The following is a 41,700-nucleotide window of genomic DNA, read 5'->3' as shown; positions in this document are numbered from 1 at the left end:
GCCCCTGCATCCCCGCAATCGCCACCAGGGCAGCTACGACTTTCCCGCGCTGATGCGCACGAGCCCGGCGCTCAGGCCGTTCGTGGCGCCGACGCCGCGGGGCAATCTGTCCATCGACTTCACCGATCCCCAGGCCGTCCGCGCACTCAATCGCGCGTTACTGGCGTTGCACCATGGCGTGCGCGATTGGGACATCCCTGCCGATTTCCTCTGCCCACCGATTCCCGGTCGCGCCGACTACCTGCATCATCTGGCCGATCTGCTGGCCGAGGACAATGGCGGCAAGATTCCTCGTGGCGCGACGACGCGCTTGCTGGACGTGGGTACGGGCGCCAATGGCGTCTATCCGCTGATCGGCTTCAAGGAGTATGGCTGGCATTTCGTTGGCAGCGACATCGCCCCGGCGGCGCTGGCTGCCTTCGGCCGCACCCTGGCGGCCAATCCGGATTGCGCCGCCGCCATCGAGTTGCGCCGCCAGCCGGATCCCCAGGCGATCTTCGCCGGTATCCTGCAACCCGGTGAGCGCTACGCCGCCACCCTGTGCAATCCGCCCTTCCACGCCAGCCCCGACGATGCCGTGCGCGGCAGCCGGCGCAAGTGGAAGAATCTGGGCAAGACCACCGGCAAGCAGGTACCCCTGCTCAATTTCGGCGGCCAGGCGGCTGAACTCTGGTGCCCCGGGGGCGAGGCCGTCTTTGTCGAGCGGATGATCCGCGAGAGTCGCGCCTTTGCCGGTCAGGTCGGCTGGTTCACCTGCCTGGTGTCCAAGGCCAGCAATCTGCCGCCGCTGCAGGCGGCGCTGCGCCGCGAACAGGTCAGCGAAAGTCGCGTGGTGGCCATGGCCCAGGGCCAGAAGCAGAGTCGCTTTCTCGCCTGGCGCTTCGTCTGATCGACCTCTCCACACTTGAACGACGACCCTCCGGCGGCTTTCCGACCGCTTTCGTCGGTGCCGCCGGCTCCTCGTGGAAAGCCGCCCAGACCGCTCCGGTTCGCCTGGAGCGGCAGCTGACGGGACTTTGACCGTCGTCACAGAGGGTTAGACTAAAGGCTAATAGGCAAAGCCAGTGAATTACGGGCTAGGCAGTCCTACCCCTTCCCTTTAAAATGTCCGGCAACAATTACGCCACGCGCACGCAGTCGCGCCCGAGACCTCTGTCGCCGGTCAGCCGCTGCCAAGGCCGCGCCTTGCGTTTTTGCTCCGACTCCTCCGGTGACTCATGAGAGAGGGGCGGTGGAGGGAAAAGAACCTGCCCTTGCGTGTTTCCGGCTGCATTCTGCCTTGCCCACTGCACATCCCCCATGTGCCATGGTGCCGCACCGCACCGAAACTCGATAAGCAGACCCAGCTTCTATCGAACGAGAGATCACATGCTGAAGAAAATGACTGGCGCGCTGCTCGGCGTCGCCATCGCCTCCGCCCTGGGCACCGCACAGGCCGAAGACACCAAGAAGGTCGACGTCCTGCTGATCGGCGGCGGCATCATGAGCTCCACCCTGGGCATCTGGCTGAACGAGCTGGAGCCGAACTGGACCATGGAAATGGTCGAGCGCCTGGACCAGGTCGCCGACGAGAGCTCCAACGGCTGGAACAATGCCGGTACCGGCCACTCCGCCCTGGCCGAGCTGAACTACACCCCGGAAGACAAGGACGGCAAGGTCACCATCGCCAAGGCCATCGAGATCAACGAAGCCTTCCAGATCTCCCGTCAATTCTGGTCCTGGCAGGTCAAGAACGGTGTCCTCAAGGACCCGAAGAGCTTCATCAACAGCACCCCGCACATGAGTTTCGTCTGGGGTGACGAGAACATCGCCTTCCTGAAGAAGCGCTACGAGGCGCTCAAGGCCAGCCCGCTGTTCTCCGGCATGCAGTTCTCCGAGGATCCCGCGCAGATCAAGCAGTGGGTTCCGCTGATGATGGAAGGTCGCGATCCCAAGCAGAAGATCGCCGCCACCTGGAGTCCGCTGGGCACCGACGTCAACTTCGGCGAGATCACCCGCCAGTTCGCCGCCAACCTGCAGTCCAAGCCGAACTTCAAGCTGAACCTGTCCAGCGAAGTCGAGAACATCACCCGCAATGCCGACGGCAGCTGGCGCGTGGAGTACAAGAACCTCAAGGACGGCAAGAAGACCGAGACCGACGCCAAGTTCGTTTTCATCGGCGCCGGTGGCGGTGCCCTGCACCTGCTGCAGAAGTCGGGCATCCCCGAAGCCAACGACTACGCCGGCTTCCCGGTGGGTGGCTCCTTCCTGGTCACCGACAACCCCGAGATCGCCCAGCAGCACCTGGCCAAGGCCTACGGCAAGGCGTCGGTCGGCGCCCCGCCGATGTCGGTACCGCACCTGGACACCCGCATGCTCGACGGCAAGCGAGTGATCCTGTTCGGGCCCTTCGCCACCTTCTCCACCAAGTTCCTCAAACAGGGTTCCTACCTGGACCTGCTGACCAGCACCAACACCCACAACGCCTGGCCGATGGTCCGCGTGGGCGTGGCCGAGTACCCGCTGGTGGAATATCTCGCCGGTCAGCTGATGCTGTCGGATGACGACCGCATGGCCGCCCTGCGCGAGTACTTCCCCAACGCCAAGAAGGAAGACTGGCGCCTGTGGCAGGCCGGTCAGCGCGTGCAGATCATCAAGCGCGACGCCGACAAGGGTGGCGTGCTGAAGCTGGGCACCGAGATCGTCGCGGCCAAGGACGGCAGCATCGCCGGCCTGCTGGGCGCCTCCCCGGGTGCCTCGACCGCCGCGCCCATCATGCTCAGCGTGCTGGAGAAGGTGTTCAAGGACAAGGTCGCGACCCCGGAGTGGCAAGCCAAGCTGCACCAGATCGTGCCCAGCTACGGCACCAAGCTGAACAGCGACCCGGCGCGCGTGCAGCAGGAGTGGAACTACACCGCCGAAGTCCTGCAACTGGCCACCCCGCCGGTCGCCACCGGCACCGAGAACGCCAAGGCCACCGCCAGCGCTCCGCGCGCCGAAAAGGCCGCCAACGACATGGCCCTGTAGCTCGCTGCCAGGCCCGCTGCGCGAGCGGCGGGCGCTTCGCGATGACCAGAAGGCCCCACGCCGACCCGGCGTGGGGCTTTTTTTCGTTCGCCGCTTGCCCGGGATAGAGCCCTTGCGCCCGCCCAGGCCCTGTGACGAAAACCGCAACGGCGTGAATTTTTTCCGGTCAGACAGGCACTAAAAACTGCAGCGATACGCCAAGGCAGGTCGTTGCACGCCACAATGGTGATCTATCCTCGAGCCTTAACCGTTACCTGAATCTGGAGACACGATGACGGCACATCCCGCCCCGGGCATCCTGCATACCCGAGAAGGCCAGCGCCTGGCTGATACCGATGCCGCCGCCTGGCGACAGTGGGGGCCCTACCTGAGCGAGCGCCAGTGGGCCACGGTCCGTGAAGACTACAGCGCCGATGGCGACGCCTGGCGCTACTTCCCCCATGACCATGCGCGCAGCCGCGCCTATCGCTGGGGTGAAGACGGCCTCGCCGGTTTCTGCGACAAGGCTCAGCAATGGTGCCTGGGCATCGCCCTGTGGAACGAGCGCGATCCCTTCCTCAAGGAACGGCTGTTCGGCCTGACCAACGCCGAAGGCAACCATGGCGAGGACGTCAAGGAGCTGTACTTCTACCTGGACGGGGTGCCAAGCCACGCCTACCAGAAGATGCTCTACAAGTATCCCCACGCCGCCTTTCCCTATGCCCAGCTCGCCGAGGAAAACGCCCGGCGCGGCCTGGAGGATCGCGAATACGAGATCCTCGATACCGGCGTCTTCGCCGAGGATCGCTATTTCGACGTCACCGTCGAATACGCCAAGCACACCCCCGACGACATCCTCATGCGGGTCACCGTGGAAAACCGCGGGACCGAGCGCGCCAGCCTGCGAGTGCTGCCGCAGATCTGGTCGCGCAACACCTGGGCCTGGACCGGCACCCCGCCGCGCTCCATGCTCAGCCTGGAAGGCGACCAGGTCCGCGCCAGCTATTTCGACCGGCCCGACCTGGTGGTCAGCGCCTGGGGCCCGCGCGAGGCCGAGTGGCTGTTCTGCAACAACGAAACCAACCTGCCCCGCCTGACCGGTGAAGCCGCCGAGGGCCCCTTCAAGGACGGCATCAACGAATACGTGGTGCGCGGCGCCCGCGAGGCGATCCGCCGCGACTTCGGCAGCAAGGCGGCTGCCCATTTCACCGTGGAGCTGGAGGGTGGCGCCAAGACCGTGGTCTACCTGCGCCTGGCGCCGACCAATGCGCTGTCGGTGGATGCCGATGCGATCTTCGCCGAGCGCATCGCCGAAGCCGATGCCTTCTATGCCGCCCTGCAGGAAAAGATCGCCGATCCCGATGCGCGCCTGGTGCAGCGTCAGGCCCTGGCCGGCCTGCTCTGGTCCAAGCAGCTCTATTATTTCGAGGTCAACCGCTGGCTCGACGGCGATCCCGCACAACCGACGCCGCCGGCGCAGCGCCAGCGCATCCGCAACGGCCACTGGCGCCACCTGCTCAATTTCGACATCGTCTCCATGCCGGACAAGTGGGAGTACCCCTGGTACGCCTCCTGGGACCTGGCCTTCCAGGCGGTGGCCTATGCCCTGATCGATCCCGGCTTCGCCAAGCAGCAGCTGCTGCTGCTGGTGAAGGACAGATTCATGCACCCCAATGGCCAGCTGCCGGCCTACGAGTGGAATTTCGAGGACGCCAATCCGCCGGTGCACGCCTGGGCCACCTGGCACGTCTACCTGCAGGAAAAGTCTCTGACCGGGGTCGGCGACCGGGTCTTCCTCGAACGCGTCTTCCACAAGCTGCTGCTGAATTTTTCCTGGTGGATCAACCGCAAGGACACCGAGGGTCGCAACATCTTCCAGGGCGGTTTCCTCGGCCTGGACAACATCGCCCTCTTCGATCGCTCGGCCCCCCTGCCGGAGGGCTATCACCTGGACCAGGCCGACGGCACCGCCTGGATGGCCGCCTATGCCCTGGACCTGATGCGCATCGCCCTGGAGCTGGCCAAGGAAAATCCGGTGTACGTCGATCTCGGGGTGAAGTTCTTCGAGCACTTCCTGCACATCGCCGGCGCCATCAACCACAGCGATGATCGCGAAGACGGCCTCTGGGACGAACAGGACGAATTCTTCTACGACGTCCTGCACAAGGCGGATGGCAGCGCCGAGCCGCTGCGCCTGAGGTCCATCGTCGGCCTCATCCCGCTGTTCGCGGTACAGGTCCTGGAACAGCGCGAGCACGAGGGCCTCCCCGGCCTCGGCGGACGACTGCGTGGCTTCCTGCGCCAGCGACCGGATCTCGCCCGGCTGGTCTCGCGCTGGACCGAGCCCGGCCAGGGCAATAGATTCCTGCTCTCGCTGCTGCGCGGCCATCGCACCAAGCTGCTGCTCAAGCGCATGCTGGATGACAACGAATTCCTTTCCGAATACGGCATCCGCTCGCTGTCCAAGGCCCACGAACAGCAACCCTTCGAGATGCGCCAGGCCGACGGCAACCTGCTCAGCGCCCGCTACCAACCGGCGGAATCGGATTCGCGGCTCTATGGCGGCAACTCCAACTGGCGCGGGCCACTGTGGATGCCGATCAACTACATGCTCATCGAGTCGCTGCACGAATTCCACCGTTACTACGCCGACAGCTTCTCGGTGGAATACCCCAGCGGCTCTGGCTACCTGGCCAATCTGGAAGAGGTCGCCGACGGCCTCAGCCAGCGCCTGACGCGGCTGTTCCTCAAGGATGCCGACGGCAAACGCCCGAGCATGGTCGACTATCCGCAACTGCAGAACGATCCGCGCAGTCGCGACCTGGTGCTGTTCCACGAGTATTTCCACGGCGAAAACGGCCGCGGACTCGGGGCTTCCCACCAGACCGGCTGGAGCGCCCTGGTGGCGCTGCTGCTGCAACCCCGCCGCTAGTCCGCCAACGCCCAGGCGCCGGTAGCGACCGGCGCCTGGGCGACTGCCGCAAGGCTACAGTTTTCCTCTGTCGCCCCGGATACTATGCTCTAGTCAGAGACCCCGCCCTCGCGAGCCCGCATGACTCACCCCGATGACGCCCAGCGTCTCCACGCCCTGAGCGAGCTGCAGATTCTCGATAGCGGTGTCGAAGCCGCCTACGAAGACATCGTCGCCTTGGCCTGCCAGCTGACCCGGGCGCCGGTGGCCTTCATCACCCTCGCCGATCGACATCGCCTCTGGTTCAAGGCCTGTCAGGGCATGACGGTAGCCGAGGTACCGGCCGACGCCTCGCTCTGCCACCTGGCGATTCGCACCCCTCGCCAGCCTTTTCTGGTGGAGGATCTGCAACGGGACCCGCGCGTCTCACACCTGAGGGCAGCACCCGGGCTGGAACGGATGCGCGCCTACCTGGGCATTCCCCTGCTCGACCGGCACGGGATCGCCCTCGGCACCCTCTGCGTGATGGACGACCGGGTCCGGCATTTCGAGGCGGCTCAGGTCGACAACCTGCAACGGCTGGCCCGGCAGGTCAGCATCCTGCTGCAACAGCGAGAGACCCTGCGCCAGCTGGAAGAGCTGGACATCAACTTTTCCGCCTTCATGAACAACGGGCCCTTCATCGCCTACATCAAGGACCGCGACTGGCGCTACCGCTATGTCAACGAGCCCTTTCTGCAGCAGCTGGAACTGACCCGTGACGAGGTCCTCGGCCAGGACGACTTCACCATCTGGCCAGAGGCGGCGCCACGCTTTCGCCAGGTCGACGAGCAGGTGATGAACGAACTCAAGCCGAGCCGACTCGTCGAGCGCATGACGGCTCCGGATGGTCGACGCCTCTTCTGGCAGTCCTACAAGTTTCCCCTGGTCACCCGGCAGGGCATCGCCCTGGCGGGGCTGTCGGTGGACGTCACCGAGCATATCGAGCAACAGCACCTGCTGGAGGCCTCGCAGCGCCAGCTGCTGGACATGATGCAGGCCGCCGAGCAACGCAGCGTCACCGATGCCCTGACCGGTCTGTTCAACAGACGCGCCTTCGACCTGCGCCTGGCCGAGCATCTGCGGCGCGCCGAGGACCAGGGCACGCCGTTGTCCATGCTGCTGATCGACGTCGATCACTTCAAGACCTACAACGACGCCTTTGGCCACCAGGCCGGTGATACCGCCTTGCAGACGGTCAGTCAGTTGCTGCTACAAAGCTGTCGCGACAATGACGCCTGCTTTCGCTACGGCGGCGAGGAATTCGCCATCCTGCTGTCGGGTGCCGATCTCACCGCGGCCCACTTGGTGGCCGAGCGTTGTCGGGCTGCCGTCGCCAACCATGCCTGGTCACGGCGTGCGGTGACCCTGAGTGTTGGTATCGCTACCCACAGGACCGGGATGGATGCCTACACCCTCACCGAAGGCGCCGACCGGGCGCTCTATGCGGCCAAGGGCGCCGGTCGCAACCGCATCGCCGCGGAACCCGGATCTTAATCGCCCGCCGTCCTTGAATCGCACCCAACAAAAAACCCGCCGAAGCGGGTTCTTTGTTGCGACCATCCCAACATCCTGTCAGGCGCCATCCTGGCCTGGTCTTCATCCGTTACCTCAGAGCTGCGCATCCTGCGCCGCAGATAGGTGTAGATTACGCAGCTCGCCGGGGCGGCAATATGGCCAGGTGACACCAGGGCGTGTAAGCCTTTTGCCATACCCTGCCCGCTTCGCCCGCCGACCCTGAATCGCGCCCAACAAAAAACCCGCCGAAGCGGGTTCTTTGTTGCGACCATCCCAACGTCCTGTCAGGCGCCATCCTGGCCTGGTCTTCATCCGTGACCTCAGAGCTGCGCATCCTGCGCCGCTGATAGGTGTAGATTACGCAGCCCGCCGGGGCGGCAATATGGCCAGGTGACACCAGGGCGTGTAAGCCTTTTGCTATAGCCTCGGGAACATGGCGACCGCCGCCTCGACTAATGCTGACCCTCGCCGAAGATCCGCCATGGCCCTCTCGACTTCCTTCGCTATCGTGCAACAGCAGATGCGCCGCGCTGCCGGCCTGGTCTGGAGCACCTCTCCCGCGCTGCTGATCGGCCTGGTTCTGGCCACCCTGGTCGCCGGCCTGCTGCCGGCACTGGCCGCCTGGCTGGGGCAGCGCATCGTCGATGCCGTGGTGGCGGCCATGCGGCTGCATGCCGAGCAGGGCCAGGCGCCGCTGTGGCCGGTGCTGAAGTTCGTGCTGGCCGAAGCCGGGGTACTGGCGGCCCTGGCGGGAGCCCAGCGGCTGCTGTCGGTGCAGCAATCGCTACTGCGGGTACGCCTGGGGCAGACCGTGAATCTGCTGATCCTGGAAAAGGCCCAGACCCTGTCCCTGGCACAATTCGAAGACGCGGATTTCTACGACAAGCTAGTGCGGGCCCGGCGCGAGGCGTCCATCCGGCCCCTGGCCCTGGTGACCAAGTCCCTGACCCTGTTGCAGAACCTGATCTCGCTCGTCAGCTTCGCCGTGCTGCTGGTGCATTTCTCGCCCTGGGCGCTGTTGCTGCTGGTGGTGGGTGCCCTGCCGGTGTTTCTGGCCGAGGCGCGCTTTTCCGGCGATGCCTTTCGCCTGTTCAGTCGGCGTGCGCCCGAGACTCGCCGCCAGACCTACCTGGAGACCCTACTTTCCCACGAGGCCTACATCAAGGAGGTCAAGCTGTTCGGCCTGGCACCGCTGCTGCTGGAGCGCTATCGCACCACCTTCACCAAGCTCTATGCAGAGGACCGTCGCCTCACCCTGAGACGTGACGGTTGGGGTTTCGTCTTTGGCCTGCTGGGCACCCTCGCCTTCTATGCCGCCTATGCCTGGGTGGTGCTCGATACCGTGCGCGGGCGTCTGAGCCTGGGCCAGATGACCCTCTATCTCACCCTGTTCCGCCAGGGTCAGGCCGCGGTCAGCGCCAGCCTGACGGCCCTTGGCGGACTCTACGAAGACAGCCTCTACCTGAGCAATCTCTACGACTACCTGGGCCAGCCGACCAGCGCCGAGGGCGGCAGCCTTACCGCCGGCAGCCAGCCCGGCGATGGCCTGAGATTCGACGGGGTCGGCTTCACCTATCCAGGCGCGACCGCACCGACGCTCAAGGACATCAGCTTTCACCTGGCGCCTGGCCAGAGCCTGGCCCTGGTGGGCGCCAACGGCTCGGGCAAGACCACCCTGATCAAGCTGCTGACCCGGCTGCATGCGCCTACCCAGGGACGCATCCTGCTCGATGGTAGCGATCTGCAGGAGTGGCAGCCGGCCGCCCTGCACAGGCGTATCGGCGTCATCTTCCAGGACTTCATCCGCTACCAGCTCATCGCTGGCGAAAATCTGGGGGTCGGCGACACCACGGCCTTCAAGAACGAGGCGCGCTGGCGCAAGGCGGCCGAGCAGGGCCTGGCCGACGAAGTCATCGCCGGTCTGCGCGAGGGCTACGAGACCCAGCTCGGACGCTGGTTCATGGGCGGTCAGGAGTTGTCCGGTGGGCAGTGGCAGAAGATTGCCCTGTCGCGCGCCTATATGCGCGAAGAGGCCGACATCCTGGTGTTGGACGAACCCACCGCCGCGCTGGACGCCGCCGCCGAGGCGGTGATCTTCGAGCGCTTTCGCGCCCAGGCGCAGCAGCGCATGACCCTGCTGATCTCGCACCGCTTCTCCAGCGTGCGCAATGCCGATCAGATCCTGGTGCTGGAAGGCGGCGAGATCCGCGAGCGAGGGGATCACGAGCAGCTGCTGGCCAGCGGCGGCCGCTATGCTCAGCTGTTCGATCTGCAGGCCAGAGGCTATCGCTGATCGCCGGTGGCGAACTTCGCGTGGAGGGCTATGCCCAAGGCTTAACAACCACTCGCGGAGGCCGCATGAACGATCAGATCAAGGAAAACCCCGACGACCTGGATATCGATCCGGACATTGCGCCCGATCCCGAAGAGCCCGTAGGCGAGGATCCGGATGACAAGCCGGTCGAGGAACGCCTGCCGCAGAAGAATCCGCGCGATCCGGAGTACAGTTGATGAACGCCATCCTGCCGTTGCCCGAGGACGAAGATCCGGAGGGGCTGCATCCGGCGGAGTTGCCTGCCGATGAGGACGATGCGCCACCGGTGGACCCGCTGTGACGCCTGGAGTCGGTATCCGGATGGAGCTGGCGTAGGGCTTGCCCTCACCCCAGCCCTCTCCCGGAGGGAGAGGGGGAAAGAGCGGCCCGTAGGTTGGGTTGAGCGTAGCGAAGCCCAACAGGTTCAGCCACGACCCCCAGATTGTTGGGCTTCGACGATAGAGCTGTCTCAGCCCAACCTACGGGTTGCACAACACGAAGAAGGTCCGCCGTTACGGGCCTTTTATTTGGCCTTATTTCGCGCCGGGTTGCGGCTTGTAGAGTTCAAGCAGCTTGAGCGTGACGCCGTTGGTCCAGCCGAAGCCGTCCTGCAGCTCGTACTCGCCGCCGCCGCCACCCTGGCCGCCGGTGAGGTCGTATTTCTCCACCAGCTTCTGCTCGCGGGTGTAGAGGTTCTGCACCTGGGTCAGGAAGCGGGTGCCGATGTCGGCGGCCAGCTTGTCCTGCTGGTAGCGGCGCAGGCCATCCACGGCGACCCATTGCAGGGGCGCCCAGCCGTTGGGCTCGTCCCACTGCTGGCCGGTCTTGACCGTGGTGGTGGCGATGCCACCGGGACGCAGCAACTGGTTGGCCACGGTCGCGGCGGTCTGGTCGGCACTGCTCTGGCTGGCAAGACCGACGAACAGCGGGAACAGGGTAGCGGCGGAAACCTTGTCGGTACGGCGCTTGGCCTGCCAGTCGAAGTCGGTGTAGTAACCGGCCGGATTCCACAGGTAGCGGTCGATGGCCTGCTGGCGGGTCTTGGCCTTCTGGCTGTAGGCCTGGACGCAACTGGCCTCGCCGGTCTTCTCGCAGGCCTTGGCGATGGTCTGCTCCAGGTGATAGAGCAGGCTGTTCAGGTCCACCGGGGCGATGGCGGTGGTGCGGATGGACGCCAGGGTCTTGCCATCGCCCAGCCAGCGCGAGGAGAAGTCCCAGCCACTCTCGGCCCCGGCGCGCAGATCGCGATAGACCTCGCCGGCCGGTCGGCCCTTGGCCTGGGCGGCGGTGGCCAGGTCTTCCAGGTAGGACTCCTGGCGCGGGGTATCGCGGGCGTCCCAGTAGCGATTGAGCAGGGTGCCGTCGGCCAGCCTGACCACATGGGCATTGGCCTGGCCCGGTTGCAGGCCTTCGGCCCCGGCCATCCAGTAGGCGTATTCCTTCTGCAGTTGCGGCAGGTAGCGACGATAGGCGGAGTCGCCTTCCAGACTGGCCTGCAGATCGACCATGTAGGCGAAGAACGGCGGCTGCGAGCGACTCAGGTAGTAGCTGCGATTGCCGTTGGGAATGTGGCCATAGACGTCGATCTCATGGGCGAAGTTGTCCACCATGTCGCGAACCAAGTCGGTGCGCCCGTCCTTGGCCAGTCCCAGCATGGTGAAGTAGGAATCCCAGTAGTAGACCTCGCGGAAGCGTCCACCCGGCACCACATAGGGCTTGGGCAGCGGCAGCAGGCTGCTGTAGGCCGGCACCTCTTCGTAGTGGCGGGTCAGTACCGGCCAGAGATCCTTGACGTGGGTCGGAAGGTCGGCCCCCGCCTTGGGCGGTGCAGCCTTGATCGGATCGGATTCTTCGAAGTTGGCGCTCACGAAGGCCTTGAGGTCGAAGCCCGGCTTGTCGCGCTGGGTCAGGTAGTCCTGGCGGATGTCGGCCGGATTGCGCTTGGGCAGGGCATCGACGAAGTGCTTCTGGTCACTGAACAGCTTGCCTTGCTGCACGGCGGCGAACAGCTCGGGATAGGCCTGGTCCGGCGGCACGGCGCGGGCGTTGCTGGCGTCGCGCCAACTCCAGGTCGGGGTTTCCGGCTTGCTGCCCTCATGGGCGCAGGCGGCGAGAAAGGCGATGGACAGGGACAGGACGAGCATCCGCGCGGGTGGCGCAGGTGGCAGGCGTTTCATGAAGCGCTCCTTTTCTTGTCGACACGACAGCAGCCGCAACGGACGTTGCGACACGAAAGGATCGACCATGGAGCGCCGCGACAGTTCGCCGCGACCGGCTCAGCCGCCCGGGCGCAGACGCCTTACGCAGCGCGCCAGCTCTTCCAGGCCGAAGGGTTTGCCGATGAGTTCGACGCCCTCTTCCGCCAGCTCCGGCAGGGACGCCGGGTCCGCCTGACCGGACAGATAGAGCACCGGTAGTCCGGGGCTGGTGGCCCGCGCCTGCTCGGCCAGTTGCCGGCCATCCAGCCCGGAGAGACCAAGACTGGTCACCAGCAGATCGATGCGCAGGCTGCCCGAGGCGATAAGCGCCACGGCGGTGGCGCTGTCGGCCACCGCCAGGGGAGTGTAACCCAGCTCCGCCAGTACCTCGCCGATGATGACGCGGACCTCGCGCTCTTCTTCGACGATCAGCGCACAGTCACCGGAGACCTCCGGCAGCACCGGGCCTTCGGCTTCGCCGGGAGCGGGTTCCACGGCGGGCTGAGCCAGCAGCCGCGGTAGATAGAGGCTGATGCAGGTGCCCTCGCCCACCACCGAATGGATCTCCACCTGGCCACCGGATTGGCGGACGAAGCCATAGATCATCGACAGTCCGAGTCCGGTGCCGCGTCCGCTGGGCTTGGTGGTGAAGAAGGGTTCGCAGGCGCGCTTGAGGGTATCGGCGTCCATGCCGGTGCCGGTATCGCAGACCTGGATACGGACGAAATCACCGGCCACGGTCTCGCTCGGCAGGCCGATGCTGAGCGGTCCGCTGACATTGTCCACGCGGATGCTCAGGTTGCCGCCCTCGGGCATGGCATCGCGGGCGTTGATGGCCAGGTTGAGGATGGCGTTTTCCAGCTGATGCGGATCGCAGTGCAGCAGCCAGAGGTCGGCGTCGAGCTGGACGTCCTTGCGGATCTTCTTGCCCAGGCTGTGACGCAGCAATTCGTGCATGCCCTGCACCAGCTGGCCGGCATCCACCGGCCGGGGTTCGAGCACCTGGCGGCGGGCAAAGGCCAGCAGGCGCTGGGTCAGGGCCGCGGCGTTCTCGGCCGAGCGGGTGGCGGTGTCCAGGTAGCGTTCCAGCTCCTGGATGCGCCCCTGCTGCACGCGGCGACGCATCAGATCGAGCGAGCCGACGATGCCGGTCAGCAGGTTGTTGAAGTCGTGGGCGATGCCGCCGGTGAGTTGGCCGATGGCCTCCATCTTCTGCGCCTGGCGCAGCTCCTCTTCCAGGGCGATCAGCTCCTGGCTGCGTATCTCGATGCGCTCCTCGAGGTTGCGATTGAGTTCGTCCAGGGCCTCGCGGGTATGGACGGCTTCGCTGACATCACGGGAAATGGAGAGGAATCTCAGGGGCTGGCCGTCATCGCCCAGGATCGGCGTGACCACCACGTCCCACCAGCGCCGGGTGCCCTTCGCCGTGGGCGCCAGCCCGGTGAAGCGCCCGATGCCGCCCTGCCGCGCCGCCTCGATGGCGGCGGTCACCTCATGGCGCTGCCCTTCGGGCCAGAGTTCGGCCCAGGGACGGCCCTGGAAGGGAATGAAGTCGTCGATCTCCATGACCACCAGGCCGCCCGGATTCATGTATTCCAGACGCCCGTCCAGATCGATCAGCTTGATGCAGTCGACGCTGCAGACCATGACGCTGCGCTTGAAGGCCTCGCCCTGCCAGAGCTCGGCTTCATGGCGGCGCTGCGCGGTGACGTCGAGCAGCACGCCACCAGCCTCGCGGCGCTGGAATTGCAGGCAGCGCAACTGACCATCGGCGCCCTGGCGCCAGGCCTCCCAGACCTGGCCCGCGGCGGGCAGCAGTCCCTCGGGTGGCGTGCTGCGACTCTGCAGCCCGCTGAGCAGCTCGGCGGGCGAAAGGCCCCGGGCCAGCGCCTCGACGTCCCGTTCCAGCATGGCCGCACAGGCGGCATCCGCGCGCCATTCGGCGCGGCTGGGATCGTATTCGAACAGGCCGACGGCAAGGAATTGGGACATGGTGGGTAGGTGGCCAGTAGGAGAAGGAGATGTCATAGCGCCAGCAGAGATGGCGAACCTGTCTACGTTAACAGTTTCATCGTTTCGCTTCGCGCTGGGCTTCGACCACTGCACCGGAAAAATGACTCACTCGGTCGCGTTTTTCTCCACGGCATAGCGCCGCTCCAGACCGCTATGGCCCAGACCGACGCCCTTGCGCACCCTGAGCTGCACCGGGATGCGCTCCTTGAGCGCCTCCACGTGGCTGATGATGCCGATGGTCTTGCCGCTGGCATTGAGCTGATCGAGGGCATCCAGGGCGACCTCCAGGGTCTCGCCATCGAGGGTGCCGAAGCCTTCGTCGAGAAACAGCGAGTCGATGCCGGTGCGCTGGCTGACCAGATCCGACAGGGCCAGCGCCAGGGCCAGGCTGACCAGGAAGCTCTCACCGCCGGAGAGGGTACGGATATCGCGCAGGGCATCGGCCTGCCAGGTGTCGAGGATCTGCAATTCCAGTTCCGCCGCCTGGCGACGGATCAGCCGGTAGCGGCCATGCAGGCGCATGAGCTGACCATTGGCGAGATGCACCAGGTGATCCAGGGTCAGGCCCTGGGCGAACTTGCGGAATTTGGCGCCGTCGGCCGAGCCGATCAGGCCGTTGAGGTGTTGCCAGAGATCGTGATCGCGCTCCTGAGCGGCGATCTCGCCAAGCAGGACCTGCAGCCCATCGCGGCGGCGCTCGTCTTCGCGCAAGGCGGCGTTGACCTCGCCCTGGCGCTGGCCCAGGGCGCGCAATTCGGCGCTGGCAGCGGCCAGCTCGGCATCCAGCTCGGCGGCGCTGCGCTCGGTCTGCGGCTCGGCGTTCAGGGTGTTCAGGCGTTCCTGCGCCGCACCGGCCAGAGCGCGCGCCTCGGTCAGACCGGTCTCGAGACGGGTGCGCTCCAGCGTCAGAGCGCTGTGCTCGTGATCGTCCAGTTGCGCGGCGCGCCAGGCGTCGGCGTCGGCGAAGGCGCTGGCGGCCAGAGCGGTCTGCCACCGGGCGCCGGCTTCGCTGGCCAGCTGCACCTCGCCCGCCAGTCGCTCGTGCAGCGCCTGGTGGCTGCCCTGCAGCGCCGCACCCTGCTCACGGCAGTCTTCCCAGGTCGCGGTCGCCTCGGCGAGCACGGCCGCAGCGGCCTCCGGCGCCACCGGGACGGCGGCGCCCTCGCCGGCGCGCTGGCGCCAGGTCTCGACCAGCGGCGCGAGGGTGGCCAGGCGCTGGGCTATGTCCTTCAGGTGCTGCTGCAATTCCTGCGCTCGCTGGCGATCGGTCTGCCAGCGGCGCCACTCCTGTTCGCGCAGCGTCAGCCATTCGCCAGCACGACTGGGCACCTCGTGCCCCCAGCGCGCCAGCTCCGCACCCAACTGGCGCTCTGCCGTGACCTGTTGCGCCTCGGCCTCACGCTGTTCCCTGGCACCCTCCGCCAGACTTTGCTGCACTCGCTCCCAGGCCGCCTCGGCCAGCGCCTGGCGCTGTTCGGCATCGGCCTGCTGACGCGCCAGGCGCTGGGCTTCGTTGCGGCCTTCCTCGCCTTGCTGACGCAGGCCATCCAGGGTAGCGAGCACCTGCTGAATGCGCGCCAGCTCCTGATCCTGCCGGCGGCGCAATTCGGCCACCGCGCCGGGTGTTTCGGGATCGGCACCCAGGGCCGTGCAACGCTGACGCCAGAGTTCACCCAGTTGCTCCAGCTGCTGACTGGCCTCGGTCTGCTGTTCGGTGGCCTGATCCAGTTGCGCCTTGAGTGCGGCCAGGGCTTCGCTGAGCTCCTTGCCTTCCAGGGTCAGGCGCTCCAGTTCAGCCTTGGCGTCCTGCAGGGCAGTCTGGGTAGCGGAGACATCCAGGGCGGCATAGTCGGCCACCGCGGGGTGCTCGCGGGAACCGCACAGCGGACAGGGTTCGTCGGGCTGCAAGTCGGCGCGCTGGGCCTCCAGGCTGCGGATGACCCTTTCCTGTTCGAGCAGCTTCTCGCGCTCGCGCACCTGCTGGGCCACCTCGCGATAGCGTCCGCGCAGGGCGTCCAGGCGCACCTGGTGATCGCCATGCTGGCGCTGACGCTCACCCTGGCTGCGGGCCAGACGCTCCAGCTGCGTCTGCAGCTGGCGCCGGCGCTCGACCAGCTGATCCAGCTGATCCACCTCGTTGACCCGGCCCAGCGTGGCCTGCCAGAGGGCGCGCCAGGCCTTTTCGTCGCGGCCGTCCAGCGCCGCCTGCCAGCGTTCGCGCTGGGCCTGCTCCGTCGCCTGGGCCTGGGCGGTCTGCTCGCGTGCCCGGGTCACCGCCTCCTGCTGGGCTTCGCGCTCCTCGGCCAGCAGCTGCAGCTGCCGGGTCTGCTCCTGCTGGCGGCGCGTCAGGCGCGCCAGGGCCTCGGCTCTTTCATCGCGCAGGGCCAGCTGGCTGCGCCAGTCGCCCAGGTGTTCGCCAAGTTCGGCATGACCACTGCGCTTGGCCAGGCTAAGTTCAAGATGCTGTTGTTCGTCCAGCGCCTGCGCCTGCTCCGCCTCGGCCTGGCGCAGTTGTTCGGCACTGGCGCCCAGGGTCTGGGCCAGGGCGCCATCGCGGCGACTGGCCAAGGCCTGGATCCGCTGATCGAGCTGGGCCAGTTCCTCCCGGCTGCGCTGTTCCCGCGCCGCGGCTTCGCGCCAGGCCTGCTCGACGGGCAGCAGCCGGGCCGCCGGTTCGGCCGCCGCCAGCCGCTGTCGCTGCGGCTCGGCAGCCTCCCAGGCCTGCTGCGCCGCGGCCAGGCGCGCCTGGGCCTGCTGCTCGTCCGCCGCCGCCTGCTCCACGGCGGACCGCCACTGGCGTTCGGTCTGCCAGGCCTTGAGGTCTGCCCCCAGTCGCTCTTCGCGTGCGGCCAGGCCGCTGCCCTCGGCGGCCAATGCCTGGCGGCGCTCGTCATCCAGCACCTCGACCCCGGCGACGCGCTGGCGCAGGCCGTCCAGGACGCCCTTGGCCTCCCGCGCGCGCTCGAACACCCGCTGGGAGATCTGCCCGTACACCGCGGTGCCGGTCAGCTCTTCCAACAATTCGGCGCGCTGGCTGGCACTGGCTTCCAGGAAGGCGGCGAAGCCCCCCTGGGCCAAGAGCATGGAGCGGGTGAAGCGCTCGAAGTCGAGGCCGGTGAGTTCTTCGGTGAGTCTGAGCTTGTCGCCGGTCTTTTCGGCGAGGATGCTGCCGTCGAGCCTGGCCAGTTCCACCTTGGGTGGCTGCAGGGCGCCATCGGCCCGATCCCGCGCGCGTCGCTGGCTCCAGAAGGCCCGATAGCGCTCGCCACGCACGGCGAATTCCACCTCGGCAAGACAGTCGCCGGTGTGGCGGGTCATGAGTTCGTTGCTCTCCCCACCCACCTTGCTCATGCGCGGCGTGCGGTGATAGAGCGCCAGGCAGATGGCGTCCAGCAGGGTGGTCTTGCCCGCCCCGGTCGGTCCGGTGATGGCGAACAGGCCACTGCTGGCGAAGGGTTCGGCGGTGAAGTCGATCTTCCACTCACCCTTGAGGGAATTGAGGTTCTTCAGGCGCAGGGTGAGGATCTTCATCGGGCTTTTCCAGGACGACTCGGCGAACCGCCGATTCTGGCATTGTTGGGCGCGCTCGCCCATGCCAACCGACCACTCGACCTGTGGTCGTGCCCACCGCTGAACTTGCTCCGGCCTTCGCTCTCAACTGCAAGGTATCGCTCTGCAACCACGTATCCCGGGAGGATTCGTCGTGCGCTCGCCTCTTTCCCCTTTCGATTTTCTCGGCATGCCCCTGCTGGTCGGTGTGGGCACCCTGGCACTGGTCAGCTGCAGTGGCGGCCACAAGGTCGCCGCGCTGTGGCAGCCGCTGGCGACCTGGCTGGTCTAGTCAGGCGAAGGCGTTGACGCCGGTCCACTGCGCCGACAGTTCCCAAAGGCGCTCCGCCGCCTCGGGGTCCAGCGCATGGGGCATCACCCCGGAGGCATCCGCGCTAGGGCTGTCCACCCGGCGCGCCAGGTTGCAGTCTTCGCAGTACCGCCCACCGCTACCGTCCAGTAGCGTCGACGTGGCCACCCACACCTGGGTAGCCGCGCCTTGTGCGGGTGACTTGAACGAGGGATCGACCGGTCGCCCCGCCGCATCAAGCCAGCCGGCGGCGATCATTTCCTCCCGCGGCAGATGGCGTTGCAAAGGCGTGAAGATCTTGCCGGGATGCACGGAGAAGGCGCGGATGCCCGCCTGCCTGGCCAGGCGATCCAGCTGCACCGCGAAGAGAGCATTGGCGGTTTTCGACTGACCATAGGCCAGCCACTTGTCATAGCTTCGAGTGAAATTCACGTCATCCCAGCGCATGCCGGACAACTGGTGCCCGGCCGACGAGACCTGGACCACCCGAGCGCCCGCTGCCAGCTGGGGCAGCAGCCGATTGACCAGGGCGTAATGCCCCAGGTGATTGATAGCGAACTGGGCCTCCCAACCCGGCCCCACCCGAGTTTCCGGGCAGGCCATCACCCCGGCGCTACCGATCAGGAGATCCAAGGTGCCGAGCCGCTGGGCGCAGCGCCGGGCGCAGTCGCGCACGCTCGCCAGATCACCCAGGTCAAGGCGCTCGATCTCAACCGTCGGCAACTCGCCCAGGCTGGCACGTGCCTGCCGTGGATCCCGGGCGGCGACGATGACCCGGGCGCCCGCGGCAGCCAGGGCGCGGGTCGTCTCCAAGCCGAGTCCCGAGTGACCTCCCGTTACTAGGGCGGTGGCGCCGGACAGGTCGAGGCCGCGGATCACCTCCCCGGCCGTGGAACGAGCATCGAAGGGTGACTGCAAGGGTATCTGGGTGTGCATAGCTACCTCGACAAGACCAATCCTGTTTGGCCGACAGTGTCGCGGCTGCACGCCTGGCATTGAATGCGGAATAATCCTCTTTTCTGTCGCGAGCGTCCGATTCCCCATGGATCCGCTATCGTCGGTGTTGCACACCCTGCATCCCCAGCATGTCCTCTTTGCCGGTCTGCGCGCCGGTCAGGCGTGGGCGCGGGCCTTTCCGCCACCGCCCGGCATCAAGTTCAATGCCGTCGTCGAGGGCAGGTGCTGGCTGAGCGTCGAGGGCCTGCCCCAGGCCATCCGGCTGGACGCGGGAGATTGCTTCCTCCTGACGCAGCAACGCGGCTTCGCGCTGGCCAGCGATCCTGGGTTGCCAAGAGAACCGGCCGAGCCGCTGTACGAGGCCGCGCCTGCCGGCATCGCCGAGCACGGGAGCGCCGACCAGTTCTTCTTGGTGGGGGGACGCTTCACCTTCGCCACCCAGGCGCGGCTGCTGTTCGACGGACTGGCACCGGCCATCGTCGTCCGCGGTGCATCCGAACAGGCGGCGCTACTGCGCTGGGCCTTGCCGCTGCTGGCCCGCGAATTGGCCGAGCCCGCGCCGGGTAGTGCGCTGGCCATCGAGCTCCTGGGCCAGTTGATGCTGATCCAGGCCTTGCGCCTGTACCTGACCGAGACCCAGCAGACCTTTCCCAACTGGCTGAGGGTCTTGTCCGATCACCAATTGGCACCGGCGATCCAGGCCATCCACGCCGATCCCGCGCGGCGCTGGACGGTCGCCGAATTGGCGGCGATCGCACGGATGTCCCGCTCGACCCTGGCGTTGAAGTTCAAGACCCGTGCCGGCCTCGCGCCCCTGGAGTACATCACCCGCTGGCGCATGTGGCTGGCCACCACTGCGCTCAGCCGTGGCGACCAGACCATCTCGGCCCTCGCGGCCCAACTCGGCTATCTGTCGGACAGCGCCTTCAGCCACGCCTTTCGCCGCGTCCTGGGGCAGTCGCCCCGGGCATACCGGGCGCTGACCCAGGCGGTGTCCAAGCGCCCGTGCAAAGGCTCGTGAGCTAGAGACCACAGAGACCGGGCCGGCGACCCAGAGCCTTTTCAAGGCAGTTTGGCCAACGCGCAGCTGGCGTTGAACAGGCTCCAGGGCATGACCACCGCCCTCATGCAGTGCTCACCCCTTGCCTTGAACAACTCAGAGCCGTAGCGAGGCTCATGGACTGGGCGAGCAGGTAGGTGGGTCCAGCTCGCCCTTCTAGGTCTGTTCGAGCAACCGCACTACAGCCTGCTGCGTACGCTGGCATGACGCGGAGTGAGGGTTTCCGAGTTGGGGCGGCCCCTATCGCGGGTAAGCGAACCCTGGCTAGGCCAGGGCACCCATCAGTTCACCTTCCCCGGAGTACCGAGACCGGCATCGAGATCGGCCTGGGGTTCGTCGGCCGGGCGGGTCACCGGCGGATGAGGCGGCGTCAGCGGGCGACCGCTGCGTGAGACCTCGGGGGTAGCGACCTCGCCGGTCTCCAGTTGCTGCTTGAGCCGCCGCAGGCCGAGATTGACCGCCTTGCCGGTAAAGCGGCTGATGCCTTCGGTGACGGCATGGCCGAGCCGGCCGGCCGGGGCCTCGCAGGCCAGCATGGCCTGGACCAGGGTGCCACGACCCTGGGGCGCATCGCTGAAGGTCAGACTGGCCTTGTGCGCCATGAAGGTACCGGGCACGGTGCTCCACAGCAGGAATTCGTTTTCGCGGCGCTCGCTCTGCTCCAGAATCCAGCTCAGGGTGCGCCCCAGGGGACCGGAGGCATGCCAGTGGCTGTCGCCATCGGCGCCCAGTTCGATGCGGTCGACGAAGGGCAGCAGCTCGCGCAGGTGCTGCAGGTCGGTGCAGTAGGCGAACACCTCGTCGCGTGGCTTGGCAATGATCACGCTGCGCTGGATGGCGGTGGGATTGCGCCAGCCCCAGCGCTGGGCCAGGGCCTGTTCGAAGGGCGATGGCTGCAGCGCGGCCTTGAATTCGCAGCGCTGGCGAACGCCGCGGCTGAGGGCCATGGCGCCCAGCGCCAGTCTCACGCAACCGGTGAGGCCACCGCTGCGCAGACCGCCAAGGATCAGCAGACCACCGCCAAGCAGGGACACCAGGCGCTCGGTGCCCTGGACGTTGGGCTGCTGGTCGTCGGAACGTGCGTGACGCGTGGCGGCGAGGGGTTGCGACAGGTCGTGCATGGGGTCTTCTCCGATATGGGCTGCATAGAGAGGGTGACCCCGGCGCAGCGGGCCTTGTTCCGGAGGAGAAATGCCGTCCGATGGACGCGTTTCGCTGCGATCAGGCAGGCAACTCGCCGAGAACCTCGCGGTAAAGGCTTTCCAGGCGGGTACGCAGGTCGTCGTCCAGGGTCTCTTCGGCCAGGCGCTGGCTGAAGACGTCGAGCGGGCTGAGCTCTTCCAGCGTTTCGCGCTGGGTACCCTGCAGGGTGGGCGCGATAGCGCTGCGCGCGCGCCTGACCCGCAGTACTTCCAGCGGCAACTCGGCCACCAGCGCGGAGATGCGCGGCTGCAGATCGGCCAGGTAGTCGTCACCGGCCACCACCACCTCGGCCCACACCGGGCACTCGGGGCGGCCGTCGGCCGCTGCCTCGATCAGGGCGGCGCCCAGGGTATCGAGGCTGCCCTGCACCACGGCCAGCGGCTGGAAACAGGGCACCGCCACGGGCGTCACCCGCTCCAGGGCCGCGCCGAACTCCACCAGCAGGACTTCCTTGGCGCGTTCCTCATCGAAACTCAGGCACAGCGGCGAGCCGCTGTAGCGCACCTGCTCCAGGCCGCCGACCCGCTGGGGGCGATGGATATGGCCGAGGGCGATGTAGTCCGCCGGCGGAAAGGCGCTGGTGGGAAAGGCGTCGAGGCTGCCGACATAGATCTCCCGTACCGACTCGCTGGTGCTGGCGCCCACGGTGGTCAGATGGCCGGTGGCGATGATCGGCAGGGCAACGCCCAGTTCGGCGCGGCGCGCCTCGGCCAGAGCGTACAACTCGGCATAGTGCTCCTGGATGGCCTGTTGCAGCGCCTGGCGCTTTTCCTCGGCGCTCTGTCCGGCCTGACTCTGCACCACATCCCGCGGACGCACGAAGGGAATGCCGCAGAGCAGCGCGCCGATCTCGCCGTCGCGGCGGCGCAATTCCAGCAGCTGGTCGGCTGGCGTCTCGCTGACGCAGGGGATCACCCGGGTGTCCAGGCAGGCCAGCAACTCGCGGGATTCCGCCAGCACCGCGGCGGAATCATGGTTGCCGCCGAGCACCACCAGGCTGGCGCCGGTGCCGCGCAGGGCGACGATGAAGCCGTTGTACAGCTCGCGGGCATAGCTTGGCGGCGTGGCGGTGTCGAAGATGTCCCCCGCCACCAGCACCACGTCCACCGCCTGCTCCGCCACCTGGTCGACCAGCCAGCCGAGAAAGGCGCGATGCTCGGCCTCGCGGGTGCGCCCGAGGAAATGCTGCCCCAGGTGCCAGTCGGAGGTGTGCAGCAGACGCAGACCGCTGGCAGGCGCGGCCTTGCGGGCGCGTCTGGCCCTGGGTTTTTCCTCGGGGGCAGCGGCGGGCAGATCGAACAGCGGGAGGTTTTCCATGGGTATCGGCGGTCAGAGCGGCAAAGGGCGCAGTATCCTCTCCAGGGCGCCTGAGGGAAACCGTCCCGCGCCCTGACCGGACCGGCGTGCCTAGCGCCGGGGATCGAGGCGCTGACCGGAGCCGGCATCGAACAGGTGCAGGTGCTCCTCCGGCGCGCGCAGCTGCAGGACGTGGCCCGGCGCCGGCCGCTGCTGATGGTGCAGGCGCACCACCAGCGCCTGCTCGCCCCAGCGCCCATGGGCCAGGTTGTCGGCGCCGAGGATTTCCAGGGTGCGGACCACCAGGGGCAGGCCCTGCTCCGAAACGCCGCAGGGCTGCAGGTGCTCGGGCCGGATGCCCAGGCAGACCGGACGTCCGGCCAGATGGCGATAGCCCGGCCCCAGCGGCAGGCGCACACCACCCGGCACGTCGCAGTGGCTGCCAGCGGCGTCGACCTGGCCGTCCAGCAGATTCATCGCCGGACTGCCGATGAAGCTGGCGACGAAGCGCGTCGCCGGACGTTCGTAGACCTCTACCGGGGTGCCGAGCTGCTCGACCACCCCCGCCTGCATCACCACCACCCGCTGGGCCAGGGTCATGGCCTCCACCTGGTCATGGGTGACATAGAGGCAGGTGGTCTTGAGCCGCTGGTGCAGCTGCTGCAATTCCAGGCGCATCTGCACCCGCAGCTTGGCGTCCAGGTTGGAGAGCGGCTCGTCGAACAGGAACACCGCCGGATCACGCACCAGGGCGCGGCCCATGGCCACCCGCTGGCGCTGGCCGCCGGACAGCTCTCGCGGCCGCCGCTCGAGCAGGCCATCGAGTTCCAGGATGCGCGCCGCCTCCTGGACCCGGGTGGCGATCTCGGTACGGCCGAGACCGGCGATCTTGAGGCCCCAGGCCAGATTCTCGGCCACGCTCATGTGCGGATAGAGGGCATAGTTCTGGAACACCATGGCGATGCCGCGCGCCTTGGGTTCCAGCGCAGTGACGTCCCGGCTGCCGATATGGATGCTGCCGGCGCTGACCCGCTCCAGTCCGGCCACCAGCCGCAGCAGGGTGGACTTGCCGCAGCCCGAAGGCCCTATCAGCACGATGAATTCGCCATCCGCCACCTGCAGATCGAGGGGCTGGATGACCTGGGTCTTGCCGCCGTTCCAGCTCTTGGAAACGGCCCTGAGTTCGAGGTTTGCCATGGTTACTTTTCGCTATCCACCAGACCGCGCACGAAGGCGCGTTGCATGACCATTACCACCGCCACCGGCGGGATCAGGGTGAGCAGCATGGCTGCCATCACCTGGTTCCATTGCGGCGCTCGCTCGCCGAGCGAGAGCATGCCGCGAATGCCCGCCACGGCCGTGCCGAGGTCGGGGTTGCTGACGATCAGCAGCGACCAGAGGTACTGGTTCCAGCCGTAGATGAAGGTGATGACGAACAGCGCCGCCAGGTTGGTCCGCGACAGCGGCAGGACGATGTCGCGAAAGAAGCGCAGCGGCGAGGCGCCATCGATGCGCGCCGCTTCGAGCAATTCCTCGGGCAGCGTCAGAAAGAACTGGCGGAACAGGAAGGTGGCGGTGGCCGAGGCCATCAGCGGCAGGGTCAGGCCGGCGTAGCTGTCCAGCATGCCCAGGTGGCCGATGGTGTCCACGGTGGGAAAGATGCGCACCTCCACTGGCAGCATCAGGGTGATGAAGATCAGCCAGAAAGCCAGGGTGCGCAGCGGAAAGCGAAACCAGACGATGGCGAAGGCCGAGAGGATGGAGACCGCCAGCTTGCCCAGGGTGATGCCCAGCGCCATCAGGAAGCTGTTGAGCAGCAGCAGCCAGAAGGGTGCGGTGCTGTTGCCCACGCCCTGGGTCCAGATCAGGCTGAGGTTGTCCCAGAGATGGTGCCCCGGGATCAGGCTCATGGGCGTGGCGAACACCGCGCGGTCGTCGAGGGTGGCGGCCACGAAGGCCACATAGAGCGGAAAGAGGATGACGCCGATGCCCAGTACCAGCATCAGGTGGCACAGCAGCGTCAGCCCGCGACGATTCTCGATCATTGATAGCGCACCCGGCGTTCGACGTAGCGGAACTGCACCACCGTGAGCACGATGACCAGCAGCATCAGCACCACCGACTGGGCGGCGGAGGCGGCGAGATCGAGTCCGGTGAAGCCCTCGCGATAGATCTTGTAGATCAGGGTGGTGGTGGCCTGTACCGGCCCGCCGCCAGTGGCCGCGTCGATCACCGGAAAGGTGTCGAAGAAGGCGTAGACCAGGTTGACCACCAGCAGGAAGAAGCTGACCGGCGCGATCAGCGGCAGCGACAGCTGCAGGAAGCGGCGCAGCGGCCCGGCGCCGTCGATGGCGGCAGCCTCCAGCAGCGAGCGCGGGATGGATTGCAGCGCCGCGAAGAAGAACAGGAAGTTGTAGCTGATCTGCTTCCACACCGAAGCGAGCACCACCAGAAACAGCGCCTGACCGGCGTTCTGGGCGTGGTTCCAGTGATAGCCGTAGCGCTCCAGCACCAGGGTGAGCAGACCGAGACCGGGGTTGAACAGAAAGATCCACAACACCGCGGCGATGGCCGGGGCCACCGCATAGGGCAGCAGCAGCAGAGTCTGGTAGATCCGGCTGCCACGCACCACCAGATCGACCAGGGCCGCGAGGACCAGGGACACCAGCAGGCCGAAGCCGGTCACCAGGGCGCTGAAGGTCAGGGTGGTCCAGAAGGAGGCCAGATACAGCGGGTCCTGGAACAGCTGACGGAAGTTGTCGAGGCCGACGAACTGGCTGGACAGGCCGAAGGGATCGACGCTCTGCAACGAATACCAGAGCGTCTTGCCGGCGGGCCAGAGAAAGAACACGGCGGTGATCGCCAGCTGCGGCGCGAGCAGCGCATAGGGCAGCCAGCCGGAAGGAAAGACCTGACGGGATGTGGACATGGGCGCACGCATCGTCGCGAAAAGAGGAGCGGCGCCGGCAGTCGTCGGCAGGCGCCGCCAGGGCGGACCCCAGGCTTACTGGGTGGATTTCTCGAAGCGGCGCAACAGCACGTTGCCGCGCTGCACGGCGGTATCCAGCGCCTGTTGCGGGGCCTGCTTGCCGGTCCAGACGCTTTCCAGCTCTTCATCGATCACCGCGCGGATCTGCGGCATGTTGCCCAGGCGCAGGTCCTTGGTGAAGGCCAGTGGCGGCTTGTTCAGCATCTGCCGGGTGGCGATGTCGGTCCCCGGATTCTTGCTGTAGAAGCCCTGCTCGCGGGTCAGGTCGTAGGCCGCCTTGGTGATCGGCAGGTAGCCGGTCAGCTGGTGCCATTCAGCGGCGATCTCCGGCTGCGCCAGGAAGGCGAGAAATTCGGCCACGCCGCGCTTCACCGCGGCATCCTGGCCCTTGAACACCCAGAGGCTGGCGCCGCCGATGATGGCGTTCTGGGGAGCGCCCTTGAGGTCGCCGTCGTAGGGCATCATGGCCACGCCGAAGTCGAACTTGGCATAGTGGCGGATGTTGGCCAGCGAGCCGGACGAGGTGGTCAGCATGGCGCAGTCGCCGTTGTAGAACTTCTCCGTGGGTTCGTCCTTGCGGCCAACGTAGGTGAAGTTACCGCGCTTGCCCATCTCCTGCAACAGGGCGATGTGCTTGACCTGCGGCGCCTGGTTGAAGTCCAGCACGGCATCGGTCCCCAGGTAGCCGTTGTCCCGGCTGGCGAAGGGCAGGCCGTTCCAGGCGCTGAAGTTTTCCAGCTGCACCCAGCTCTGCCAGCCGCTGGTGTAACCGCACTTGAGACCGGCGGCGCGCAGCTTGGCGCTGTCTTCGGCCAGGTCCTTCCAGGTCTTGGGCGGCGCTTCCGGATCGAGGCCGGCCTGCTTGAAGGCGGCCTTGTTGTAGTAGAGCACCGGGGTGGAACTGTTGAACGGCATGGACAGCAGTTGACCGGTCTTGGCGTCGCTGGAGTAGCTGGCGACGGTGGGTACGAAGCCCGCTTCATCCAGCTTCAGGCCCGCGTCCTTGAACACCTGGTAGACCGGCTCGATGGCCTTGGAGGCCATCATGGTCGCGGTGCCCACCTCGTAGACCTGCAGAATGGCCGGCGGCTTGCCGGTCCGGAAGGCCGCGATGCCAGCCGCCAGACTTTGCTCGTAGTCGCCCTTGTACACCGGCTGCACCTGGAATTCCGGGTGCGCCTGGTTGAAGCGCTGGGCCAGGGAGTCGACCTCCTTGCCAAGCTCCGCATCCATTGAATGCCAGAAGGGAATGGGCGTCGCCGCCCACACCGGGCCACCACTCACCAGCCCGAGCACCAATCCCAACGTCATACCGCGAAGCGAAGCCTGCATGTCTGTGCCGCCCTTGTCGATAGCCTGAGGATCGAAGGCGCGAAATCGCGCCTTCCTGTTCGAAAGGCAACATGCCAGGCAGAGATGACAGTCAGGCTACAGCGAAGACAGCTCGTACGCTCCCGCCGAAAGCACCGTCTTAGAGCCTTTCGCGGGCGAAACCCCTGCGGCGCGGTGGCAGCCTGGCGCGGCCAGGTCGCCACAGCGGCCAGGCGCTAGCAGCGACTCGCGGGCGGCGACGCCAGGGTCAACCGCTGCACCAGGCTGGGCACCAGGCTCAGCACGCCCAGCAGCGCCATCCCCAGACCGACCCACAGGGGCGCGCGCAGGCCCTGGCCGGCATCGATGGCCGCGCCGCCGGCCCAGGCACCCACTGCCAGGCCCGCGGTGATCACCGAGGTATGCAGGGTGTTGACCAGGGGCCCTGGGGTGGCCGCGGCCATGACCCGGGCGACCATGGCCGGGTTGAGCGCCACCCCGGTCAGGCCGATCAGCGCCAGGGCCAGGAGGCTGGCCGCGGCACTGTCGGCGCAGCTGACGAACAGGGCGAAGCCCAGCGCCAGCACCGCCAGGCCGACACCCTGTACCTTGAGGGTGTAGCGATCGGCCAGGCGGCCCACCAGCAGATTGCCCAGCACGTTGGCGAGGCCGTACCCCATCAGCAACCAGGGAATGGTGGTGGACGCGAAACCCGTGACCTGGATGAGGATGGGCGAGAAGTAGCTGAAACCGGCGAAGGTCGCGCCGATGATCAGGCCGCTGGTGAGGTAGGCCGCCCAGAGCCGGGCGCTGACCAGGGTGCGCAGCTCGTCACCCAGCTGCCCGGCCGCGCGTGCCGGCGTGCGCGGCACGCACAGGCCGACCAGCAGGGTGCAGCAGGCCGCCAGCAGGGCGACCGCCCAGAAGCTGGCGCGCCAGCCGGCCAGTTGCTCGATCAGCACCGTGCCCGGCACGCCGAATACCGGCGCCAGCATGAGGCCGGACAGGATCAGCGAGGCTGCCCGGCCGCGGCGATCCGGCGTGACCAGCTTGGCGCCCAGGGTCAGGCACAGGCCGATGCTGGCGGAGCTGGCGATGCCCATGAGCACCCGCCCCGCCGCCATGACCGGATAGCTGGCCGCCAGCGCGGCGACCACGGCGCCCGCTAGATAGAGCGCCAGCAGCCACAGCAGCGCCGATTTTTCCGCCAAGCGCAGGGCCAGCAGCAACAGGGTCAGCGGCGGGCCGCCCAGGGCCATGCCCAGGGCATACCAGGAGATCAGATAGCCGATCTGGCCGATGGAGACGCCAAGATCGGCGGCCAGCGCCGGCATCATGCCGGCCACCATGAATTCGGCGGTGGTCAGCGCGAAGATGGTCAGGGCCAGCAGATAGATGAGACGGGGGATGGCGGGTGGGGCATTCATGACAGCGGGATATTCCAGAAAAGCGGACAGGAGCGGCGGTAGCGGGCCGGATGCAGGGGCCGATCCCGGGTATTTCGGGAGGCGACAGCTCAGGCGGTCGCAGAGGGTCCGAGTGGTCTCGGGAGGTGTCCGTTCCAGGTGGAACGACGAATCGACAGGCGGCAGGTCGCGCGCCAGGGCCGGCACCTTAGTGGCTGCGCGTCGCCTGGTCAAACCTCGCGCCGCCTGGCTAGAGGCGAAAATCCTCGGCGATCAGCCCGGCCAGAGAGGCGCAGGCGGGGCTGCGCTCGCCCGGTGGCGAGGCCAGCCGCAGCTCGTGCACCGGCAGTTGCGCAAAGCCCTCTTCCGGCGTCAGTTCGCGCATCGGCGGGGTCATGCGCGCCCGGTCGGTGATGGCCACGGCCTGGCCCAGCTCGACCGCCGCTTCCAATGCCGAAGAGGCGGCACTGGTCACCACCGCATGCCAGCGCCGGCCCTGGCGGATCAGCAGGTCGATGCCCAGTTCGCGATAGCTGCAGCCCTCGCCGTGCAGCGCCAGGGGCACGCTGGCGTCCGGGCTCAGTTGCAGGCCGGGACCGGCGACCCACACCGGCTGGGTATGGCCGAATCTCTGGCCGTCCGCCCGATCGGTGCGGGGCGGTCCCACCAGCAGCGCCAGGTCCAGCAGTCCCTGGCCGAGCCAGCGCCGGAGCTGGCTGCTGTTGCCGGTCAGCACCTGCAGGACGATCCCGGGATGCTCGCCCTGCAAGCGCGGCAGCACGGCCTTGAGCAGGCGGGCGGCATAGTCTTCGGCCACGCCCAGGCGCACCTCACCCACCACCGGCTGGCCGGTGAGACCGGCGAGGATGCGGTCATGGGCCTGCAGCAGGTCGGCGGTCTCCAGCAGCACGCGGCGCCCGAGCGGGGTCAGGGTCACCGCCTGGTTGTCGCGCTCGAACAGCCGGCCGCCGGTCTGCTCCTCCAGTCGGCGGATCTGGCTGCTCACCGCCGAGGGACTGCGATTGAGCTGCAGGGAGGCGGCGCGAAACTGCCCCAGCCGCACGATGGTGTGAAAGGTCCGCAGGACGTCGATATCGAGAGGTGCGGGCATGATGCGTTTTTATCGAACCATAGCTACAGATAATGTCGTTTGAGTGTATTACCACCCTGGGCCAGGCTCAAGGCATCCCGTCATCTGGAGCCCGGCCATGCCTGCCATCCTGTCTTCCCCGCTGCTGCGCCAGCTCGCCCTGGTGCTGTGCTGGAGCGCCGGTTTCGTCGGTTACCGCTACGCCGCGGACCAGGCCCCTACCCTGCTGGTGACCTTCTGGCGCCTGCTGCTGGCCGCCCTGCTGCTGCTGCCCTTCGCCTGGGCCGAGGTGCGGCGATTGCCGTTGAAGATCATCGGCCAGCAGGCGGGCATCGGCGTGCTGGCCTTCGCCGGAGCGGCAGGGCCGGCGGCCAAGGCCATCGAACTGGGCGTCTCACCCGGGCTGGCGGCGCTGCTGTCGGATCTGTCGCCGCTGCTGGTGGCCCTGGGCTGCTGCCTGCTGCCGGGCCAGCGTACCAACGGGCGCCAGTGGCTCGGCCTGGGACTGGGCCTGACGGGCGTCCTGCTGGCCACCGGCGCGGGATTGGGAATGGGCGTGGCCCCCGGCTGGGCCTACGCCCTGCCGCTGGGCAGCGCCCTGGCCCTGGCGCTGGCGACCCTGGTGCAGAGTCGCCTGCCGCCGAGTCGACTGGCATTGCGGACGCAACTGTTCATCCAGCTGGCGGCCAGCAGTCTGGTGATGCTGGGGGTGGCCGGGGTGGAAGGTCCGCTGACCCCACCGCTGACCCTCGGCTTCGCCCTGGCGGTGCTCTGGCTGCTGATCCCGACCCTGCTCGGCTTCGGTCTCTACTGGCTGTGCCTGCGCCGGGGCAGCCCCCAGGCGGTAAGTGGCGCGCTCTACCTAAGTCCGCCGGTGGCGCTGCTGTGGGCCTGGGCCTGCTTCGACGAACCCCTGGCGCCGGGCATGCTGCTCGGTCTGCTGTTCGCCCTGGCGGGCTTGCTGTGCCTGAATGCGGCGGAGCGGACCCGGCAACCAGAGCCGGCGCTGGCGCCGGGCAGCTGACTCTGGCGGGAAGGTGCGATGCCGACGGCCGTCTGCATCGGCGAAGGCCTCGCGTACTGCGAGGCTGGCAGAGGGTCAAGCCTTGTCGTCGGCCTGCTCGTCGTGGTCCTTGAGCGCGGGTTTCTTGCCCGGTTGCGGCGCGTGCTCGGCATCGGGTGCGATGTCTTCGCCCTGATGCTTCTTTTCCTGCTGCACTTTCTTGTCGTGGGCGACGTTACGTGGGTCAGTCATGGGACATCCTCGCTCGGTAGATCATCAGATTACCCGTCGCCGCGTCACGCCAGCCGTGTCGCGCCGGGATAAGGCTTCGAGCGGGACGGCAGGCAGCCGTTCCTGTGCGCCGACGAAACGCTCTGGGGCGCGCCCTCTGCCTTTACCCCGAGGCTCAGTACTTCAACCGCCGCTCCTTGGACGGCGGATAGCCGAAGTAGGCCGAGTATCTCTTGCTGAAGTGGGTGACCGAGGTGAAGCCGCAGGCCACCGCCACCTCCAGCACCGACAGGGTGGAATGCTGCAGCAGGCGGCGGCCCTCGGTGATGCGCAATTCCAGGTAATAACGCATGGGCGCGGTATCAAGCTGCTCGCGAAACAGCCGCTCGACCTGGCGCCGCGAGCGGCCGGCGTAGTCGCACAGCTGCTCGATGGTGAGGGGCTCCTCGATGTTGGCTTCCATCAGGGTCACCACCTCGCGCAGCGGCGGGGTCATCTGCACCTTGAGCGTCGGATTGACCTGACGAAAGCGCGACTCCTCGAAGGCCAGGATGTTGACCAGGCCATCGGCCAGGGCGCTGCCGCACTGGGCGCCGATCCATTCGAGGAAGAGGTGGAAGGCGCCGCTGGGACTGGCCGCGGTGAGGCGATCGCGATCCAGCACATGGCTTTCCGCCGAGGTCTTGCAACCGCGCACCCGTTCGCTGAAGGCGCTGCGCTGCTCGGGATGGATGGCGCAGCGATAGCCGTCCAGCATCCCGGCCTGACCCAGTTGCCAGGCGCCGTTCCACAGGCCGCAGAGGGTCACCTGCTGCTTGGCCGCGCGCAGCAGCAGCGCCTTGAGCCGTGGGTCCAGCTCCAGCGGCGTCCGCAGGCCACCACAGACCACCAGCAGATCGAAGCGGGCGCTCTCCGCGGCGCGGTAGTCGCCGTCCGGAAGGATGACGATGCCGAGGTCACTGAGCACCTCGGCGCCGGTCGGGCTGTAGGTCCGGGTGGCGAAGGTCCCGGCGGCCAGCAGGTTGGCGGTGACCAGGGTATCCAGCGCCTGGGTGAAGGATGGCAGGGAAAAGTGGTCGAGCAGGATGAAGCCGACCAGCCGGGAAAACTCCGGCCGCGGCCGCGTCGACTGCAACTGCAGGTAGTTCTTGCCCTGGATACCGCTGCCAAAGGTTCTCGAATCGATCACGCTGCGCTGCCTTCTCCGACCTTGGGCCATGCTAGCCGAAGCTCGGCCCGGCATTGATCGGACTGCGACAGCCGCGCACCGACGACCGCCATCCCACCTGGCGCCCTTGGCCTGCTAAGCTTCGCGGCTTTTTTGGCGCTGCCCGCGCCGACAGCCGCGGGCGTTCCGCACACCACCCTTCATTCGACGACCGCGACTGGCCGCCAGAGCCAGCGCCGGCCCCTGTTAAACTGCCAGCTGGAATCCCCATGTCCACCGCCTCTCCGAGTCTGCAGCGCCGGCTCAAGCCCCGCCACCTCAACATGATCGCCATCGGCGGCTCCATCGGCACCGGCTTGTTCGTCGCCTCCGGCGCCACCGTGGCCACCGCCGGCCCGGGCGGCGCCCTGGCGGCCTATGCGCTGATCGGCCTGATGGTCTACTTCCTCATGACCAGCCTCGGCGAGATGGCCGCCTACCAGCCGGTGTCGGGTTCCTTCTCCATCTATGGCAGTCGCTTCGTCGAGGACGGCTTCGGCTTCGCCCTCGGCTGGAACTACTGGTACAACTGGGCGGTGACCATCGCCGCCGAGCTGGTGGCGGCCCAGCTGGTGATGGGCTTCTGGTTTCCCGGGGTGCCCGGGCTGATCTGGAGCGCACTGTTCCTCGCGCTGATGTTCCTGCTCAATGCGGTGTCCGTGCGCGGCTTCGGCGAGAGCGAATTCTGGTTCGCGCTGATCAAGGTGGCCACCGTGGTGGTCTTCATCGGCCTGGGCCTGGCCGCCATCCTCGGCATCTTCAGCGGCATCGAGCCGCCGGGCCTGTCCGTGTTCACCCAGGGCGAGGCGCCCTTCGTCGGCGGCCTGCAGGCCATGGTCGGGGTGGCCATGATCGCCGGCTTTTCCTTTCAGGGCACCGAGCTGATCGGCATCGCCGCCGGTGAATCGGAGAATCCGCGCAAGAACGTGCCCATCGCCATCCGCCAGGTGTTCTGGCGCATCCTGATGTTCTATGTGCTGGCGATCTTCGTCATCGGCATGCTGATCCCCTATACCGATCCGCGCCTGCTGCAGAACGATGCCACCGACGTCTCCGTCTCGCCGTTCACCCTGCTGTTCGAGCGCGCCGGCCTGGCCTTCGCCGCCAGCCTGATGAACGCGGTGATCCTCTCGGCGGTGCTTTCCGCCGGCACCTCGGGCATGTACGCCTCGACGCGGATGCTGCACAGCCTGGCCGAACAGGGCAAGGCGCCGCGGCTGTTCGCCCGCGTCTCGCGCAATGGCGTGCCGCGCAACGCCCTGCTGGCCACCACCGCGGTGGGCGCCCTGTGCTTCTTCACCTCCCTGGTGGGCGACAAGGCGCTCTATGGCTGGCTGCTCAACACCTCGGGCATGTGCGGCTTCATCGCCTGGCTGGGCATCGCCGTGTCCCACTATCGCTTCCGCCAGGGCTACCTGGCCCAGGGTCGCCGCCTGGAAGACCTGCCCTACCGTGCCAAGCTGTTTCCCTTCGGGCCGCTGCTGGCCTTCGCCCTCTGCCTGGTGATCACCCTGGGGCAGAACTATGCCGCCCTGTTCGGGCCGCACGGCGTCGACTGGCTGGGCCTGGCCGCCACCTACATCAGCCTGCCGCTGTTTCTCGTCGTCTGGCTGGGCTATCGCTGCAAGCACGGCAGCCGGCTGGTTAAGCTCAAGGACATGGACGTCAGTCCGAGCGGCGACTGAGCGCTCGCCTGCGGGACCCGCCGGCTGCGCCCGGCGGGTCCCGTGCTAGCATTCCGGATCTTTCCGATCGACTCGCCAGCGCTGCCATGGGCACCACCCTCGCCTCCCAACTGATTCCCGACATCCTCACCTACATCGCCTCGCACCAGCTGGCGGTCGGCACCCGGCTGCCCGAGCGCGCCCTGGCCGAGCGGCTGCGGGTGTCGCGCTCGCCGGTGCGCAGCGCCCTGCAGCAGATGGCCGACCAGAGCCTGCTGGCGCGGCATCCCGAAGGCGGCTTCGCCGTGGCCGCCGCGGCCCTGGACGCCACGCCCCAGGCGCGCGAAGAGGTGTCCGCCAGCGAGCGTCTGTACCTGACCATCGCCCGCGACCGGATCGAGGGCGAATTGCCGCTCAAGGTCACGGAAAACGAGCTGATCCGCCGCTACCAGGTCACCCGTGGGCAACTGGCCGACATCCTCAGGCGCATCGTCCAGGAAGGCTGGGCCGAGCGCCTGCCGGGCTACGGCTGGAGCTTCGTCGAAGGTCTCACCTCGCCCGACGCCTATGCCCAGAGCTATGCCTTCCGCCTGCTGATCGAGCCGGCCGGCATCCGCGACGCCGGCTTCAGCCTGGATGCCGGGGAATTGCGGCGCTGCCGCGACGAGCAGGCGCTGCTGGCCGCGGGCCGGGTGTTCGAGGCCTCGCCCGCGGAGATCTTCGACGCCAACACCCGCCTGCACGAGACCATCGCCCGCTGCTCGGGCAATGCCTTCATCCTCGATGCACTGCGCCGGCTCAATCGCCTGCGCCGCCTGATCGAATACCAGAAGTCGGTGGATCGCGAGCAGGCCCAGCGCCGCTGCCAGGAGCACCTGGAGCTGATCGATCTGCTGCTGGAGGATCGCCGTGAAGAAGCCGCGGTCTTCATGACCCGCCACCTGGGCAACGCGCTGCAGGAAAAGGAGACCACGGCGGCGCGCTGAGCCCGCGGCGCCCAGGGCCTGCCCGCCAGGGCGCGGGAGCGTTAGACTGGCGGACTTTCTCAGAGCCTATCCAACGTCTACTGCGCGTCGGCCAAACGGCGTTGAAAATGGCTTCGGAATGCTCATTTACTACCTGTAAACTCCGCTTCCTCAGCCATTTTCGCCTTGTTTGTCTCTAGCTCGTGAGACGTTGAACAGGCTCTCAGCTAACCGAGTCCGCCATGCCGATCCGTCACGCCATCGTCCATCTGATCGACAAGAAGCCCGACGGCCAGCCCGCGACCCTGCACGCGCGGGATGCCGAACTGGCCGACTCCCAGGCCATCGAGAATCTGCTGGCCGATCTCAACGACAGCTACAACGCCAAGCCCAACAAGGCCTGGGGCCTGTTCCACGAGGAATCCGGCGCCTATCCCTTGAGCGGCTGGCTGCATGCCTACCTGGAGGGCGAGCAGGACTTCGTCGCCTTCAGTCGCCAGGCGGTGGAGCACCTCAAGGGGCTGATGGAGAGCAGCAACCTTTCCACCGGCGGCCATGTGCTGTTCGCCCAGTACCAGCAGGGCATGACCGACTACCTGAGCATCGCCCTGCTGCACCACAGCGAGGGGGTGACCGTCACCGAGAGTCTGGAAGTGGCTCCCGCCAAGCACCTGGACCTGGGCCAGTTGCATCTGGCCGCGCGGATCAACCTCTCGGAGTGGCGCAACAACAAGCAGTCGCGCCAGTACATCTCCTTCATTCGCGGCAAGGGCGGCAAGAAGGTCTCGGATTACTTCCGCGACTTCATCGGCTGCCAGGAAGGCGTCGACGCCAAGGGCGAGACCCGCACCCTGCTCAAGGCCTTCAGCGACTACGTGGAGAGCGAGGACCTGCCGGAAGAGGCCGCCAAGGAAAAGACCGACACCCTGGTGGACTACGCCAGCAGCCAGGCCAAGCGCGGCGAGCCCATGGCCCTGGACGCCCTCTCCGAGTTGATGGATGACCAGGCACCGCGTGCCTTCTACGACTACATCCGCAACAAGGATTACGGCCTGGCCCCGGAGATCCCGGCGGACAAGCGCACCCTCAATCAATTCCGCCGCTTCACCGGCCGTGCCGAGGGGCTGTCGATCAGCTTCGAGGCGCGCCTGCTGGGCTCGCGCATCGAATACGACGAAGGCCAGGACCTGCTGATCATTCGCGAGGTGCCGACCCAGCTGAAAGACCAGCTCAAGCGGCGCAATGACTAGGCTTCGTCCGAAAAGTCGCCGCGCGAAGGTCAGGCAAGGCGAACATTGGTGAGGAAGCGGAATTTACGAGCAGTAAATGAGCGTTCGGCACGGATCTCAACGCAGCCTGGTCTAGCGTAGGCATTTTTCACCCTGGCCCAGGTGACCGCCGGGCCGCTGGACACCTTGGGTTGCAAACGCGATCACCGATCGGGCGCCCCCGGCTGGACAGCGGCCGGCCAAAGGGGGCACAAGATGTCCCTTCTTTTCCTTATCTGCCGAAAAAGTCGAAACCATGAGCCAGTACCCCTTCGAACGCCGCATCGTCATCACCCTGCAATCGAACAACGAACTGACGCTCGACGCCGCCCTCGACCAGGCCGTGTCGCGCATCAAGCAGGGTGAGATCCACGGTGGTGACGAAGGCCTGGCCACCGCCTACAGCTTCCATGTGGACACCGTCGCCGAAGGCCCCTCCGGTCCGGTGGACCTGGGCGAGTACCTGGGCCGTCCGGCGACCAAGGCCGAGCAGAGCGTGGTGGACGCCGGCGTGGTCCCGCGCTTCCGCCTGGGCCAGACGGTGGCCGTGCAGGTCGGCAATGGCGAACCCAAGCCCAGCAGCATCCAGGAAGTGCGCCTCTTTCCCCAGGTGGAAGGCCCTTGCTGGCTGTACCTGGTGGAAGAGCGCGTCCACCGCGACTACCTGCCGGCGAAGAAGCTGCGGGCGATCTGAGAGCATCTTGGCGTTGGGCTTCGCTGCGCTCAGCGCCAACCTACCGACCGCGTAGGTTGGGCTGAGACGGCTTCATCGTCGAAGCCCTACAAGCAGGTCCTGGCCCAACAGCGCCACTCAACCAAAGGCGGCGATCTGGCGATAGAGCGACAGCGAAGGCGCCGCCGTCGTGCCGGTCATCTGGGTGAGGATGCTGCCATCCAGCGCGGTGCTCGCTTCGGCGTCCTGCCCGTCCGCCGGTTGCGTCGTCCACTGGGGTGCGCCGTCCGCCCCGGTGGTGACGCCAAAGGTCGGCGCCGACAACGCGGCCGTTTCCTGAGCCGCCGCAGTCGCCACCCCGCCAGCGCTCAGGCCATCGATGAGCTGGGTGTTCAACTGACCCGACTGCCAGCCCGGCGCGCCCGGATTCAGGGTCCCGAGGATGCCGGCATCCTCGGTGGCGGCAGGTGCCCAGTTCCAGGCGGCGGCGCCCTGAACCTGCGGGGAGAGCCCGGAAAAGGCCACGTTGGCGCCATCGGTGCCGCGCTGCGCGCCTTCGAAATAGGCCAGCTGACGCTCAGCCGAAGTGAAGGTGCCGGAATCGTCGCTGGCGATCCGGGTCAGGCTGTCGCTGTCCAGATTGGCGAAGGGATCCTGGGTGGAGGCGTCGGCATAGCGGCTGTCGTCATGGTAATAGCTCACCAGCAGGTGATTGGCCGCCTGCTTGGCCAATTGCACACGGTCGGCACTGGCATCCTGGGGCAGTTCGCCGAGCACGGCGGCATCGGTGCCCTGGCTGCGGATCTGCTGCTGGAGGATCTGCATGAAGCCATCGAGATCGCTGTTACCGTTCGACTGGCCCGGCAGCAATCCGGCTATGAGCTGGGCGGCGGGCGACAGATCCACCGCCACATCGGTGCCGGCTGGGATTCCCTCCGCGCCGGTGGAGTCACTGGCGGATGCGCCCTGACTGGCGGTAACGCTCGGATTGGCAGGCTGAGTTCCTGCCATTGCCGTCGAAGTCTGGCTGTCGATCGCCCTCATGGTCGTGCCCTACGGCCGCCCAGGCAGCCTGCCTCAGCGTCTTTATGCCATACCCGTCTTAGGTTTTACTTAAGATCGCAACAACGACCGGAGCCAGCCGGGAAGGCTGCAGACAACCGCCCCTAGGCCCGACGCTCCCAGACCTCGCAGGCATAGGCCGGACGGTCGTCCTCGGCCGCATGTTCCTGGCGCGAGACAAGCTCCCACTCCGCCGCGTGCCAATCGGGAAAGAACACATCCCCGGCCGGCGCCAGGGCGACCCGGGTCAGGTAGAGCCGCTGGGCCACCGGCAGGGCGTCGGCGAACAGCTGGGCGCCGCCGATCAGCATGATCTCGCTGGCCTCGCGTTCCCGCGCCCAGGCCTCGGCCCGCGCCACGGCAGCGGCCAGCGAGGTCCGCACCTCGGCACCTTCGGCCACCAGATCAGTCTGACGGGAGACCACCAGATTCAGCCGGCCCGGCAACGGGCGGCCCAGGGAATCCCAGGTCTTGCGACCCATGACCAGCGGCTTGCCGAGGGTCACGGCCTTGAAATATTTGAGTTCCGCCGGCAGGTGCCAGGGGAGACGATTGTCGATGCCGATGACGCCGTTGTCGGCCACGGCGACGATCAGGCTCAGGGGAAGAGAGGTTTTCATGGTGACAGAGCATAACAGAGGCGTTAACAGCCAGGGCGCCAGGGACTATGCTCGGCGTCTTTGCCGCAAGGGCGCCGCCGCGTGACCGCACTCCCCTCTCCCGCCTTCGAGGATCTCTGGCTCACCGAAGCCCTGCGCCTGACCGAGGAAGACAGCGGCCCGCTGGAAAACGCCGAGGCCAATCGCCAGGCGCGTGCGGCCGGTGGCCCCTTCGAGTCGCGGCTGGTGACGCGCGCCCACCTGCTCGGCCAGCGTGACGGCCTGCTGGCGGCGCAGCGCCGCTGGCGCCAGGGTGCGCTGCTGGCCGCCTGGCTGCTGGGCATCGTCGCGCTGTTCTGCGGCGCGGGGCTGGCCGCCGGAGCCCTGGGTGACGGCAGCCGCCCGGTCAATGTGTTCTGGGCGCTGGGCAGTCTGCTCGGGCTCAACCTGCTCAGCCTGCTGGTCTGGACCCTCGGCCTGCTGGGCGGCGGCCGCCAGCTGGCCTCGCCGCTGGCGCGCCTCTGGCTGTGGCTCTCCGGTCGCCTGGCGCGCGATGCCCGCGCCCTGCACCTGGGGCCCGCGCTGGTCGGGCTGCTCGGCCGCGCCCGTCTGCTGCCCTGGGCGTTGGGCGGGCTGGTGCACGGTCTCTGGCTGCTGATCCTCGGCAGCGCCCTGGCCACCCTGCTGGCGCTGCTCTCCGGGCGCAGCTATCTGTTCGTCTGGGAGACCACCCTGCTTGGCAGCGACACCTTCGTGCTGCTGACCCAGGTGCTCGGCGCCCTGCCCCAGCTGCTGGGTTTTCCGCTGCCCGATCCGGCCAGCATCGCCGCCAGTGGCGATGCCGCCAGCCCCCTGGCCACGGCACGTCAGGCCTGGGCCGGCTGGCTGCTGGGCGTGGTACTGGTCTATGGCCTGCTGCCACGGCTGCTGCTGACCCTGCTCTGCCTGTGGCGCTGGCGCCGCGGTCGCCAACGGCTGCGGCTGGACGTCGAGCGCCCGGGCTATCTGCAATTGCGCGAACGCCTGCTGCCCACCAGCGAACGCCTGGGCGTGAACGACGCCGCCCCCGCCCACCTGCCCCCGCAGGACGCCGGCGGTCTCGCCCGCACCGGCGACGAGGCGCTGCTGGTGGGCATCGAAGTCACCGACCATACCTGGCCGCCGCCGCTGCCCGAGGGCGTGCGCGATGCCGGCATCCTCGACGATGGCCAGGGCCGGCGCCATCTGCTCGAACAGCTGACCCGCTATCCGGCGCGCCGCCTGCTGATCGCCTGCGATCCGCGCCGGTCCCCGGATCGCGGTACCCTGACCCTGTTGGCAGAATTGTCGCGCTGCGCCACGACGACCCGCGTCTGGCTGCTGCCCGCGCCCCTGGGCAGCAAGCTCGATCCGGTCCGCCTGGACAACTGGCGGCAGGCGCTGGACGCCCTGCGTCTGGCACACTGCGCCGGCGATCTCGAAGAACTAGCCTGGCTGGAGACGAATCCATGAGCGGCCCCCTGCGCCTGGCGCTGGTCGGTCACACCAATGTCGGCAAGACCTCACTGCTGCGCACCCTGACCCGCGACGTCGACTTCGGCGAGGTCTCCCATCGTCCCAGCACCACCCGCCATGTCGAGGGTGCCCGATTGTCGGTGGACGGCGAAGCCCTGCTGGAGCTCTACGATACCCCCGGCCTGGAAGACGCCATCGCCCTGCGCGACTACCTGGAGCAACTGGAAAGACCCGGCGAACGCCTGGACGCCGCCACCCTGCTCGATCGCTTTCTCGACAGCGTGGAAGCCCGCCAGAGATTCGAGCAGGAGGCCAAGGTGATCCGCCAGCTGCGCGCCTCCGATGCCGGGCTCTATGTGATCGACGCCCGCGAACCGGTGCTGGCCAAGTACCGCGACGAACTGGCGGTGCTGGCCGGATGCGGGCGGCCGCTGGTGCCGGTGCTCAATTTCGTCGCCGCCGACGGTCACCGCGCCGACGACTGGCGCGCCATCCTGGCCCGTCTCGGCCTGCACGCCCTGGTGCGCTTCGACAGTGTCGCCCCGCCGGCAGATGGCGAGGCGCGTCTCTACGAAAGCCTGGCGACCCTGCTGGAAAGCGGCCGCCCGGCGCTGCAACGGCTGATCGCCGACCATGCCGAGCAGGCCCGCCGGCGCCATCAGCAAGGCGTGCGGCTTATCGCCGAATTGCTGGTGGACGCCGCCGCCGCCCGGCGCAGCGTGGCGCCGGGCGAAGCCGAGGTCAGCACCGCGACCGCCGACTTGCGCGACGCCCTGCGCACCCGTGAGCAACGCTGTGTGGAAGAACTCTTGCAGCTGTTCGGCTTTCGCCCGGGCGATGCCCATGCCAGCGACCTGCCGCTGCTGGACGGCCGCTGGGGCGATGACCTGTTCAATCCGGAAACCCTGCGCCTGCTGGGCATCCGCCTGGGCGGCGGGGTGGCGGCCGGCGCGGCGGCCGGGGTCGGCCTCGACCTGCTCGCCGGTGGCCTGACCCTGGGCGCCGCCACGGTGCTGGGCGCCCTGGCCGGTGGCCTGGCGCAGACCGGCGGCCACTATGGCCGGCGGGTGTTCGGCAAGCTGCGCGGCGGGCGGGAACTGTCCATCGACGATGCCGTGCTGCGCCTGCTGGCGCTGCGGCAGCGTCAGCTGCTGGCGGCGCTGGAAATCCGCGGCCACGCCGCCCAGGGTGCCATCGAGGTGGCCGCGCCTGACGAGCAGCGCTGGCGCGAAGGCAAGCTGCCCGCCGCCGTGCAGGTGGCCCGGGCCCACCCGGAATGGTCGGCGCTCAATCCGCGTCCGCGCCTGCAGGCCGACGACCGCCAGACCCGCATCGACGAGATCGCCGCGGCCCTCGACGCCGAGGCCTAGCGGCCTTCCACCTTGGCGAGAAAGATCGCCACCGTGGCCATGCAGGCCTCGCGTTCTTCCACGTGGGGCATGTGGCTGGAATGCTCGAAGATGCGCCAGCGCACGTCCGGGATGAGTCGATCAAAGGGTTCCACGCAGGCCGGCGTGGCCTCGTCGTGACGCCCGGAGATCAGTAGCGTCGGCACCTGGATCCGCGCCAGCCGCTCGATCACGCTCCAGTCCCGCAGACTGCCGATCACATGGAACTCGGTGGGGCCGTTCATGGCGTGATAGACGGTGGGATCGGCGTCGATGGCGGCGAAGGTCCGCGCCACCTCGGCCGGCAGCGGCTGCACCCGGCAGACATGACGGTCATAGAAGACCTGGCTGGCGGCGCGGTACTCCGGTGAGTCGGTGGTACCGGCGGCCTCGTGGCGCTCCAGGGTAGCCTGCACCGCGGGCGGCAATTCGGCCCGCAGCCCCGTCGCAGCCGCGCGCCAGAGCGCCATAGACGCCGGCGAATTGGCGATGATCAGTCCCCGCAGTCCTGCCGGCTGACGCACCCCGTGCTCGGCAGCCAGCATTCCGCCCCAGGATTGGCCGAGCAGCGCGTACTGGCGGATACCCAGGTGGCGCAGCAGGTTGTTCAGCTCGTCGAGAAACAGCTCCACCGTCCAGAACCCCGGATCGATGCCGCGCAGGTGGGTGGAACGGCCATTGCCCAGCTGGTCGTAATGCACCACCGGCCAGCCATGCTCGGCCAGGTCCTTGAAGCTGTCGACATAGTCATGGGTGCAACCGGGACCGCCGTGGGCCACCACCAGCGGTAATCGCCCGCTGGCCAGCTCACCGGTGACCCGGTACCAGGTCTGGTGGCCGTGGAAATCGGCGTAGCCTTCTTGAACCTGCATGGATGCCTTCCTCGTCGCGATGGGAACGGGGTCAGGCTAGCGGGCGGGTGGCAGGGCGATAACTGGGAAAAGTTGTAGGTTTGGAGGGTGGCTGATTCACGTAACTAGCGGATTCTCTACGCTGG

General features: G+C 67.5%; 32 protein-coding genes. 15 read left to right on the top strand and 17 right to left on the bottom strand.

Annotation, left to right across the window (positions count from 1 at the left end; translation table 11 throughout):
• The 6 genes from rlmF to GSQ95_RS26200 all read left to right on the top strand — a co-directional run.
• Positions 1-889, top strand: an 889-nt coding sequence (gene rlmF, locus GSQ95_RS19540; RefSeq protein WP_158973877.1) for a 23S rRNA (adenine(1618)-N(6))-methyltransferase RlmF, incomplete at its 5' end; no start/stop codon positions are given.
• A 479-nt stretch (positions 890-1,368) separates the two neighbouring features.
• On the top strand, positions 1,369-3,006 hold the full coding sequence (gene mqo, locus GSQ95_RS19535; RefSeq protein ID WP_133862924.1) for a malate dehydrogenase (quinone): 1,638 nt from the start codon (positions 1,369-1,371) through the stop codon (positions 3,004-3,006).
• Positions 3,007-3,277: 271 nt separating this feature from the next.
• On the top strand, positions 3,278-5,917 hold the full coding sequence (locus GSQ95_RS19530; protein ID WP_158895251.1) for a glucosidase: 2,640 nt from the start codon (positions 3,278-3,280) through the stop codon (positions 5,915-5,917).
• A gap of 120 nt (positions 5,918-6,037) precedes the next feature.
• Positions 6,038-7,432, top strand: a complete 1,395-nt coding sequence (locus GSQ95_RS19525; RefSeq protein WP_158895253.1) for a diguanylate cyclase — start codon at positions 6,038-6,040, stop codon at positions 7,430-7,432.
• A 502-nt stretch (positions 7,433-7,934) separates the two neighbouring features.
• Positions 7,935-9,746, top strand: a complete 1,812-nt coding sequence (locus tag GSQ95_RS19520; RefSeq protein WP_158895255.1) for an ABC transporter ATP-binding protein — start codon at positions 7,935-7,937, stop codon at positions 9,744-9,746.
• A gap of 65 nt (positions 9,747-9,811) precedes the next feature.
• Positions 9,812-9,964, top strand: coding sequence for a hypothetical protein (locus GSQ95_RS26200; protein ID WP_178118456.1), 153 nt, complete (start codon positions 9,812-9,814; stop codon positions 9,962-9,964).
• 336 nt (positions 9,965-10,300) lie between these two features.
• Here GSQ95_RS26200 and treA read toward each other — a convergent pair whose 3' ends face one another.
• The 3 genes from treA to GSQ95_RS19505 form a co-directional block, all read right to left on the bottom strand.
• Entirely contained in the window at positions 10,301-11,944 is a 1,644-nt protein-coding gene (treA, locus tag GSQ95_RS19515; RefSeq protein WP_158895257.1) for an alpha,alpha-trehalase TreA, read from the bottom strand.
• A gap of 99 nt (positions 11,945-12,043) precedes the next feature.
• On the bottom strand, positions 12,044-13,957 hold the full coding sequence (locus GSQ95_RS19510; RefSeq protein WP_158895259.1) for a PAS domain-containing sensor histidine kinase: 1,914 nt from the start codon (positions 13,955-13,957) through the stop codon (positions 12,044-12,046).
• A gap of 126 nt (positions 13,958-14,083) precedes the next feature.
• Positions 14,084-17,509: an AAA family ATPase gene (locus GSQ95_RS19505; protein WP_158895261.1), complete on the bottom strand. Its 3,426-nt coding sequence runs from the start codon at positions 17,507-17,509 to the stop codon at positions 14,084-14,086.
• A 172-nt stretch (positions 17,510-17,681) separates the two neighbouring features.
• Here GSQ95_RS19505 and GSQ95_RS19500 point away from each other — a divergent pair, with 172 nt between their 5' ends.
• Positions 17,682-17,819, top strand: coding sequence for a hypothetical protein (locus GSQ95_RS19500; protein WP_158895263.1), 138 nt, complete (start codon positions 17,682-17,684; stop codon positions 17,817-17,819).
• On the opposite strand, the gene GSQ95_RS19495 is transcribed toward GSQ95_RS19500, so the two are convergent.
• The gene (locus GSQ95_RS19495; RefSeq protein ID WP_158895265.1) at positions 17,820-18,773 is read right to left on the bottom strand and encodes an SDR family NAD(P)-dependent oxidoreductase; all 954 of its coding nucleotides are present in this window, start codon (positions 18,771-18,773) and stop codon (positions 17,820-17,822) included.
• A 106-nt stretch (positions 18,774-18,879) separates the two neighbouring features.
• On the opposite strand from GSQ95_RS19495, the gene GSQ95_RS19490 reads away from it, so the two are divergent.
• Complete coding sequence (locus GSQ95_RS19490; protein WP_158895267.1) at positions 18,880-19,815, top strand: AraC family transcriptional regulator; 936 nt, start codon at positions 18,880-18,882, stop codon at positions 19,813-19,815.
• 320 nt (positions 19,816-20,135) lie between these two features.
• On the opposite strand, the gene GSQ95_RS19485 is transcribed toward GSQ95_RS19490, so the two are convergent.
• The 8 genes from GSQ95_RS19485 to GSQ95_RS19450 all read right to left on the bottom strand — a co-directional run bounded on the left by GSQ95_RS19485 (position 20,136) and on the right by GSQ95_RS19450 (position 29,170).
• Complete coding sequence (locus GSQ95_RS19485; protein WP_158895269.1) at positions 20,136-20,975, bottom strand: SRPBCC family protein; 840 nt, start codon at positions 20,973-20,975, stop codon at positions 20,136-20,138.
• A gap of 100 nt (positions 20,976-21,075) precedes the next feature.
• Positions 21,076-22,281 (bottom strand): exonuclease subunit SbcD, encoded by a 1,206-nt coding sequence (gene sbcD, locus GSQ95_RS19480; RefSeq protein WP_158895303.1) that lies wholly within the window; start codon positions 22,279-22,281, stop codon positions 21,076-21,078.
• A 183-nt stretch (positions 22,282-22,464) separates the two neighbouring features.
• Positions 22,465-23,550 (bottom strand): sn-glycerol-3-phosphate import ATP-binding protein UgpC, encoded by a 1,086-nt coding sequence (locus GSQ95_RS19475; RefSeq protein ID WP_158895271.1) that lies wholly within the window; start codon positions 23,548-23,550, stop codon positions 22,465-22,467.
• Positions 23,551-23,552: 2 nt separating this feature from the next.
• Positions 23,553-24,398 (bottom strand): sn-glycerol-3-phosphate ABC transporter permease UgpE, encoded by an 846-nt coding sequence (ugpE, locus tag GSQ95_RS19470; RefSeq protein ID WP_158895273.1) that lies wholly within the window; start codon positions 24,396-24,398, stop codon positions 23,553-23,555.
• The gene (ugpA, locus tag GSQ95_RS19465) at positions 24,395-25,282 is read right to left on the bottom strand and encodes a sn-glycerol-3-phosphate ABC transporter permease UgpA (RefSeq protein ID WP_158895275.1); all 888 of its coding nucleotides are present in this window, start codon (positions 25,280-25,282) and stop codon (positions 24,395-24,397) included. The genes ugpE and ugpA overlap by 4 nt, the downstream gene beginning before the upstream one ends.
• Positions 25,283-25,357: 75 nt before the next feature.
• Positions 25,358-26,674: a sn-glycerol-3-phosphate ABC transporter substrate-binding protein UgpB gene (gene ugpB / locus GSQ95_RS19460; RefSeq protein WP_158895277.1), complete on the bottom strand. Its 1,317-nt coding sequence runs from the start codon at positions 26,672-26,674 to the stop codon at positions 25,358-25,360.
• A 215-nt stretch (positions 26,675-26,889) separates the two neighbouring features.
• Complete coding sequence (locus GSQ95_RS19455) at positions 26,890-28,080, bottom strand: MFS transporter (RefSeq protein ID WP_158895279.1); 1,191 nt, start codon at positions 28,078-28,080, stop codon at positions 26,890-26,892.
• A 229-nt stretch (positions 28,081-28,309) separates the two neighbouring features.
• Positions 28,310-29,170, bottom strand: coding sequence for a LysR family transcriptional regulator (locus GSQ95_RS19450; protein ID WP_158895281.1), 861 nt, complete (start codon positions 29,168-29,170; stop codon positions 28,310-28,312).
• 97 nt (positions 29,171-29,267) lie between these two features.
• Here GSQ95_RS19450 and GSQ95_RS19445 point away from each other — a divergent pair, with 97 nt between their 5' ends.
• Positions 29,268-30,173, top strand: coding sequence for a DMT family transporter (locus tag GSQ95_RS19445; protein ID WP_158895283.1), 906 nt, complete (start codon positions 29,268-29,270; stop codon positions 30,171-30,173).
• Between the two features lie 75 nt (positions 30,174-30,248).
• On the opposite strand, the gene GSQ95_RS26195 is transcribed toward GSQ95_RS19445, so the two are convergent.
• Together GSQ95_RS26195 and GSQ95_RS19440 are read right to left on the bottom strand one after the other, a co-directional pair.
• A complete protein-coding gene (locus GSQ95_RS26195) occupies positions 30,249-30,404 on the bottom strand; it encodes a hypothetical protein (protein ID WP_007162553.1) in 156 nt (51 codons plus the stop codon).
• A gap of 154 nt (positions 30,405-30,558) precedes the next feature.
• On the bottom strand, positions 30,559-31,602 hold the full coding sequence (locus GSQ95_RS19440) for a GlxA family transcriptional regulator (RefSeq protein ID WP_178118457.1): 1,044 nt from the start codon (positions 31,600-31,602) through the stop codon (positions 30,559-30,561).
• A gap of 218 nt (positions 31,603-31,820) precedes the next feature.
• Here GSQ95_RS19440 and GSQ95_RS19435 point away from each other — a divergent pair, with 218 nt between their 5' ends.
• The 4 genes from GSQ95_RS19435 (at position 31,821) to GSQ95_RS19420 (ending at position 36,181) form a co-directional block, all read left to right on the top strand.
• Complete coding sequence (locus tag GSQ95_RS19435; protein ID WP_158895287.1) at positions 31,821-33,275, top strand: amino acid permease; 1,455 nt, start codon at positions 31,821-31,823, stop codon at positions 33,273-33,275.
• 86 nt (positions 33,276-33,361) lie between these two features.
• A complete protein-coding gene (locus GSQ95_RS19430) occupies positions 33,362-34,240 on the top strand; it encodes a GntR family transcriptional regulator (RefSeq protein ID WP_158895289.1) in 879 nt (292 codons plus the stop codon).
• A 221-nt stretch (positions 34,241-34,461) separates the two neighbouring features.
• Positions 34,462-35,469, top strand: coding sequence for a nucleoid-associated protein YejK (yejK, locus tag GSQ95_RS19425; protein ID WP_158895291.1), 1,008 nt, complete (start codon positions 34,462-34,464; stop codon positions 35,467-35,469).
• A 274-nt stretch (positions 35,470-35,743) separates the two neighbouring features.
• On the top strand, positions 35,744-36,181 hold the full coding sequence (locus GSQ95_RS19420; RefSeq protein ID WP_133862900.1) for a hypothetical protein: 438 nt from the start codon (positions 35,744-35,746) through the stop codon (positions 36,179-36,181).
• A 117-nt stretch (positions 36,182-36,298) separates the two neighbouring features.
• Here the strand turns inward: GSQ95_RS19420 and GSQ95_RS19415 are convergent, their stop codons facing one another.
• Both GSQ95_RS19415 and GSQ95_RS19410 read right to left on the bottom strand, forming a co-directional pair.
• The gene (locus GSQ95_RS19415; protein ID WP_158895293.1) at positions 36,299-37,171 is read right to left on the bottom strand and encodes a hypothetical protein; all 873 of its coding nucleotides are present in this window, start codon (positions 37,169-37,171) and stop codon (positions 36,299-36,301) included.
• Positions 37,172-37,326: 155 nt separating this feature from the next.
• Positions 37,327-37,842: a dihydrofolate reductase gene (locus GSQ95_RS19410; RefSeq protein ID WP_158895295.1), complete on the bottom strand. Its 516-nt coding sequence runs from the start codon at positions 37,840-37,842 to the stop codon at positions 37,327-37,329.
• Positions 37,843-37,923: 81 nt separating this feature from the next.
• On the opposite strand from GSQ95_RS19410, the gene GSQ95_RS19405 reads away from it, so the two are divergent.
• Positions 37,924-39,312: a DUF2868 domain-containing protein gene (locus GSQ95_RS19405; protein WP_158895297.1), complete on the top strand. Its 1,389-nt coding sequence runs from the start codon at positions 37,924-37,926 to the stop codon at positions 39,310-39,312.
• A complete protein-coding gene (locus GSQ95_RS19400) occupies positions 39,309-40,685 on the top strand; it encodes a GTPase/DUF3482 domain-containing protein (protein ID WP_158895299.1) in 1,377 nt (458 codons plus the stop codon). The genes GSQ95_RS19405 and GSQ95_RS19400 overlap by 4 nt, the downstream gene beginning before the upstream one ends.
• On the opposite strand, the gene GSQ95_RS19395 is transcribed toward GSQ95_RS19400, so the two are convergent.
• Complete coding sequence (locus GSQ95_RS19395; protein WP_158895301.1) at positions 40,682-41,575, bottom strand: proline iminopeptidase-family hydrolase; 894 nt, start codon at positions 41,573-41,575, stop codon at positions 40,682-40,684. The two genes, GSQ95_RS19400 and GSQ95_RS19395, sit on opposite strands and share 4 nt — an antisense overlap.
• Between the last annotated feature and the right edge of the window lie 125 nt (positions 41,576-41,700).

Origin of the sequence: Pseudomonas sp. BAV 4579, assembly GCF_009765395.1 — a bacterium.
GTDB lineage: Bacteria > Pseudomonadota > Gammaproteobacteria > Pseudomonadales > Pseudomonadaceae > Chryseomonas > Chryseomonas aestiva.
Note: the sequence above shows the minus strand (reverse complement) of the source record. Positions and strands in the feature narration are given on the sequence as shown.

Excerpts from the sequence above, each read along its gene's own strand:
- ugpE (WP_158895273.1), bottom strand. The coding sequence starts at position 24,398 with ATGATCGAGAATCGTCGCGGGCTGACGCTGCTGTGCCACCTGATGCTG.
- GSQ95_RS19490 (WP_158895267.1), top strand. The coding sequence starts at position 18,880 with ATGGATCCGCTATCGTCGGTGTTGCACACCCTGCATCCCCAGCATGTC.
- GSQ95_RS19435 (WP_158895287.1), top strand. The coding sequence starts at position 31,821 with ATGTCCACCGCCTCTCCGAGTCTGCAGCGCCGGCTCAAGCCCCGCCAC.
- GSQ95_RS19510 (WP_158895259.1), bottom strand. The coding sequence starts at position 13,957 with ATGTCCCAATTCCTTGCCGTCGGCCTGTTCGAATACGATCCCAGCCGC.
- GSQ95_RS19395 (WP_158895301.1), bottom strand. The coding sequence starts at position 41,575 with ATGCAGGTTCAAGAAGGCTACGCCGATTTCCACGGCCACCAGACCTGG.
- GSQ95_RS19440 (WP_178118457.1), bottom strand. The coding sequence starts at position 31,602 with ATGGCCCAAGGTCGGAGAAGGCAGCGCAGCGTGATCGATTCGAGAACC.
- GSQ95_RS19445 (WP_158895283.1), top strand. The coding sequence starts at position 29,268 with ATGCCTGCCATCCTGTCTTCCCCGCTGCTGCGCCAGCTCGCCCTGGTG.
- GSQ95_RS19415 (WP_158895293.1), bottom strand. The coding sequence starts at position 37,171 with ATGGCAGGAACTCAGCCTGCCAATCCGAGCGTTACCGCCAGTCAGGGC.
- GSQ95_RS19520 (WP_158895255.1), top strand. The coding sequence starts at position 7,935 with ATGGCCCTCTCGACTTCCTTCGCTATCGTGCAACAGCAGATGCGCCGC.
- GSQ95_RS19530 (WP_158895251.1), top strand. The coding sequence starts at position 3,278 with ATGACGGCACATCCCGCCCCGGGCATCCTGCATACCCGAGAAGGCCAG.
- GSQ95_RS26195 (WP_007162553.1), bottom strand. The coding sequence starts at position 30,404 with ATGACTGACCCACGTAACGTCGCCCACGACAAGAAAGTGCAGCAGGAA.
- ugpA (WP_158895275.1), bottom strand. The coding sequence starts at position 25,282 with ATGTCCACATCCCGTCAGGTCTTTCCTTCCGGCTGGCTGCCCTATGCG.
- mqo (WP_133862924.1), top strand. The coding sequence starts at position 1,369 with ATGCTGAAGAAAATGACTGGCGCGCTGCTCGGCGTCGCCATCGCCTCC.
- GSQ95_RS19410 (WP_158895295.1), bottom strand. The coding sequence starts at position 37,842 with ATGAAAACCTCTCTTCCCCTGAGCCTGATCGTCGCCGTGGCCGACAAC.
- treA (WP_158895257.1), bottom strand. The coding sequence starts at position 11,944 with ATGAAACGCCTGCCACCTGCGCCACCCGCGCGGATGCTCGTCCTGTCC.
- GSQ95_RS19400 (WP_158895299.1), top strand. The coding sequence starts at position 39,309 with ATGAGCGGCCCCCTGCGCCTGGCGCTGGTCGGTCACACCAATGTCGGC.
- GSQ95_RS19505 (WP_158895261.1), bottom strand. The coding sequence starts at position 17,509 with ATGAAGATCCTCACCCTGCGCCTGAAGAACCTCAATTCCCTCAAGGGT.
- yejK (WP_158895291.1), top strand. The coding sequence starts at position 34,462 with ATGCCGATCCGTCACGCCATCGTCCATCTGATCGACAAGAAGCCCGAC.
- ugpB (WP_158895277.1), bottom strand. The coding sequence starts at position 26,674 with ATGCAGGCTTCGCTTCGCGGTATGACGTTGGGATTGGTGCTCGGGCTG.
- GSQ95_RS19420 (WP_133862900.1), top strand. The coding sequence starts at position 35,744 with ATGAGCCAGTACCCCTTCGAACGCCGCATCGTCATCACCCTGCAATCG.
- GSQ95_RS19455 (WP_158895279.1), bottom strand. The coding sequence starts at position 28,080 with ATGAATGCCCCACCCGCCATCCCCCGTCTCATCTATCTGCTGGCCCTG.
- GSQ95_RS19525 (WP_158895253.1), top strand. The coding sequence starts at position 6,038 with ATGACTCACCCCGATGACGCCCAGCGTCTCCACGCCCTGAGCGAGCTG.
- GSQ95_RS19485 (WP_158895269.1), bottom strand. The coding sequence starts at position 20,975 with ATGCACGACCTGTCGCAACCCCTCGCCGCCACGCGTCACGCACGTTCC.
- GSQ95_RS19475 (WP_158895271.1), bottom strand. The coding sequence starts at position 23,550 with ATGGCAAACCTCGAACTCAGGGCCGTTTCCAAGAGCTGGAACGGCGGC.
- GSQ95_RS19450 (WP_158895281.1), bottom strand. The coding sequence starts at position 29,170 with ATGCCCGCACCTCTCGATATCGACGTCCTGCGGACCTTTCACACCATC.
- GSQ95_RS19430 (WP_158895289.1), top strand. The coding sequence starts at position 33,362 with ATGGGCACCACCCTCGCCTCCCAACTGATTCCCGACATCCTCACCTAC.
- GSQ95_RS19495 (WP_158895265.1), bottom strand. The coding sequence starts at position 18,773 with ATGCACACCCAGATACCCTTGCAGTCACCCTTCGATGCTCGTTCCACG.
- GSQ95_RS26200 (WP_178118456.1), top strand. The coding sequence starts at position 9,812 with ATGAACGATCAGATCAAGGAAAACCCCGACGACCTGGATATCGATCCG.